This is a genomic window from Metabacillus niabensis (assembly GCF_020524345.1).
GTDB lineage: Bacteria > Bacillota > Bacilli > Bacillales > Bacillaceae > Metabacillus > Metabacillus niabensis_B.
Window position 1 is genome coordinate 1 of record NZ_JAIVLH010000018.1, and the last position, 57671, is coordinate 57671.

Annotated in this window: 47 protein-coding genes and 1 riboswitch; of the genes, 6 read left to right on the top strand and 41 right to left on the bottom strand. The window is 36.2% G+C overall.

Going from position 1 to position 57671, the window contains the following annotated elements:
• Positions 1 to 208: 208 nt before the first annotated feature.
• Together LC095_RS18625 and LC095_RS18630 are read right to left on the bottom strand one after the other, a co-directional pair.
• On the bottom strand, positions 209 to 1135 hold the full coding sequence (locus LC095_RS18625) for an aldo/keto reductase (RefSeq protein WP_226529586.1): 927 nt from the start codon (positions 1133 to 1135) through the stop codon (positions 209 to 211).
• A gap of 18 nt (positions 1136 to 1153) precedes the next feature.
• A complete protein-coding gene (locus LC095_RS18630; RefSeq protein WP_226529587.1) occupies positions 1154 to 2149 on the bottom strand; it encodes a Gfo/Idh/MocA family protein in 996 nt (331 codons plus the stop codon).
• 89 nt (positions 2150 to 2238) lie between these two features.
• Between LC095_RS18630 and LC095_RS18635 the strand changes: the two genes are divergently transcribed.
• The gene (locus LC095_RS18635; RefSeq protein ID WP_413467517.1) at positions 2239 to 3120 is read left to right on the top strand and encodes a helix-turn-helix domain-containing protein; all 882 of its coding nucleotides are present in this window, start codon (positions 2239 to 2241) and stop codon (positions 3118 to 3120) included.
• A gap of 126 nt (positions 3121 to 3246) precedes the next feature.
• Here LC095_RS18635 and LC095_RS18640 read toward each other — a convergent pair whose 3' ends face one another.
• The 4 genes from LC095_RS18640 to LC095_RS18655 form a co-directional block, all read right to left on the bottom strand.
• Positions 3247 to 4476: a Bcr/CflA family efflux MFS transporter gene (locus tag LC095_RS18640; protein ID WP_226529588.1), complete on the bottom strand. Its 1230-nt coding sequence runs from the start codon at positions 4474 to 4476 to the stop codon at positions 3247 to 3249.
• 119 nt (positions 4477 to 4595) lie between these two features.
• Positions 4596 to 5141, bottom strand: a complete 546-nt coding sequence (locus LC095_RS18645; protein ID WP_226529589.1) for an NADPH-dependent FMN reductase — start codon at positions 5139 to 5141, stop codon at positions 4596 to 4598.
• Between the two features lie 12 nt (positions 5142 to 5153).
• The gene (locus LC095_RS18650) at positions 5154 to 6137 is read right to left on the bottom strand and encodes an NAD(P)/FAD-dependent oxidoreductase (RefSeq protein ID WP_226529590.1); all 984 of its coding nucleotides are present in this window, start codon (positions 6135 to 6137) and stop codon (positions 5154 to 5156) included.
• A 75-nt stretch (positions 6138 to 6212) separates the two neighbouring features.
• The gene (locus LC095_RS18655) at positions 6213 to 6536 is read right to left on the bottom strand and encodes a hypothetical protein (protein WP_226529591.1); all 324 of its coding nucleotides are present in this window, start codon (positions 6534 to 6536) and stop codon (positions 6213 to 6215) included.
• Positions 6537 to 6877: 341 nt separating this feature from the next.
• On the opposite strand from LC095_RS18655, the gene LC095_RS18660 reads away from it, so the two are divergent.
• Positions 6878 to 7720 carry a hypothetical protein gene (locus LC095_RS18660; RefSeq protein ID WP_226529592.1) on the top strand — a complete coding sequence of 281 codons (843 nt, stop codon included), beginning with the start codon at positions 6878 to 6880 and terminating at the stop codon, positions 7718 to 7720.
• A gap of 189 nt (positions 7721 to 7909) precedes the next feature.
• Here LC095_RS18660 and LC095_RS18665 read toward each other — a convergent pair whose 3' ends face one another.
• Positions 7910 to 9037 (bottom strand): Gfo/Idh/MocA family protein, encoded by a 1128-nt coding sequence (locus LC095_RS18665; RefSeq protein WP_226529593.1) that lies wholly within the window; start codon positions 9035 to 9037, stop codon positions 7910 to 7912.
• A 15-nt stretch (positions 9038 to 9052) separates the two neighbouring features.
• Positions 9053 to 9934: a sugar phosphate isomerase/epimerase family protein gene (locus LC095_RS18670; RefSeq protein WP_226529594.1), complete on the bottom strand. Its 882-nt coding sequence runs from the start codon at positions 9932 to 9934 to the stop codon at positions 9053 to 9055.
• A 250-nt stretch (positions 9935 to 10184) separates the two neighbouring features.
• Between LC095_RS18670 and LC095_RS18675 the strand changes: the two genes are divergently transcribed.
• Positions 10185 to 11090 carry an AraC family transcriptional regulator gene (locus tag LC095_RS18675; protein ID WP_226529595.1) on the top strand — a complete coding sequence of 302 codons (906 nt, stop codon included), beginning with the start codon at positions 10185 to 10187 and terminating at the stop codon, positions 11088 to 11090.
• A gap of 86 nt (positions 11091 to 11176) precedes the next feature.
• Positions 11177 to 12502, top strand: a complete 1326-nt coding sequence (locus LC095_RS18680) for a prolyl oligopeptidase family serine peptidase (RefSeq protein WP_226529596.1) — start codon at positions 11177 to 11179, stop codon at positions 12500 to 12502.
• A gap of 50 nt (positions 12503 to 12552) precedes the next feature.
• On the opposite strand, the gene LC095_RS18685 is transcribed toward LC095_RS18680, so the two are convergent.
• The 29 genes from LC095_RS18685 to LC095_RS18830 all read right to left on the bottom strand — a co-directional run bounded on the left by LC095_RS18685 (position 12553) and on the right by LC095_RS18830 (position 50615).
• A complete protein-coding gene (locus LC095_RS18685; protein WP_226529597.1) occupies positions 12553 to 14043 on the bottom strand; it encodes a UxaA family hydrolase in 1491 nt (496 codons plus the stop codon).
• On the bottom strand, positions 14027 to 15502 hold the full coding sequence (locus tag LC095_RS18690) for a tagaturonate reductase (RefSeq protein ID WP_226529598.1): 1476 nt from the start codon (positions 15500 to 15502) through the stop codon (positions 14027 to 14029). The genes LC095_RS18685 and LC095_RS18690 overlap by 17 nt, the downstream gene beginning before the upstream one ends.
• A 71-nt stretch (positions 15503 to 15573) precedes the next feature.
• On the bottom strand, positions 15574 to 16602 hold the full coding sequence (locus LC095_RS18695) for a LacI family DNA-binding transcriptional regulator (RefSeq protein ID WP_226529599.1): 1029 nt from the start codon (positions 16600 to 16602) through the stop codon (positions 15574 to 15576).
• Between the two features lie 29 nt (positions 16603 to 16631).
• Positions 16632 to 18041, bottom strand: coding sequence for a glucuronate isomerase (uxaC, locus tag LC095_RS18700; protein ID WP_413467520.1), 1410 nt, complete (start codon positions 18039 to 18041; stop codon positions 16632 to 16634).
• 348 nt (positions 18042 to 18389) lie between these two features.
• Complete coding sequence (locus tag LC095_RS18705) at positions 18390 to 20873, bottom strand: rhamnogalacturonan lyase (RefSeq protein ID WP_226529677.1); 2484 nt, start codon at positions 20871 to 20873, stop codon at positions 18390 to 18392.
• Between the two features lie 391 nt (positions 20874 to 21264).
• Positions 21265 to 24489, bottom strand: coding sequence for a hypothetical protein (locus LC095_RS18710; protein WP_319005821.1), 3225 nt, complete (start codon positions 24487 to 24489; stop codon positions 21265 to 21267).
• A gap of 271 nt (positions 24490 to 24760) precedes the next feature.
• Complete coding sequence (locus LC095_RS18715) at positions 24761 to 26803, bottom strand: beta-galactosidase (protein WP_226529601.1); 2043 nt, start codon at positions 26801 to 26803, stop codon at positions 24761 to 24763.
• A 47-nt stretch (positions 26804 to 26850) separates the two neighbouring features.
• Complete coding sequence (locus LC095_RS18720) at positions 26851 to 27543, bottom strand: rhamnogalacturonan acetylesterase (RefSeq protein ID WP_226529602.1); 693 nt, start codon at positions 27541 to 27543, stop codon at positions 26851 to 26853.
• 27 nt (positions 27544 to 27570) lie between these two features.
• Positions 27571 to 28605: a glycoside hydrolase family 88 protein gene (locus tag LC095_RS18725; RefSeq protein WP_226529603.1), complete on the bottom strand. Its 1035-nt coding sequence runs from the start codon at positions 28603 to 28605 to the stop codon at positions 27571 to 27573.
• Between the two features lie 17 nt (positions 28606 to 28622).
• Complete coding sequence (locus LC095_RS18730) at positions 28623 to 29915, bottom strand: ABC transporter substrate-binding protein (RefSeq protein ID WP_226529604.1); 1293 nt, start codon at positions 29913 to 29915, stop codon at positions 28623 to 28625.
• A 164-nt stretch (positions 29916 to 30079) separates the two neighbouring features.
• Positions 30080 to 30718: a YesL family protein gene (locus LC095_RS18735; protein ID WP_226529605.1), complete on the bottom strand. Its 639-nt coding sequence runs from the start codon at positions 30716 to 30718 to the stop codon at positions 30080 to 30082.
• A gap of 66 nt (positions 30719 to 30784) precedes the next feature.
• Entirely contained in the window at positions 30785 to 31627 is an 843-nt protein-coding gene (locus LC095_RS18740) for a carbohydrate ABC transporter permease (RefSeq protein ID WP_078435357.1), read from the bottom strand.
• A gap of 47 nt (positions 31628 to 31674) precedes the next feature.
• Positions 31675 to 32574: a carbohydrate ABC transporter permease gene (locus LC095_RS18745; RefSeq protein WP_078434845.1), complete on the bottom strand. Its 900-nt coding sequence runs from the start codon at positions 32572 to 32574 to the stop codon at positions 31675 to 31677.
• Positions 32575 to 32661: 87 nt separating this feature from the next.
• Positions 32662 to 33969, bottom strand: coding sequence for an ABC transporter substrate-binding protein (locus LC095_RS18750; protein ID WP_226529606.1), 1308 nt, complete (start codon positions 33967 to 33969; stop codon positions 32662 to 32664).
• A 213-nt stretch (positions 33970 to 34182) separates the two neighbouring features.
• Positions 34183 to 35721 carry a response regulator transcription factor gene (locus LC095_RS27160; RefSeq protein ID WP_319005822.1) on the bottom strand — a complete coding sequence of 513 codons (1539 nt, stop codon included), beginning with the start codon at positions 35719 to 35721 and terminating at the stop codon, positions 34183 to 34185.
• Positions 35714 to 37480, bottom strand: a complete 1767-nt coding sequence (locus tag LC095_RS18765; protein ID WP_226529607.1) for a sensor histidine kinase — start codon at positions 37478 to 37480, stop codon at positions 35714 to 35716. Before LC095_RS18765 ends, LC095_RS27160 begins: the two co-directional genes overlap by 8 nt.
• 106 nt (positions 37481 to 37586) lie before the next feature.
• Complete coding sequence (locus tag LC095_RS18770) at positions 37587 to 37961, bottom strand: sensory rhodopsin transducer (RefSeq protein ID WP_226529608.1); 375 nt, start codon at positions 37959 to 37961, stop codon at positions 37587 to 37589.
• Positions 37962 to 38165: 204 nt separating this feature from the next.
• Positions 38166 to 38993 carry a glycosyl hydrolase gene (locus LC095_RS18775; protein WP_226529609.1) on the bottom strand — a complete coding sequence of 276 codons (828 nt, stop codon included), beginning with the start codon at positions 38991 to 38993 and terminating at the stop codon, positions 38166 to 38168.
• Between the two features lie 210 nt (positions 38994 to 39203).
• Positions 39204 to 40034, bottom strand: a complete 831-nt coding sequence (gene kduI / locus LC095_RS18780) for a 5-dehydro-4-deoxy-D-glucuronate isomerase (RefSeq protein ID WP_226529610.1) — start codon at positions 40032 to 40034, stop codon at positions 39204 to 39206.
• Positions 40035 to 40081: 47 nt separating this feature from the next.
• Entirely contained in the window at positions 40082 to 40837 is a 756-nt protein-coding gene (kduD, locus tag LC095_RS18785) for a 2-dehydro-3-deoxy-D-gluconate 5-dehydrogenase KduD (protein WP_226529611.1), read from the bottom strand.
• Between the two features lie 182 nt (positions 40838 to 41019).
• Entirely contained in the window at positions 41020 to 42315 is a 1296-nt protein-coding gene (locus LC095_RS18790) for an NCS2 family permease (RefSeq protein WP_078434852.1), read from the bottom strand.
• Positions 42316 to 42487: 172 nt separating this feature from the next.
• Positions 42488 to 42589: riboswitch (purine riboswitch) on the bottom strand.
• 245 nt (positions 42590 to 42834) lie between these two features.
• Positions 42835 to 43482 carry an RNA polymerase sporulation sigma factor SigH gene (sigH, locus tag LC095_RS18795; RefSeq protein ID WP_226529612.1) on the bottom strand — a complete coding sequence of 216 codons (648 nt, stop codon included), beginning with the start codon at positions 43480 to 43482 and terminating at the stop codon, positions 42835 to 42837.
• Between the two features lie 333 nt (positions 43483 to 43815).
• On the bottom strand, positions 43816 to 44001 hold the full coding sequence (locus tag LC095_RS18800; RefSeq protein ID WP_226529613.1) for a CLC_0170 family protein: 186 nt from the start codon (positions 43999 to 44001) through the stop codon (positions 43816 to 43818).
• Between the two features lie 47 nt (positions 44002 to 44048).
• A complete protein-coding gene (locus tag LC095_RS18805; RefSeq protein WP_226529614.1) occupies positions 44049 to 45278 on the bottom strand; it encodes a Ger(x)C family spore germination protein in 1230 nt (409 codons plus the stop codon).
• Entirely contained in the window at positions 45256 to 46374 is a 1119-nt protein-coding gene (locus LC095_RS18810; RefSeq protein ID WP_226529615.1) for a GerAB/ArcD/ProY family transporter, read from the bottom strand. The genes LC095_RS18805 and LC095_RS18810 overlap by 23 nt, the downstream gene beginning before the upstream one ends.
• The gene (locus LC095_RS18815; RefSeq protein WP_226529616.1) at positions 46361 to 48004 is read right to left on the bottom strand and encodes a spore germination protein; all 1644 of its coding nucleotides are present in this window, start codon (positions 48002 to 48004) and stop codon (positions 46361 to 46363) included. The genes LC095_RS18810 and LC095_RS18815 overlap by 14 nt, the downstream gene beginning before the upstream one ends.
• A gap of 237 nt (positions 48005 to 48241) precedes the next feature.
• Positions 48242 to 49075, bottom strand: a complete 834-nt coding sequence (locus LC095_RS18820; protein WP_226529617.1) for an FxLYD domain-containing protein — start codon at positions 49073 to 49075, stop codon at positions 48242 to 48244.
• Between the two features lie 369 nt (positions 49076 to 49444).
• On the bottom strand, positions 49445 to 49984 hold the full coding sequence (locus LC095_RS18825) for a chromate transporter (RefSeq protein WP_226529618.1): 540 nt from the start codon (positions 49982 to 49984) through the stop codon (positions 49445 to 49447).
• 1 nt (position 49985) lies between these two features.
• A complete protein-coding gene (locus LC095_RS18830; protein WP_216772664.1) occupies positions 49986 to 50615 on the bottom strand; it encodes a chromate transporter in 630 nt (209 codons plus the stop codon).
• A 241-nt stretch (positions 50616 to 50856) separates the two neighbouring features.
• On the opposite strand from LC095_RS18830, the gene LC095_RS18835 reads away from it, so the two are divergent.
• Positions 50857 to 51747 carry a LysR family transcriptional regulator gene (locus tag LC095_RS18835; protein ID WP_226529619.1) on the top strand — a complete coding sequence of 297 codons (891 nt, stop codon included), beginning with the start codon at positions 50857 to 50859 and terminating at the stop codon, positions 51745 to 51747.
• Between the two features lie 99 nt (positions 51748 to 51846).
• On the opposite strand, the gene LC095_RS18840 is transcribed toward LC095_RS18835, so the two are convergent.
• From LC095_RS18840 to LC095_RS18850, 3 genes are all read right to left on the bottom strand, one after another.
• Positions 51847 to 52383 carry a chromate transporter gene (locus LC095_RS18840; protein ID WP_226529620.1) on the bottom strand — a complete coding sequence of 179 codons (537 nt, stop codon included), beginning with the start codon at positions 52381 to 52383 and terminating at the stop codon, positions 51847 to 51849.
• A gap of 11 nt (positions 52384 to 52394) precedes the next feature.
• Positions 52395 to 53027 carry a chromate transporter gene (locus tag LC095_RS18845; protein ID WP_226529621.1) on the bottom strand — a complete coding sequence of 211 codons (633 nt, stop codon included), beginning with the start codon at positions 53025 to 53027 and terminating at the stop codon, positions 52395 to 52397.
• Positions 53028 to 53322: 295 nt separating this feature from the next.
• A complete protein-coding gene (locus LC095_RS18850; protein ID WP_226529622.1) occupies positions 53323 to 55623 on the bottom strand; it encodes a glycoside hydrolase family 3 C-terminal domain-containing protein in 2301 nt (766 codons plus the stop codon).
• Between the two features lie 173 nt (positions 55624 to 55796).
• On the opposite strand from LC095_RS18850, the gene LC095_RS18855 reads away from it, so the two are divergent.
• Positions 55797 to 57032: a helix-turn-helix domain-containing protein gene (locus tag LC095_RS18855; protein WP_226529623.1), complete on the top strand. Its 1236-nt coding sequence runs from the start codon at positions 55797 to 55799 to the stop codon at positions 57030 to 57032.
• Between the two features lie 239 nt (positions 57033 to 57271).
• Here the strand turns inward: LC095_RS18855 and LC095_RS18860 are convergent, their stop codons facing one another.
• Positions 57272 to 57409 (bottom strand): hypothetical protein, encoded by a 138-nt coding sequence (locus LC095_RS18860; RefSeq protein WP_226529624.1) that lies wholly within the window; start codon positions 57407 to 57409, stop codon positions 57272 to 57274.
• Between the last annotated feature and the right edge of the window lie 262 nt (positions 57410 to 57671).

Genomic DNA, 57671 nt, shown 5'->3' on the forward strand with positions numbered 1-57671 from the left:
CACAGGGCTTCAACCTTAGGATTTCTCCACCAGTTGCCTGTCAGCTACCGAGCGTCTTGGCACTTACTCGGATTGGACTTTCACCAATTAGCAATTAACGGCTTGCTGGGCACGCCAAATACAAAAAGGCTTAAACCCTTTATATAAGGGATTTAAGCCATCATAATAGAAAAATTTTATATATCTAGCCTAGCAATATACTACTTTATTATACATTCTCCAACCAATTAAGTTCTTCTTCTGTAAGTTCAATTAATGACCCTTCATAACAAGATTGTAACTCTTGTTCATTTTGTGCTCCAATTAGCGCACAAGCAGGAAACGGTTGATTAAGCACATATGCAAGTGCGATTTGAATTGTCGTAAAGCCTTTATCATTAGCTAATTGTTCTGCACGACGCAAGCGTTCCCAATTGGCATCACTATAAAAAACGCGCACAATGTCATTATCACTTTTGTCTTCTGGTGAGAAACGTCCAGTAAAGAAGCCTCTTGCTTGAGATGACCATGACATAAGTGGAAATTGGTGCTCTTTATGCCATGCAAGGTCAGACGAATCAGCTGACACACACCCTGCCCAGAATGGCTCATTAGCTTTTGCCAAACTTAGGTTTGGACTGCTAAAGGTAAAACCAACAAGTCCATGATTAGCAGCATATTCATTAGCTTCCTGTAATCTTTGTACAGTCCAGTTTGAACCTCCAATAGCCTTAATTCGGCCGGCTTTAATGTGTTCATTTAATATTTCTATTATTTCACTTACTGGCACAGTTGGATCATCACGGTGTAGAGCATACAAATCAACATAATCTGTTTGTAATCGATCCAAGCTTTCATATAAATCTTTAGAGATTGCTTCAGCATTAACACGAGGACCTGTTTGATCGTGATGAGCGCCTTTTGTAAGAATCACCATATCCTCTCGATTGTTTCGTTCTTTCAACCACATACCAATCGCTACTTCACTCTCTCCGCCACAGTAGATATAAGCTGTATCAATCGTATTTCCACCGATCGCTACATAACGGTCAAGAACATTACACACTTTCTCATAAACACTAGGTTTAAAATAATCAGAACCTTGAATTAAGTTAGTAACTTGCTTTTCTAAGCCTGGAATCGTTATTTTTTTCACCGTAAACCCTCCTAGATTTTATAATTCAACTCGACGACGCTCTTTTGCTGATGTTAAACAAGCATCAAGAACTTTCATATTTAAAATAGCATCTGTTGCCGGATATGGTAACTGCTCACCATTTCGAATGCTTCTTCCTAAAGCATCTGCCTGTAAAGCGTATTGGTTAAGGTATGGAACCTCTACCTCTCTTTTTCCATCATTCGTATGAACAACAAAGTGATCCTGCTCATTTTGATGTGCAACAAATGCAGACGGAACTTCAATACGGCCCTCTGTTCCAACAATTTCGAGTTCATTTCGAAAGGCTGCCCACATGCCGCAATCAAATGTTAATGCAACACCATTTTCAAATTCAAGAAGTCCGGAAGCCATCATATCAACGTCATCATGCTGCTTTGAAAACAAACCGTGTACCGTTGCAGCTTGTGGCTCTTGATTTAAAATCATTCTTGCTGCACTAATTGGGTAAACACCGACATCGTATAAGGATCCTCCTCCCCATTCTTTTTTGTAACGAACATTTTCAGAATCCTTCGCATTATTAAATGTAAATGTAGCGTGGATACCTCGTACTTCACCGATTTCACCTGATTGGATGATATCACGAATCAGCTCATAGCGAGGATGATAACGATACATAAAGGCTTCAGCAAATATAACACCAGCTTTTTGGCATGCTTCTGCCATTTCTTCTGCTTCATTTGCATTGATGGCCGCTGGTTTTTCACATAATACATGTTTTCCAGCCTCAGCTGCGCGAATAGTCCATTCTTTATGTAAGTGATTAGGAAGCGGAATGTAAACGGCTTCAATTTCAGGATCGGCGAGCAACTCCTCATAGCTTCCATATGCTTTAGGAATATGTAGTTGTTTTGCTGTTTCCTCTGCTTTTTCTATGCCCCTGCTTGCTATAGCCACAACTTCCCCAGTTTGTGATGCTTTAATCCCAGGGATGACAGAGCCCTTCGCAATTTTAGCACTACCAATAACTCCCCAACGTATTTTTTCCACGTTATTCACTCCTTTACGAAAACTTAATACTATATTGTCATTATATGAAACTACGCATAAAATAAAAATAGAATCTTTTTGCACTTTCAATGAAACAATATTGCGATGAAAGAGTGATCCTTTTGCTAAGACAATATTTACTTCCAACCCTACAAAATCACGAGTTTATGATTTTACCTGAATCAATAGGCTGGTACTGGGAAGAACCTGATCATGAGGTTGACCGGAAAGTAGGAACCTTAAATAATTTTAGTATTCATTTTGTGTTATCTGGAACTGGATTTGTAGAGATTGATGGTAAACAATTTACCCTAAAACGAGGAGATGCATTTTTGTATTTTCCTATGCAGGAGCAAAGGTACTATAGTAGCAAACATGATCCGTGGAATATCAAGTGGGTACATTTTTATGGCAGTATTTTAAATTCTTTTTTATCTGAGCAAAGCTTTGATCAGCATTCATTATGGACAATCAAACAATTATCACCTCTTGAAAAAGCACATGAACAGCTTTTACAAGAAGCCGAACAGAACAGTTTTTTACACTTATTGCAGCTTTCTACTCTTACATACACCTTTTTAATGGAGTTCATTACAAATGCATCACCAAAAACATCAGACCGTCGGCAGGAATTAGATGATCGAATTCAAACTCTACTACCTGCCATGCAAAGACGAGCTTGCGAACCTTTCGAGCTCGATTATTGGGCTGAACAAACAGGCGTTAGCACCTATTATTTTTGCCGATTATTTAAACGTGCTACTCAAATGACTCCTATGCAATTTATCACACTCTGCCGCCTGCAAATGAGCAAGCAATGGCTGCTGGACAAAAAAGAAATGACCATAAAAGAAATTGCCCTCAAAGCGGGCTATCCAAGCATTAGCTATTTTAATAAGCGTTTTTTAGAACAGGAAGGAATGACACCTACCGAATATCGGATGCTGTATGATAGTAAGCTGGAACGGTAGTACGTTTCGGAATTATGCAACCTAATGGGCTATTCTTGCAAATTATCTTGTAATCTCGCAATTTCTCTTTCAAAGATTTTTGTAGCTTCCTTATGAAATCTTGCATTCGACAAAAAATCGAAGACATTACGTCCCCGATTCTGCTTTTAGGTTTAAAACATTTTCTCGTTGTTTTGTTAAAGTAAAGAATGAAACCAATCCAATTAGTGATGTAAGAAATAAAGTCGCCCCCATCGGCACGGCCGTTGTTTCGTTTATTCCTACTAGAGGTGAAACAAATGAGCCAAGTAAGAGTGGAAGCAAGCCTAGCAGAGCACTAGCACTTCCTGCTCGGTGTCCCTGCTTTTCCATCGCGAGTGTAAATGAACTCGTCAAAATCATGCCCATTGACGTCATATAAATGAAAATCGGGATAACAAGTGTTGCAAGCGGCCCTTTGAGAATCGTCATAATTAAAAGGACAGTTGTTGCACTTACAGCTGTAATAACAGCGACACGAAGCAGGCTTCTTTCATGATAAATACCACCTAATCGTCCAATGATAAAGCTTCCTGAAATAATGGCTAAACCATTGATTCCAAATAAAATGCTGAATGTTTGTGGAGAAACACCATAAATTCCTTGATAGACAAAAGGTGTCCCAGAGACGTAGGCAAAACTTCCACCATGGATGAACCCAACCGTTAGGGCATATCCAATAAATGAGCGGTCTTTGATTAAACTTCCCATAGTACGGACAGAATGACCAATTGAGCTCGGCAATCGCTTCTCAGTAGGTAATGTTTCCGGCAGCTTTAAAGCAATAATTGTCACAATGATTATTCCTAATAAACTTAAAAAATAGAAAATCGTATGCCAGCTTGCGAATGGCAGCAATAAAATAGCCCCACCAGCGATTGGAGCCAGCATAGGGGCTGTCGCATTAATTACCATTAATAAGGCAAAAAACTTCGTTAGCTCTTTTCCACTAAATACATCCCGAACTACTGCACGTGAAAGTACAACACCTGCTGAAGCAGTAAGACCTTGCAAGAAGCGAGCAATAACCAATACGATAATATTCGGTGCAAGCGCACAGAAAAGGGAGGATAAAGCAAATAACGAAAGCGAAATAATTAAGGGGTTCCGTCTCCCTTTTGCATCACTTATTGGACCGACAATCACTTGACCGGCGGCAAGACCAATTAAACAAGTTGTTAAACTAAGCTGAACAAGCGAAGCACGAGCTCCTAAGTCACTAGCAATATCAGGAAATCCCGGTAAATACATATCAATATTAAGCGGCCCTAATATTCCAAGAGAACTCAATAGAAAAGCTAATGCTAATCGCTCTTTTCCTGTTGGATTATGTAGCATAAATATAGTACACCTCTCATCATTCCATTTCTTCTATCCATCCTACACCTTTTGTAAAAAGATTGGAAGCAAAAGAAAAACTTCAATTTTCAAATTAAAAATTGAAGTTTCACTTCATATTATTCCTGATCTTTATTTAATGCTTTCTGCAGAAGGAGCATTTCTTTTGCCAATTTTTGAATCCGGCTGCTGACTTCAGTATTTTTGATTTCATTCTCTTCATTGAAATCATCATTTTGAACAAAGACATTCCCAACAGGGACGACACCTTTTAAGTAGCTAAGAATTGGTTTCAGATGGTATTCAGTGACAAGGAAGTGTTTATCAGTCCCACCTGTCGTCACCATGGCTGTTACTTTTGACTTAAAAGCATCAATTGGCATGTGGTCAAACAAATTTTTTAAAACCCCAGTAATTGAAGCTTGGTAAATTGGTGTGCCAAAAACAAGAAAGTCAGCACTTTGGATAGTGTTTACAACATTAATTGTATCCTCATTGTAGTAACTAAGAGGTGTTCCCTTTACAAATTCAACTTCATAATCTTTTAGATCAATTAACTCGATATTAATCGTTGGATCCGCAGTTTTTATGGCCATAAGAACTTCATAGACAACCTTTGATGTTTTTGATCCAATTAGTGAACCTGATATCCCTACAAGTTTCATTTTGAATCCCTCCTATTTAAACACACTAGTGCTGTGAAGAGGCTGTACTCTTGATGAAGGATCAATAAACTTTTTAGCATTATTTATGGCAATTGGAGCTTCACCTAAGCCTACCGCAATTAGTTTAACCTTTCCTTCATACGTCGCAAGATCTCCTGCAGCATATATGCCTTCAATATTTGTTTCCATTTTCGAATTAACACTGATTGAATTTTTGTCCATTTCTAATCCCCAGCTTTTTATTGGACCAAGAGATGAGATATTTCCATAATTGACAATGACGTGGTCGACTTCAATTATTTCTTTGTTACCATCCTTGTTTACAATTACAACCTGTTTAATTCTTTCATCATTACCAACAAGCTCTTTTACAACATAGGGGATTTTCACAGACACATTTGAGGCATGTAATTTATCAACACTGCTTTCGTGTGCTTTAAATTCTGCTCTTCTATGACATAGAGTTACTTCCTTAGCAAGACCATCTAACATTAATGACCAATCCAGAGCAGAGTCTCCACCACCACATACAAGGACTTTCGCTCCTTGAAATTCACGTAAATCTTTCACGGAATAGTGAAGGTTTTTCCCTTCATAGGCAGCTGCATTTGCTACATTTAATTTTCTTGGCTCGAATGCACCAATTCCTCCGGTAATTAAGATTGACTTTGTATAGTGTTCACCTTTCGTCGTCGTTAATGTTAACACATCATCTTTTTTTGATATATTTAATACTGTTTCATTTAAGCATACGTCAGGTGAAGCATAGTTTGCTTGTTCAATTAAATTTTCAATAAAATCCTTTCCGAGAACTTTTGGAAAGCCTCCAATATCATAAATATATTTATCAGGGTATAATTCAGCAACCTGACCACCTAATTGACCCAAGCTATCTATTATTTTTACCGACAACTTTCTCATTCCTGCATAGAAACTTGCAAACAATCCTGTAGGTCCTCCACCAATGATCGTAATATCTGTTATTCGTTGTTCCATTCTTGTTTCTCCTTTTCAATTAATTAAGTAAAAGTGAAGCTCGATTTAAAGGAAGTATAGTTGTTGTAGCAACCATTAACGAAACGGTTCTTTAATAAGTTGTAGAATACACTCAGGTTTTGTATAAACATTAAAGAATTTCACCTTGTATTTATTCAGCAAATGACTCATATCTAAAAACTCCTTAGAATGACTATACAGAATAATTGGGACATGCTCAGAAAATTGTTTTAGGCAATCTTCCAAAGCCTCTAGTTCTGTATCTACTAGGAAAACTGCATTTTTGTCCAAAACGATATTTTGAGCTTTAACTATGTTAAGATCAGGATCTGTTTTTACCAATAAGCTCAAACTTTTTTGAATATGTGGATTACCGGATATAATGGCGACATTAATCATGATAGGATCCCTCCTTGTTTTTAACTATACATGATGAAAGAAAATTCCCATTCATGTAAAAGGATGATTTTCTCCATCATTTTCTCAGACTAAAGTCGTAAAAATGAATAATTCACTTTGAAAACCAAGTTTGTCACGATAATAGGGTAAGTATGAATGTTTAATCCCTCCATTACATTTATGAGAAAGGACTTTCGAAACCGATTCCCTCTTCATATTCCTCCCTACTTTTTTCATGTAAGTAGTGCAAAAATCTTCAATTTAAGATATCTTTATAGTAACGACCATTTCTACCATTTTCCTTCAACATAGTAGAGAGCATGAAAAGAGAGGTGTATGTTTTGGATATAAAAGAAGCTTATAAACTATTGGAAATTCCAGAAGACTCGACAATGGATGAGGTTGAGAAGCAATATATGACCTGGATTAAAAGGGACCGTTCATATCAGAGTGTACCGAATGCTGAAAAACCTTTCGATATGACCCAAATAACTGATGCCTATAATACTATTAAACACGTTAATGTATACGGTTCCAATCCTAAAGAAGAAAACAAGTCATTTAAGAATAAGCTGCAGCACTTTCTTTATTATCATAAATTACACATTGCTGGAGCTATCATATTACTGATTTTAGTTGGATCAATTATCCAAACGCTTGTCAGCAATCATCAAGAGAAAAAAGAGTTAGCCAATCTTCCGCCTGAGGACCTGGGCATTATGCTTTACGGAGATTATTTTTTACTCGGAAGTGATGTGAACCCAGTCTCAGAAAATGTTCTCTCTCTTTTTCCTTCATGGGAAAGAGTCATAACAAACTCTAATTATGCACCAACAGAAATAAACGACACGATGGACGCAGGGAACCAACAAAAGAGCGTGATCACCCTCATGTCAGACCAATCAGATGTGTATATTGTTGGCGAGGAAAACTTCGAACAGCTTATGCAGTTGGAAATATTCCAGCCACTTGAGCCTTCTATTAAAGATCAGGTATTAGAAGAGCAACTTGTGTATGGAAAATCTCCAGCAGATGAAACAGAACAAATTTATGGGGTCGTCATTAATGATAAATCTCTATTTGATGGGTTAGAGGTAAATGAGAGTAAAAGGATTGCTGCTATTCGAGTAGATTCTAAAAATATGGATAACGCTTTGAAGTTTATCACAAAGTTGCAAGAATAATATAAACATATAACTGGAGAGCCTTTTCATTCTGGGCTTTCCCTTTTTAAATTAGGGCAAAATTTTGATTGAGGATCACTTACACTTAGACATGAGATTTCAAACAATAGTTCAAAAGATATTACACTTTAAAAATATAAAAAAAGAGACCTATAAAAGATCTCAAATTCCCTTGGGTATTTTTATATATTATAATGTAACTTGTACTGTATCTTGATTAAATTCCACTGTTTTCCCAGTTCTTGCAGATGTATAGATGGCTTCAAGAATTTGCGTAACAACTAAAGCCTGTTCTGGTTTCACTAACGGCTCTGTATCATTAATAATACACTCTAACCACTGTCTTGCTTCTATTACACCAGGGTCTTCAGCACTTGAATCAAAATACGCAATGCCTCCACCTGTTGCAGGTTTTGTTTCAACTAACTTCCCATACTTGGTACTATTAAATACAAGCTCTCCTTCACCTGTTGCAGGGTTACCTTTCATTTCAGCGCCGCCCTCTGTACCGCATAATGAAGTCATCGCTTCTCTTACATCTGTTGTATTTAAAGCCCAGGAACATTCTAAAATAATCGTTGATCCATCTTGCATTTTAATAAAACCAAATGCTGAATCCTCCACTCCAAATGTATCAGGATTCCATGGACCAAATGCATTGCCTTCATGTTTATCAGCTAATTTATGAAAGACCGATCCTGTAACAGAATGTGGTTGATAGTTGTCCATACACCAAAGTGTTAAATCTAAAGCATGTGTCCCAATATCGATTAATGGTCCCCCGCCTTGTTGTTCAACATCTAAAAAGACTCCCCAAGTTGGAACAGCTCTCCTGCGAATGGCATGTGCTTTTGCAAAGTAAATATCGCCGAACTCACCTGCGAGTGAAGCTTTATGAAGAACTTGTGAATCATCACGGAAACGGTTTTGGTATCCAATCGTCAGCTTTTTCCCTGTTCGTTTAGCTGCTTCAACCATCTCTAGAGCTTCCTTGGAGTTTATCGCCATTGGCTTTTCACACATGACATGTTTGCCAGCTTCAAGAGCAGCCACGGTGATAAAGGAGTGCTGCAGATTTGGTGTTAGTACATGAATGACATCAATCGATTCATCTTTTAACAGCTCTTTATAATCATTGTAAACTTTCGCATCAGCTGTTCCAAATTCTTTTGCCGCTTTCATCGCTCTTTCCTCGACTACATCGCAGAAAGCTGTCATTTCACCTAGATGTCCCAGTTTAGCTAACGCTGGCATATGCTTTTGATTTGCGATTCCACCACAACCAATAATACCGATTTTTAATGTATCGTTTGACATGTAAATCACTCCTTATTAATCAGCTTTTGTAAACTCTGGAACATACTTCTCCATCACCTTTAAATCACTTGCTATACTTTCAAATTTATTACCAACCGTACCTTCATTTTCGACAATCGCATATCGAATCGTTCCCAATTCTTGAATCTTTTGATATGTACTTTCAAAATCGACGATCCCTTTTCCAAGATTAACGAAATCAGTTGGTTGTACAACTTCACGATAAATCTTCATTGTTTCATTTTGTTCATCCGGATTAACCGCAGAAAATACATTCACAGCGTTAACATGCGTTCCTAAATCCTTTTGATGAATCATGTCACAGCGATTCCCTAATCTCTCAAGAACACTCATTGGGTCTTGTCCGCCTCTTGTTACCCAAACAAGATCCAACTCAAATTTAACAGCATTAGGGTCTGTGTTTTCTACTAAAATATCAAATAAAGTTTTTTCTCCAATTTGTCTAAACTCATGAGCATGGTTATGATAGTAAAATTCTAATCCTGCTGTTTTACATTTTTCAGCAATGATATTTAATTCTTCCGCTGTTTTTAGTGTTTCATCACGAGTACTAATAAAAGTCATCGGCATAACAATTGACTCACAGCCAAGCTCGGCATTTTCTTCAATTATCTTATCCCAGTTTCCCTCTATTAAAGCCATTCCTGGTGCCACACCTTCATGTGCAGCAAATGCACGTAATCCAAGCTCATCAAATTTCTTTTTTATTGCCTGTAAAGTAAATGTATCTGCAAATCTTTCACCTGTTGAAAAATTAGCCGAAATAAGTTCTATATTTTTATACCCCATTCCTGCAACCTTTTCCAACGTTCCAAAATAATCTTCATTTAATTCTCTAAATACCGAATATAAGTTAAGTCCAACCGTTGTCGTCATCTTAATCCTTCCCCTTTCAATCTTTTGTATATATACTTCCTTACATTTTTGATTATAAAGCGTTTTCAAATTTGTTACTACTGCAAAACTGACTGTTTTCTAGCCTTATTCTGACTTCTTCCCATCACTTTCATGACTTATATCCAATATAAAATATTTTTTATAAACTTTTAGCGTTTATCTTTTCTTTCGATAAGGATTAAGATATGATCATAGCTAAAAACGTAGAGTATTAGGAGGGATTTCTAAAATGGATTACAAATATGAGTTGGTAAAAGCCGATGATGATTTGCCTATTAAAGTCATCCTTCATACATCTGATGAAGAAATTTATATTCCAAGACATTGGCATGAGGATATCGAAATTTCCTATGTCCTTGCAGGGAAAATAGATCAAATTTATACAGATGGCAAAGAATATGAATCAAGTGAAGGAGATATTGTGGTCATAAACTCAAACTCGATTCATTCTTTTTCAGTGACTACAGGTAAAAATCGAAAGGCCGTCACAATCTTTATTAGATATGAATTCTTGAAAGGAATCTATGAAAATTATGATCAAATTGTGTTTACTTGTAATTCTACTCATGAAAAAGATTTTAGTAGAATAAAAAAATTTGAAAAGCTTCGAACCCTATTAAATGAAATTCTTGTACATTACTTTAACAAAGAACATGATCCCCTTGTCCGCATTAACTTAACCGGACTAGCATACCAATTAATCTATCAATTACTAAATGACTTCAAAGAAGAGAAAAAAAATAGTCCTACCATTAAAACAAACAAGTATTTAGAACGTTTAACATCGATTACGAATTACATAAAGAAACATTATAATCAAAATCTAGCTATTGATCACCTTGCCTCACAGTTTAATTTATCTTCAGAGTACTTTTCCCGATTCTTTTTCAAACATATCGGTATGACAGTACTCAATTATATTCATACAATACGCCTTGAGAAATCCTATCCGGATTTAATGAATACTGATTTACCAGTCATTCATATTGCCCTGAAGCATGGTTTTCCAAGTGAAAAGTCCTATACAAGAGTGTTTAAGTCTCTCTACCACATGACACCAAGTCAGTATCGAAAAATGAATAAAGGGAAAACAACTGAAACACGAAACAACGAATCAAGAATCGACCTTATTTAAGTTAGAAAAAGACAGGTCTTCATGAAAAAAGTATATTAAACTATTAATGTAAGCGTTTTAACACTTCATCAAAGGAGGTTTTTCAGTTGTTCAAAGCTATGAAAAAGCATGCAAAAACCGCGATGTTAAGTACATTAGTAGCTAGTTCCACACTATTTTTTATGTCGGAAGGAGAGGCAAAAGAATTGAAAACTCAACCAACATCCTACAAAACCATAACAGAAGTGGAAGATTGGGGTGCTGCTATTACGAAGGTTCTGATTGATGTTGGAAAGCCAATCCCTAAGGATTCAGTAACAACAGACACTTTCGATGTCCATGTATCTAGAAGTGACAGCCGTTTAGTAACACCCTTTTTAGAAGAGGGATATCGTCATGTTACAAAAGCTTATGTAGCCGATAAAAACGGAAACCCGGTCGTTAAAACTGGAAAATATGTTGTATTAGAAATGCAAATTGGTCCGGAGATTTCTTTAGGTTCTGCGATTAACTACGATTGGGCTGGCTCAGGTTACAATGATTGGAATGAGAACACCTACACAATTACTCAAAAAGAGGCCATTGAAACACCTGCAGGAATCATTTCAGATTTAGTTGTGGATACATTTAATGGTGGTGTTAGAGAATTAGTCGATGATTTTTCAACCGGCAAGGCTACATATGATGATATTACACTAACTTATGCGGACTTTTCACCAGCAAAAGATAAAGAGAAAAATCCGTTAATCATATGGTTACATGGAGCAGGTGAAGGTGGGACAGACCCGACTATTGCCATTTCAGGAAATAAAGCCGTTAACTTTGCCTCAGATGAAATTCAATCCTATTTTGATGGAGCCTATGTTTTAGCTCCTCAAACACCAACTTTCTGGATGGATGGATTCACAGGATTTGGCGATGGTACGTCAAAATATCAAGAAGCTTTAATGTCGTTAATCAAAGAGTATGTAGCGAAAAACAAAGACATAGATCATGACAGAATCTACATCGGCGGAGATTCAAACGGTGGATATATGACCATGCTGATGATACGAGACTATACTGATTATTTTGCCGCTGCTTTTCCAACCTGTGAGGCACTAAATGACTCACTCATTACAGACGAGGATATTGATACGATGAAAAACCTACCTATCTGGTTTATTCATGCAAAAACAGATGATGTAGTCCCTGCAAATCAATTTGTTGTCCCGACTTATAACAGGTTAATCGAGGCGGGAGCAGAAGATGTTCATCTCTCCTTATTTGATAACGTCATTGATACTTCTGGATTATACAAACAAGAGGATGGCACACCATACGAGTATCATGGACACTGGTCATGGATTTATGTGTATAACAATGATGTGGAAAAAACGATTGATGGTAAGAATATCACACTCATGGAGTGGTTATCTTCAAAAACTAAATAAAAATAAACATAAAAGCTTCAATCCTCTTGTTCGGATTGAAGCTTTTATGTTTACAACGTTACACCTGTTTTAAAAATACCAATTTCTCTAAAATGATTTTTCTCATTATTTACTTTTTCTCCACTCGCAACTTTGATGACATATGAGATAAAGTCTTCAAGCAGCTCTTCCTGTGATTGACCATCAATAAGTGTTCCTGCATTAAAATCAATCCAGTGTGGCTTTGTTTCATAAATTTGTGTGTTTGTTGAGATCTTAATCGTTGGGACAAATGTACCTAAAGGTGTTCCTCTTCCGGTGGTGAACAGAACCAATTGACAACCGGCTGCAGCCAGGGTTGATGAAGCTACCAAGTCATTTCCTGGAGCACTTAGCAGGTTTAGTCCCTTCGTTTTTAGTGTTTCTCCATATTTTAATACATCCACAACTTGAGACGTTCCTGCTTTTTGTGTGCAACCTAGTGATTTATCTTCAAGTGTTGTAATACCACCCGCTTTGTTTCCTGGTGATGGATTTTCATAAACCGGCTGATCATGACGTTCAAAATATCGTTTAAAATCATTAATCAGGTCAACAATTTGTTGAAAGACTTCCTCATCTTTCGCTCTCTCCATTAATATTTCTTCTGCCCCAAACATTTCCGGTACTTCAGTTAAGACTGTTGTTCCACCTTGAGCAACTAAATAATCTGAAAACTGCCCTAATAACGGGTTGGCTGTAATACCTGAAAAACCATCTGAGCCGCCACATTTTAGTCCAATTTTTAATTCTGATAATGGAAGGTCTTCCCGTTGATCATCTCTTGCATTTCCAAAAATTTCTAGTAATAGCTTTACTCCTTCTTCTACCTCGTCCATGACATCCTGTGAACTTAGAAACTTTACCCGATTAGAATCAAAATCTCCTAGAGATTCTTTAAATTCATTAATCTCGTTGTTTTCACACCCTAATCCTAAAACTAGCACGCCCCCTGCATTTGGGTGGTTAACAGCATTACCTAAAATGGTTCTTGTATTTACATGATCATCTCCAAGCTGAGAACAACCGTAATTATGTTTTAGAACTTGAATATGTTCAAATGGGGCTATATCCCCGACTTTCTCTTGAAATACACGAATCATTTGATCGGCGATTCCATTCACACATCCTACAGTCGGAACAATCCAAAGCTCATTACGAATCCCAACCCTCCCATCCTTTCTTTTAAACCCTTTAAATGTTGTTGTGTTTTTTAGTGTGTGTTCTGATTGAAACTTTGGCTTGTATTCATATTCCTCGACACCTGACAAGTTTGTTTTTGTATTATGGGTATGAACCCATTCTCCTGGTTCAATCTGTTGTGTAGCATGCCCAATTGGAAAACCGTATTTCACGATATTTTCACCTTGAGGGATTTCCTTTAGTGCAAATTTATGGCCTTTATTAACTGTTTCTTTTAATTTGATCGTCGTACCATCAATCTCAAGTAGTTGATCTTGATCAATCTTCCGAATCGCGACTGCCACATTATCTGATTCTTTGATCTTAATAAACGCTTTCATTTTTCTCACCTGTCTTTTGCAAGAATTGTGTTAATGCCTCATTCATTCCATTTTGATTTATCTTCTTTAACTGATTGACAACTGATTCAGTTAACTGGGGAATTTTTGATAAATCAGTACCCCATAATTTTTCATTTGACAGAATGGTAGATACAAGTTCTTCCATATTGTCAGCATATAAAGACCAACAATCATTAAATATGTGTAGTGTAGATTCATCATCAACAAGTGTGATTGACTCATCTCCCCGTTTTCCTTTATAAAAATAAAGCAGTGCACTTAACGAGAAAACAGTCGCTTCAGGCAACTTGCTAAACCTTTCAACATATTCAGAAAGTGTTGGTAAAATTCTTGCTTTAAACTTTGAAACTGAATTTAACGAAATACTAGATAAATAGTGGTGAATAAATGGATTTTTAAATCGATTTAATACATCCTCCGCAAACTGAGAAAGATCTTCTTCCGGGAAAGGTAAGGTAGGAATAATCTCTTCATATATCACTTTTTCAACAAATTGCTTTGTTAAATCGTTTGTCACTGCTTCACTTACCGTATTTACTCCACATAAATAAGCAACTGGTGTCATCGCAGTATGGGCACCGTTTAAGATACGGACTTTCTTAAGCCTGTAAGAGCTTAAATCATCTACAACATGTACATTCAAACCTGCCTGAGCTGCTGGAAATTCTTTCTTAATGAAAGACGGTCCCTCAATAACAAAAAGATGAAATTGTTCTCCAACTACTATTAATTTATCAATATAGCCCAGTTCATCCGTTTTATCTTGTATGGAATCCTTTGGGTAACCAGGGACGATGCGGTCAACTAATGTATTACAGAACGTATTTGCCACTTCAACCCAATCAGAGAACCCGGATTCCAGCTTCCAAGCATCTGCATATGCTAACACAATTTTTTTAAGTTCTTTTCCGTTATCTTCGATTAGCTCACATGGAAAGATAATAAATCCTTTATCTTTTTCACCATGAAAAACCTGATACCGCTCATATAGTAGAGCTGTTAATTTGCCTGGAAAGCTGCTTTGGGGTCGATCTGTCAAAAGATCTTCCTCATGAAACTGAATACCAGCCTCTGTCGTATTTGAAATAATAAATCGTAAATCCGGATTTCTTGCTATCTTCAAATACTCATCATATTCGTTGGTAATATTTATGCCTCTACTTATGCTGTGAATAATTTCATGTTCACTAACAGGATGATTTTCTTTGATACCTTGTAAATATAACGTATATAGACCTTCTTGTTCGTTTATTGTATCAACTGCACCTTTTGGGGTTGACTGGACAACAACAACCTGGCCATTAAACATCCCTTTCTTATTCATGACATCTATTTGCCAATCAGTAAATGCACGTAAAAAGTTTCCAGTTCCGAACTGTAATACCTTTTCAGGATATGTTGTATACTCACTATCTATTTTTTTCGATAACTGTTCCATTTCCATACCTCCCAATTTATGCACACGTTAACATTACTTTTCGAAAAAATAGCTGAGCTACTTTCGTGAGCTCAACTATTACACTTTACATCAGCAACCGAATGTCTTCTTACCACATTAGTTGTAAGAAAGATTGGTCCATTCTCCTGGTTACCTTCATCCATTACTTGTAACAGTTTTTCAGCCCCAGCTATACTAATTTCTTCAATCGGCCTTTTAACAGTTGTAAGCGGCGGTGATGTATACTCCGAGAATCCAATATCATCAAACCCTATAATGGATATATCTTCTGGAATCATTAGACCGTATTCATAAATGGCTTTCATGGCACCAATGGCCATATCATCATTTGAACAAAAAACAGCAGTAGGGCAATTGTCGAGGGATAATAACTTTTTCATTCCCTCATAACCGCTTTCCATATTATAATTTCCCTTAATCATGTATTCAGATAGAATTGGTAACTGATATTCCATTAAAGCCTTTAAATAGCCTTCTTTTCGTTCTTGTGCAGACTTGAAATGTGGAGTTCCTTCAATAATCGCAATATCACGATGTCCATGCTTGATGAATAACTGAATTGCCTCATACACACCTTCTTGGTCATTTGATAGCACATTCACAACAGAGCGCTCTTCGATTTGTCTGTTTAACACAACCAGCGGTATTTCCTTTTCTATCACATGATAAATAAACGCATTGTCAATATCACTTTGACTCATTAATATAATGCCGTCAAAACGTTTACGGGTGATCATTGAATAATCCTTAATATCTTGGATTCCCTTTATAAATAAATTATAGTTTTCATCAATGACCGTATTCACACCTTTAATTGTTTCAGACAGAAAACTGGATGATGTCCCATTCGATATGCTCGTAAAAAACAGTCCAATGGTATATGATTTTTGTAAAACCAAGCTTCTTGCATGGACATCAGGCGAATAATTTAATTGATTAGCAATTTGAATGATTTTCTGCTTTGTTTTTTCCTTAATTAGCGGACTATTATTAAGTGCTCTTGACACGGTTGTGTGTGAGACATTTGCCATTTTTGCAATATCCTTGATTGTAACTCCCACGTTTATTCCTACTTTCAAGTTCCTTTTCAATTAGGGTAACACAGACTTTACCCTCGTACCATCAGTTCCTCAAACTGAAAGTATTCTTTTGCATTATGATAGGAAATTCCTTGAACAATTTGACGAAGTAACTCCTGATCATGTGGTACTTCTCCACTTTCTACCCATTCTCCGATTAACATACAAACAAGTCGCCTAAAATATTCATGTCTTGTATAAGATAAAAAGCTTCTTGAATCTGTTAACATACCAATAAACTGACTGAAAAGCCCTACATTGGCAAGCGCCTTCATTTGATCAAGCATTCCTTCCTTATGATCATTAAACCACCATGCTGTACCAAATTGGATTTTCCCTTTAATTCCTCCGCCTTGGAAGCTTCCGATAATACTAGCAAGCACTTGATTATCTCTAGGGTTCAAAGAATATAGAATGGTTTTAGGCAGTGCATCTTCCTTATCTAGTGCATCAAGCAGCTGAACTAACGGCTTAGCAATAAGATCGTCATTCATACAGTCAAAGCCTGTATCAGGACCTAATTTCTCTAGCATTCGGGTGTTATTATTTCGGAGGGCATTTATATGTAATTGCATAGCCCAACCTAAGCTTGCATATTTTTTCCCAATGAAAACAAGTGTATATGATTTATATTTCATTTCTTCCTCTATTGTTACTTTTTCTCCTGATAGAGCCTTTGTAAAAATAGCCTCAACTTCTTCTTTATCAGCATTCATAAACATTGCTGTATCAATCGCGTGGTCTGAAACTCTGCCGCCAAGTGAATGGAAGAACTCTATTCTCTCTTCCAAGGCCGTTAAAAATTCATTATAATTCGTAATCTCTTTACCTGTTACTTCTGACAGCTTACTTACCCAGTCACAATAGCTATCACGATTTATTTCCAATCCTTTGTCAGGACGGAAGCTTGGTAAAACCTGAACATTGAAGTTCTCATCGTCTCTTAGCTTTTGATGATATTCCAGGGTATCAGTCGGATCATCTGTTGTACAAATGACTTCAACATCTGATTTTTTTATTAATTCTCTAACGGAAAAATCTTTCTTATTTAATTGTTCATTTACTTTTTCCCATATCATTGGAGCTGTTTTTTCATTTAATATTTCATAAATACCAAAGAAACGTTGAAGTTCTAAATGTGTCCAATTATATAGCGGGTTTCCAATTGTCATAGGTACTGTTTTTGCCCAAGCCAGAAATTTATCATAGTCACTTGCTTGACCAGTAACATATTCCTCTTCAATTCCATTTGCTCTCATTGCTCTCCATTTATAGTGGTCACCATATAGCCATGCTTCTGTTATGTTCGCAAACTTTTTATCTTCATAAATTTCCTGTGGACTAAGATGACAGTGATAGTCAATAATTGGCAAGTCTTTTGCATATTGATGGTATAGTTCAATTGCTACATCATTTGATAATAAAAAATTTTCTCCCATAAACGTACTCAATTGCTTCAGCCCCTTTGGATCATTTTTGAAAACGTAAACATTATCTTCTATACTAAATAATGAACCTATTAAAACGTATAGTATTCACAAAAATGCACACGTTAACATTTTACTTCATTATAAATCATGCAGGAAAATACTTCAATATTTTCCTGCATGACTATTTGCCTCTTTTTTTATTTATCCATTGTCGCCTTCATCCACTTGACCACAGCTCTTGGGAATGTATCAACTTTTGGTCGTAATCTATCAACTTTCGTGTAAAATCTATCATTTGACAAATTTCAATCCTATCAAAAAGGTCAAAGTACTAAATTTAATACTTTGACCCACATTTTATTTTAGATTTTCGATTAATGTTTCTGCCTGATTGATTAAAATATACTTAGCTTTATCAGAGACATTCTTCTTTGAGTTTTTGGCATTTAACTCTTTGATAAACTTTTCTAAGAATGAAATGCCTTTCTTATTTGAACCTTTGTCAATATGATGCTGAGCCTGCACTAACGAACTTTCCAGCTTGCGTACAAGTGAACCACTGACCTCACCTTTTTCAACATACATATCCAGTGTATTTTTTAGTGCAATTACTTCACCAGGCATATATAATTCAGGAGTTGGCACTTTACTCCAATCTGTATCTGAAGCAAAATAGTAACTTGTATATGATGGCTGATTATAGCCTACATTTTGCCATGCAATCCCTGTTCGATATTGTGCATCATGCATTAATGTGTAAAGTTTCCGATCTGTAACCTCAGAGCTTAAATAAATACGGATAGCTTCACTGTCCTCTGTTCGGACAAGCAATTCTTCTCTCCAATCACCGAAGATATCGGCAACTAAAGACGGATTCCCTTTTGTATGGTTATTTGTTCTAGTATTCTCAGCTGTTAGTACAGTTCCTTTTTTCCAATCTTCTATTGTAGGTGTTGCATCAATTGCTCCGTTGACAATTTGAGTGGTCATATCAGTCGACCATTTAATATTCATATTTGTTCCTGGACCGGATGTATTGATTTTTGTTCCATTTGCTGTCCAAAGACCAACAGCCCAAGTTTCCAGTCCCTTGTGGTCAGGGTCAACATCACCTACCATGCCTCGACCAGTATCTTTTCCTGTATACCCGCCATAAATTACTTCACCTGTCGCAGCATCACGAAGTGCATACCCATAAGGAGCATATGCGCCTCCTTCATGAACCATAAAGATTTCCAGCCCTTCCCTATCCGGATCAATGTCAGCAACATGTAAGGCATCACCATGTCCTAAACCTGCTATTACACCTGGAGTTGCACTTTCCGGTGGCATTACATCACTAGAGCTGTATAATAACGAACCATCATGGTCAATTGTAGCAGATCCGTATATAATTTCCTGCTTGCCATCACCATCCACATCTGCTGTACTTAATGAATGTGCACCCTGAGTTGTAAGAGTTCCATACTCCTCACTCGTACCTAATCTTCCATGTGGTCCGTCATTGAACGGATTTGTCATTGGGGTCCAACCACTGTCAACATCCCACTGTTCTCTTAAATGCTTTCCATCCCAGGTATAAGCAACCATTGTAGCTCTTGTATAATAGCCTCTTGAAAAAATAGCCGAAGGTTTTTGACCATCCAAATATGCGACACCAGCTAAAAAGCGGTCCACTCGATTGCCAGGTTCGATTCTGGACATTGCGTAATCTCCCCACATCAATCCATCATCATGGCGCTCATACTTATAACGTATTGTTTCAAGTTCTTTTCCTGTTTCACCTTCAAAAACAGTTAAATATTCAGGACCTTTTACAATAAATCCTTCAAAATCTCTTAGGTCGTTACGTGAACTTCTGCTCGGAGCATATTCATCAATGAAATAATCAGCCAATGCTTCTGCATCCTCTGTTGATAGCGGATAATCATACTGTTTCTCTATTCCAAAGGATTCTTCAAGTGTTGCCGGCCAATTTCCTTTTACAACTTCTTCATGATTATGCCAGTTTTTAAACATATCAACTACATGGTTATAATAATCTTCGCTGCTCATCCGGTAGTCATCTTGATTACTATAACCTGCTTTTTTGTCCTCTTTTAGCATGGTAATATATTTTTCGGACGTTACTTGTCCATTTTTATCATAGTTCATAACCTTTGTTCCTGGAGCTGTCTTAAACATTAATTCACTTTTTCCGTCACCATCAAAGTCATATACTAAAAATTGTGTATAATGAGCACCGGAGCGTATATTTACTCCAAGATCAATTCTGTAAAGCAGTGTGCCATCAAAAGTGTAACAGTCGATATACGTATTTCCTGTGTATCCTTTTTGTGAGACATCTTTTGAGTTGGAAGGGTCCCATTTGACAAAAAATTCGTATTGTCCGTCACCATCTACATCACCGACACTCATATCATTGGCTCTATAAGAATATGCTTCACCACTAGGAGTGACCCCGTCAGCCGGCTTTTTTAGTTTCAAATCATAATATGTATCTTTCCAAGGTGATGCTTCACTGCTTTGGTCCACTTCTTTTCCTTCTTTAATAGCGGAAACATAGTACTTTGATGTTTCTGTCCCATTTTGATCTAAGAAGTTTGTGCTATCTTTAACTGTCCCAATCTTTTTACCGTCACGGTAAACATGGAAATTCACACCGGTTAATCCTGAATCAGAATATCCCGATACTTCGTTTGCGAGTAGCCTCCAGCTTAAAAAGACTCCTTCCGATGTACTTGCTGCTACTAGACCTCTGTCAAGATATTCTAGTTGAACTGCATTTCCGTGATCCGCTTTTGGCGGAGATGCTATGGCACTACTCTGGTAACCTGACATTAATAGTGGAGCTGCGATTGATAAGGATAATAGTTTTTTTGTTAATGAATGTTTTTTCAAGCTTCTTTCATCACCTTTCGCATTTTTATTCGGCAAAGAAAAAGTGTACTGCGAGTATGATAGTCGGTCATCAATTGCTTTAGGTAACTTTTTCTCCTTATTACTCTATAAAAAAGACTAATTAGAAAGCTCAGTACCTCCTTTTTCAGATTAGTATCACACTCGTTTGTAAGCCTTTTCAAAAAAATAGAAACTAATGCCCATTATAAGGAGTGAGTTGGTTAATGAACATATAAAAAACCGTTAATTTCCTCAGAAAATCAGTGTTATTATAATTTATAAAAAGTAAGAGAGATAATGTTTATCATTATCCCTCTCCAATTCTCTTATTTTACTTAACTGTCAATTTATCACTGCCAGTAAATGTTAGACCTGATTCAAGATAACCTGTTATGGATACTTCTATCTCACCTTTTATGTTATCCAGAGCCGCTATGATTTCTTGACGATCCACCTTGATCGTTGCCTTTTTACCATTTCCATTTACTTGGCCGAATATTGTTTTCCCATTTACATGTAGTTTGACTGCTTTAATGTTTTCTTTATTCTTTGAAGGAAGGTCGACTTTTATTGTAACGGAGTTTTTCCCCCCTTTGCTTTTTACATTAAGAACATCAGGGTTACTTTGAACATCTACCTGTTCTACTTTCCCGGTATGAATAGACGGGAATGGTGCTGTGTCCATATCATGTCCTAAAAAGTAACTAGGATGTGGAGGTTGATTGTATCCAACGTTCTGCCACGCGATCGCAACCCTGTATTGTGAATCGTGCATGAGAGTAGGTATTCTATGATTTGTTACAGCTGTTGTAGTATAAACACGTAATGCACTGCTGTCGTTTAATCTCCAAATTGCTTCCTCTCTCCAATCTCCTAAAAGATCTGTTTGAAGAGCAGGAGTTCCTTTTGTCCAGTTATTAGACGTGACTTCATTATCTGTTATAAGATTGTCCAGGCTATTTGTTTCCGGATTCCATTTATCAATTTTGGCAGCACCCAGACCATATATTGGACTGCCCTCTGTTTCATCAAAATCATGGTCTAATAATTCACGAAGTAAGTCTCCATCCCACCATATTGCAAAGTTTGATGTCGGGATGTTTGTACTAATTATTTCGCCTTTTGCTGTATACATCCCACCTGTTCGATCATTCCAGGCTCCGCCGATCGCCCAAGCTTCTGCACCAGGATAGCGAGGGTCCACGTCAGCTGATACACCCCTACCTGTATCTTTTCCTGTTTTTACACCCCAGATGATTTCACCTGTCTCTCCATCACGGAATGATAACCCATAAGGTGAACTTGAATTTTCATGTACTCCGAAAATCTCAAGTCCGGGTCTTGTTGGATCTAAGTCACTGACATGCTGTGCATCACCATGTCCCCAGCCTGTTGTATGAAGACCGGTTCCGTCGTGATCGATTGCAGCAGCACCGTAGATAATTTCATCCTTACCATCAAAGTCAACGTCAGCAATACTCATACTATGATTACCTTGTCCTCTGTAATCTTCATTTCCGGAAGTATTGCTATCAAAATTCCATAGTTTTGTCAGCTCACCGTTTTTAAAGTTATAGGCAGTTAACACAGCTCTTGTGTAATAACCACGTGCCATAATTATGCTAGGTGTTTTTCCATCTAAATACGCAACTCCGGCAAGAAAACGATCAACTCGGTTCCCGTACCCATCTCCCCAATCATTCACATTTCCTCTTGGTGGGTCATAGTCAGTTGTTGTCAATGCCTTTCCAGTTTCTCCATCAAAAACGGTTAAAAATTCAGGACCACTTAAGACATAACCACCCGAATTTCGATAATCTGCATTAGGATCTCCAATGACAGTACCTTTCCCATCTTTTGTTCCATCAGCAGTTTTCATAACAACCTCAGATTTGCCATTTCCGTCAAAATCATATACCAGGAACTGAGTATAATGAGCACCGGCACGAATGTTTTTGCCTAAGTCTAATCTCCATAAACGGGTACCATCCAATTTATACGCATCAATAAAAACGTTTCCTGTAAATCCGGCTTTTGAATTATCTTTTGAATTTGAAGGATCCCATTTTAAGACGATTTCATATTCCCCATCACCATCAAGATCACCAATGCTTGCATCATTGGCACTATATGTGTATTTAACACCATCAGGGGTTGTACCGCCTTCTGGCTTTTGAAGAGGAATGTCAAAGTATTGATTGCTTAAAACCTTAGCTTTGTCCGCTGTTGTATGTTCTTTATCATTTACAACTTCACGGACTTCATATGTTGATTTAACTGTTCCTTTTGAATCCACAAAATTTGTACTTGTTGTAATTGGCTTATGATTCACTTTCTTTCCATCACGATAAAGGTTAAAGGCCGTGTCCTCAGAATCAGTGCCTAGCAGGCGCCAGCTAACAAACACCCCTTCATCTACCTTTACAGCAACTAGATCACGACCCAACTGTTCTATTTGCCGAACCATGGTATTTGCTATTGGTGTTTTAAGTGGTTTGGATCGTTCAGAAAATCCTACTGCATTTACTGCACTAATTTTATAATAATAGTTTGTTGTCGTAGTAACAGAATCACTATATATCGGTTTCGTTGAAGTCCCTACCATGGAATATGTACCATCCTCTGATTTTGAACGATAGATATAGTACATTACTGCATCATTTATTGGTTTCCAACTCATTTCAATTGAATCTTTACTTGCCTTTGAGAGAGCAAGCTGAGAAGGTGCACTCGGAGCATCGGTCTTTTCATCATATACTCCAACTGTGATACCTTCGCTTGAGGTTGATTCAATATCAGCTTCATTCATTTGTGTAACGGTATATGTGTATGTATATCCCAGCTGTGCAGTCGAATCGATAAATTCTTCTTTTTCTGTCGTTCCAATTTTTGTTGTAGATTGTTCTCCTTCCAGCTTGCGGTATACATTATAGCTTTTTGCTCCATCAACTGTAGCCCATTTCAACGTAACACTTGATTCAGCTCCCAGCTCCTTATTCGTCACCTCCAATCCCTCAGGTGTGACCATTGAGATAATCTCTAAGGAATTAATTCGTCCGTTATCACCGATAGCAATATTCAGTTGACCGTCATCTACAGAAGTATTTGCACGAAGTTCTTCATAACTGGCTGCGCTAGATGAAATAGAGCCGTATGATTTTCCCTCAATTGAGAAACTAGTCCGATTAGAAGCAATCTGATCCCCTGATTTAATTCTAACTGCATAGTCCCCATTCGGAACATCTACTTTAAATTCATGACCAGCTGCAAGCACGAAATCCCTTAATAAAGCATCAGGATCACCTCGATCACGAAACCCAACTTCCGCGCTGAACCCATACCCTTTTTCTGAACTATAAACAAGTGTATTAGCTACTTGGTTATATCCTTCGGCAACTGGACTTGTTGCTGATCCAAAATCAAATTTCAAGTTTTTTGTTACTTTATCTTCAGCAGTAGCCGTTGGTGTCGCTAATGGTGCCAGTCCACTGAACAATGATGTTATCAACACTGTAGTAGTTAAGACTGAAAACTTTTTAGTAAAACCTTTCTTCACTAACATTACCTCCCATATAGTAATCCCCTAATGCCGTTTCCTGTTTATTTCAACTTTATCCTTTCAAACTCACCTCCGGGCCCTTAAATGTAACCCCTTACATTTAAGGCAATTAAAATAGAAATCTTTTTCATTTTAAAATAGGAAAGCGTAGATTAACATATAGATAACAGGTTTTAACGTATAAATAACAGTGACATTCACATAAAAAATCCCGAAACGAAGTGTCTACTCAACCTTCGTTTCGGGATTTTATCGTTTTTATAATTAGTTATTGTTGAACACTGTCAACTAATTGATTTTTTCCTAATTCCTTCTCATCTTTGTTCAATGGAAACACGATCACTTTGTACTGAAACGGCCCAACTTCATACTGTCCTTTAGCTAGTTCTTCTCCTGTTAAACGATCTGTTCCACCATCCGGTATGGAAACAGTTCCTCCATTTCCATCCATATTCACAATTACCCAAATGATTTCACCCTCACGGATACGTGGAGCCACAATTGTTCCTCTAGATACATCTGTTTTTAGTTGTACATCCGCTTCTTTTGCGTAATGATCAATACATTTCTTTAGTAAAAGATCACCTGACTCTCCTGATGGAAGTGAACCAAGCATGACAATTTTCCCCTTGCCGACTTTATGTTCAGTCATAAATGCAGCTCCATCTGAGTTGCCCCCCGTAATCGTGCCCACTGCTTTTCCGGCAGTTGGTTGAAAAACAGAGCTCCATAAGCTTAATGATGCTTTAACTCCCATAAACTCACCAAATGAATCTGTTCCCTCCATTGGATACGTATAAAGAGTTTCAACTCCAGCAAGTTGCTCTAATTTTCCTAAGGCTGCATCTGTATGAATTGTATGGTTTTCTGTTCTTCCTCCTGTAAGCGGACCAACAATCCAAACTCCTCCTTCTTCAACAAATTTAGTTGCTTGTTGAAGATAATCATGAGATAGGTAATGGACGAAAGGTGTAAATAATAATTTGTATCCTTCTAATTTCGCACCCTCAGGTATCAAATCACGGTGATATCCAGTTGACAGAACTCTTTCGTAAAATGGGATGAGTAGAGAACGATAATCTAAATCTCTATGTGGTTCTGTTTTTAGAAATGCTCTGGCTCGATCTGAATACGTTATCGCTATCTCAGCTTGTGCGGGCCTCGTCGTTGTTATAACTTGTTCAAGCTCTTTCCTGGCAGCTTCAACTTCTTTAACATTTTCAAAACCGACAGTTGGTTTTCCCCATGCACTAATGAGAGATCCATGAGGCTGTTCACATCCTGTACGTTGCTGTCTCCACAACCAATAACAAAATGCTTCTCCACCTAACGCATATGACGCGACAGCCTCTGCTTTTAAATAGCCGTTTGAATGAGGGGCTGCATAACTCTCAAGTGATGCACTATGAGATGGACTTGTTTCCATAACCCAATAATCCTTGCCTGATTTAAAATTTCTCCATAAATCACAATTAAATAAATAAGAAGCAAAATTACTTCGTTCAGCATACGTATCAAATGAAGCAAAATCAAGATGTTTGTATAACCTTTCGTTATCAACATGAAAAAAAGTTGTGCTATTATGCGTTATTGGAGCTTGGGAATATTGACGGACTATCGCTGCCTGTTCATCTGAAAATTCGGCGATTTTTTCATATGAGAAAAGCTGATACATTGTTTTCAACGCTGAATTATGAAGAAATGGCGTTGCGATTGGTTGTGGAATCTGGTCAAAAGAATGATAATATTGACTCCAAATATGAGTACCCCACGCTTCATTTAATGCATCAATTGTTTCATACCTCTCTTCCAGCCATTTATGCCACAATGATTTACATGTTTCACACATACATTCACTTACATGGCATTTAAACTCATTATCAAGTTGCCAGCCAATAACACCTGGTAAATGACCAACTGCTTTCGCTATTTCCTCGGTAATGATTGCAGCTCTTTTTCTAAAATACGTATTATTTGTACATATATGCTGCCTTGATCCATGACTCATTACCTGCCCATTTTCATTAACATGCAATCTTTCAGGATGTTTATGTGTTAACCAAATCGGTGGAGTAGGTGTTGGTGTACACATGACCGTTTCAATTCCATGATCGAGTAGTTTTTCAATCATATTCACAAAAAAACTTGGATCAATTACCCCTTCTTCTTTTTCCATAGTAGACCAGGCAAATTCCCCCATTCGCACAACATTTATACCTGCTTCTACCATTAATTTTATATCTTCTTCAATTGTTTCCTCATTCCATAATTCAGGGTAATACGCGGCTCCATGATATAGCTTCTTCGTCATAAGAAATCTCCTTTACTCTTAATATAAAAAACCACGAAATAACGTGGTTAACTTTTCAAAAACTTCTTTTCACATATATACTTTTCGATCGGTAATCGAAGATCTCTTATCCCTTCAATAACTAATCTCCCTACCTCTTTTGCTCCATGTTCACTAAAATGAGTATTATCAATAATGCCATCCGGATAATTCGGCTGTTCATTTGGAGCAAAGATTGTAAAGAGCTTTTTAGATCCTTCCACACCAAGTTCTTCATATAACTTCCTTGTCTTGGACCATAAGTCTATGAGTGGAACATCAAGCTTTTCAGCAAGTTCCATCATTGCCTCCGGGTATTCACCTAATGTATTTTCCAGGATACCATCTTCATTAAATTTCCTTCGATGAACAGGAGTAATTAATATTGGATATGCCCCTTTCGCACGAGCACCTGTAATATATTCCGTTAAATTTGATTGAAAAGTTGTATAAGGTTCAGTTCCATATGATTTCTGATCATTATGACCAAACTGAATAAATAGGAAATCATCCGGTTGAATTTCGTTCATAATGGCTTCAAGTCTACCTTCTTCGATAAAGCTGTTTGAGCTTCTTCCTCCCATTGCTTTATTAATAATCAATATATTTTCTTGGAAAAATTCATGAAAGGTTTGGCCCCATCCTGCCATCGGTGCCTCATGGCTCGGGCAATTTGCTACTGTTGAATCTCCTGCCAAATAGATCGTATACGATTTCTCCATATTCACACCTCCAATCAATCTTGGAAACTAATTAAATACATGTCTGTTACTTTTTAATAATTCAGCTAAGAACACAAGAGTTAAACCTTGTCCCCATCCCTGGATACGCTTATAAGGAACCTCTTTATAACCATCAGCATCGTTCATGACAGCTGTTCCCGCTGAAACCTTAGATACTTTTCCATCTTCTTCGATTTCATTGACAATACCTTGAATTGATTTTTGGATGTATTTATTATATAAAGATCCTCTTTTAAGGAGCGCAGCTGCAATAGCAGATGAGCCGGAAATCTCATCATATGAGGTTGGATCATCAACAATCGTATGCCAAAGTCCATTTTCTCCTTGAAGTCGTACTAAAGCACTTAGCTGATCACGCAAAGAACAATCAATGATCATGTAAGAAGGGTCCTGTACTTCAATTAATTCAAGAGCTTTCGCCATTGTTAACGCAGCCCAACCATTTCCTCGCGCCCAATAAATGGAAGACATATGATTTTTGGCGATATTATCCCAGCCGTGATAATATAGATTTGTCACAGGATCCTGCAAAAAATTCTCATGACCATGATATTGCTTTAACCCATCTCTGAAATAGTCCTCACGATCTAATAGTTTTCCGACTCTTAACAAGAATAGTCCTGCCATCATCATTGTATCTACCCATGCCTGCTCAGGGAATACATCCTTCACAGAGTTAACTGTATGCTGAAAAATGCCGTCTGCAAATCGCGGGGCATCATTTTGAAGATAATCAGCCATTTCTTTAATAACAGTTAAATATTTTTCATCTTCTGTTACGTTATAAAGAGTAATCAGCGCGTGTCCAATTGATACTCCATTAATGGAGAGCTTTGGTAAACCATCCTCCAGCCATTCATCCACCCACGCTTTTAATAGATCGATATACTCCTGTTTTTCTGTTGCTTCATAAGCAGCAGCTACCCCATAAAAGGCCACTCCGCCCGGCCAATCCCAGTTAAAATCCATCTCGAAAGTTCGCTTTACTACTTTATCTATCATTTCTCCAATTTCATTTTCATCAAACTGCAATTTTGGCATGTGATCCATCCTCCAATTCATCCTTTTTGTAGAATTTCATTTGCTTGTTCTCTGAATTTTTTTGCTCCTTCTTCAGGAGTTATTTTTTTATACATAATTTCATCTGATATATTTTTTAAGACTTCAATCACCTGTGAACTTCCTGTCGGATCTGGCGGGTACATTTCATTTGTAAGACTTATGGCTTTCTCAACATATTCGACGATTTTTAATTCTTCTCCAGAAAGCATAGGCTTAACTTCTTCCGATATCTTAGATGAAACAGGGACACCTCGTTCACCCTTCATTAATTTATTTGCTTCCACATTATTTACAAAAAAATCAATGAATTTAGCCGCTTCTTCTTTATATTTAGAACTTTTCGGAATGGATAAAAGCATGCTTGGCTTTAAAAAAAGCGCCTTATTTTCGTAATGCTCCGGTGGTAAATTTAGTGTCAATGGAGCTTCTGTTAATTGATCAAAGCTTGCATATTGATTAGAATAATTCCAAGTAATTGCTGACTTTCCATTAACAATTAAATCATCTTCCATTCCTCTAACAGCTGCTGCTACTTCATTTGGGGTAGGAAATGCTCCACCCTCTACAAGCCTTAACTGCATGTGAAAATAATCTACAAATAATTGATCATCTTTATATGCAAGTCCTGTCCCTTCTTTGTTGTAAAACTGCTCACCTTTTGTTCTAAGATAGTAAGGAAAGAAGATATCTGGTGGATGCATTCCATTTGAGCCATAGACATTTGCATATTTTTTAATATCCAAAGCCATTTGCTCCATATCGTCCCAAGTCCAAGTATCATCATGTATTTTCACACCAGCTTTATCTAACAACTGTTCGTTAGATATAACAGAAAGAACATTAATTCCTACTGTAAAACCGTAAAGTTCCTTTCCAATTTTCCCACTGTTCACAACACTTTGCCGAATAGAGGAAGTATCAATGGTATTGTTTTCAATAAATGGTGTTAAATCTTCAAGTAATCCTTTTTCACCGTATTGCGATAAAAAAGCAATATCCATCTGGATAACATCAGGAAGTTGATTCCCTGCTGCCATTGGCGCCAGGTTTTTCCAATAATCATCCCAATTTGCGAAAACAGGTTCCACATTAATTGTTGGGTTTTCTTTCTCAAAAAGCTCAATGATTTTGGTCGTGTACTCATGTCTGGGGTGTCCTCCCCACCAAGCAACCTTGATCGTAATTGGTTCTTTATCATTGACACTTTCATCTTGGTCTTGATTAGACTGACATGAGGTTAGAGACAATGATACAAATATGGCAATACATAAAAGAAAAAGCTTTTTCATAGTAAATCATCCTTTGTAAATGCTTACATATATAGTTATAGTTTAGTAGGAATTGATATGATTTTTAATGAAAAATACAGACTGATATGATGAAAAAACAGTGATATCTTCAACATTTCAATTGTAAGCATTTACACCTGATCTATCTACTTAAATCTTTTTCTTTATTGATGAACAGTCACAGATTCATGTTTTTTGTTTACTTTGTTAAACACATTCATTGCCGGTTTAGACATAACTAAAGCTAAAACATTTCCACTGCAAACGATCATAAGTGGTGGAGCAAACGATAGTAAAATAACTAACCCTAAGCTACTAATCAACATTATAAGTGTTTTAAATGGATTCATAATCATCACAAAAAATGAGTTTTTTAGTATATCCAGTGTTTTCATGTTGAAGTGAACATACATTGGAAACACATAAAGCAACGTACAAATAAAAATGAGGGAAATGATTAAAAAAGGAACGTTCAACAAGTTTTGAACCATTGTAGAAGCTTGTTTTAAAAATAGGAAATCAATAAATAAAATGATCCCAATTAGCGATATAACAGCTCCGAACATATTACTTTTCACAAACTCGCTTTTATATGAGCTCCAAAACACAGAAAACACCGATGCCTCAAAATCTCCCATTGCCCATCTTCTCACGACAGCATACATGGCAACTGTTGCAGGATAAAACCCCAGGACAATGAAACCAAGTAAGGAAAAACCGATCCACAGTATATTTAATAATGCTAACCGTGAAATCCATTCCAGTATGTTGTTTACACCACTCATAAATCCATGTGTTTCCATAGCTCTGCCCCATTCCTTTTTTAATAATTTCTTTAAAAAGCAAGATGAAGGGTTAGCTATTAAAGCTTAACCCTTTAATCCACTTGTACTAATTCCTTCTACAACATGTCGTTGGAATAAGAAGAAGATAACAAATACAGGGATTAGTGTAACAATTGACATCGCAAACATTGCTCCCCAGTTAGAAACAGTTTCATTACTTAAGAACATATTTAACGCCATTGATACTGTATATTTATCAGGACTATTTAAATAAAGAACTGGTCCCAGCAAGTTATCCCATGTCCAATAGAACGAGAAGATAGACACTGTTGCTAAAGCAGGTCTAATTAATGGCAAAATAATTTTATAAAAAATCTTAAATGTTCCACATCCATCAATTGTTGCTGCTTCGTCTAATTCTCTTGGTATTGTTCGAATAAATTGAACAAGAAGGAAGATGAAAAACGGGTGACCAAAGTAAGCTGGGACTGCAATTGGTTTTATCGAGTCTAGCCAACCTAATTTTGAAAAGATAATGTACTGAGGTATCATAACAACCTCATACGGCAACATAAGTGTTACCATCATAAGAGCAAACCAAAAGCTTTTTCCAAAGAAGCTTAATCTTGCAAATCCAAACGCTATCACAGCTGAGGAAATGACTTGACCTATCATCGTAATGATAACAAGAACTACCGTGTTTTTAATAAACACTCCAAACGAATTCCCGCCAATCCCTTCCCAGCCTTGAGCGAAATTCGAAAGAATAAACGGATCAGGAATAAGTGATTGCGCAGTCACAAAGATCGTATCACTTGGCTTAAAGGAACTCATTAGCAACCATATTACAGGGTACAGCATAAGGATAGCAAAGCCGCCAACAAGAATGTGATAAATCCACCACTTCGGCTTCTTTGCTTTAGGCATTTCAAAGCGTTTTGAAGCCGTATTGATTTCTGTATTTGTTTGCATCCTTATTTCGCTCCTTCCGATTCATAGTGAACCCAAAACTTCGATGTAGCAAAGATAATCGCTGTTAGAATCCCGACAATAATAAGCATGATCCATGCCATCGCTGACGCATAGCCCATATTAAAGAATTCAAATCCTTGAATGAATAGATATAGTGAGTAAAGAAGTGTTCCATCTAAAGGACCACCAGTACCCTTCGAAATAATGAAGGCTGGAACAAATGTCATAAATGCTGCAATGGTTTGCATAATTGTATTAAATAAAATAACTGGGCTTAACATAGGAAGTGTGATTTTCGTGAACTTTTGCCAAAAATTCGCTCCGTCAACACTTGCCGCTTCATAATAAGTCATTGGAATACCTTTTAATCCGGCTAAGAAAATTAGCATCGATGAACCAAATTGCCATACAGATAAACAGATTAGCATCCAAAGTGCTGCTGTTGGGTCACCAAACCAGCGAACATCCGGAATACTAAAGAATGCCAGCAACAGGTTGATAATTCCCTCATCACCGAAAATATTACGCCACATGATGGCAACAGCAACACTTCCTCCTATTAAAGAAGGCAAATAAAATAGAGTACGGTATAACCCTACAGCTCTTGAAGCTGTGTTAAGTACCATGGCGATTAATAAAGCAAATCCTAAACGTAATGGGACTCCGGCAAAAACATAGATAAGGGTAACTTTAAGAGATTGCCAGTACCTTGGATCTTCAGTAAACATTTTTTTATAGTTTTCAAGACCAATCCATGTTGGAGAAGCGAATAGGTTATATTGTGTGAATGAAAAGTATAATGAGGCGACAATTGGGATAAACGTAAACGCTAGAAACCCGATGATAAAGGGACTAATAAATGCGTAGCCTGTCATATTTTGTTTAAGGGCGCGTGCACTCATACGATCAATTCCTTTCTCCCAAATAGTGATGATATTTTAAAGTCTAGTAGCTGATCCATTAATGACCAGCTACTAGTGTTTTAATCACTATTTATTTTGAGATAATATGCTTTCTGCTTGTTGTCTAAATTGTTTTGCAGCATCTTCGACCTTCATTTGGCCATAATTCATTTGTTCAGATAAGCTATCTAAAAGCTCAATAACTTGACCTGCACCGATCGGATCCGGACCATCAAATTCAGAACTGTTTTGTTCAGCCCATTCAACACTATCAAATACTTGAACTTGTTCCGGTGTTAACACAGGCTTCAGTTCTTCCTTAATGACAGAAGAGCCTGGGATTCCGCGATCTCCTAAATTTAATTTATTTGCTTCTACATTATTCACGAAGAAATCAATAAACTTCGCTGCTTCCTCTTTTTGTTTTGAATTTTCGGCAACAGACCAGAACATACTAGGCTTTAAATATAATCCATCACTTGTGTTTGGCCCAGGCATGTTGTGAATTTTCAACGGACGATTAGCTACCTGCTGAATACCAACAAATTGGTTAGACCATTGCCAAATTCCAATTGCTTCTTCCTTCACAACAGGATCATCTTCCAGACCCTTTAATTGAGCAAGGTAATCAGGTGTTGGAACAGCACCATCTTTTACTAATTGAGATGTCATATTAAAGAAATCAATAAACATTTGATCATCTTCGTATCCTAAAGCAGTACCATCCTTACTATATAAAGACTTTCCTTGTGTTCTTAAGTAGTAGTTAAAGAAAACATCTGCTTTCATCCCTGTGTCCATAAAGAGACCGGCATCTTTTGCTTTTGCAGCAATTTCCTTATAATCATCCCATGTCCAATCTTCAGCTAACGAATCAACACCGATTTTCTTTAAAAGTGCTTCATCATAATGAAGACCAACAACGTTTACTCCTAAGTTAAAGCCGTATAACTTATCACCAATTTTTCCACCGTTAATATAATTTTCAGTGTAATTTGTTGTATCAATTTGATTTCCAACATATGGAGTTAAATCAGCTAATTGACCATTTTCTGCATACTGTGAAAAATAGGAAAGGTCCATTTGAATAATATCAGGAAGCTGTTGTGCAGAAGCCTGTGGTGCTAACTTCTTCCAGTAATCATCCCAGCTAGCATATTCAGCTTGAATCTTTACACCTGGATTTTCTTTTTCATACATTTCAATTATTTTTAATGTGTAATCATGACGTGGCTCAGATCCCCACCATGCAATACGAAGTTTAATTTCTTCATCTCCGCTTCCCCCACCTGAATCTGAAGTAGATTCTCCTGAAGAAGTATTACTTCCTCCACTACAGGCTGCCAAAGAAAATACCATAACAACTGCTAATAACCAAAACAACCATTTCTTCATTTCTCTTCCCCCTCTTTTTTACTGTTACCGCTTACACCCCCTATTTTATTAGGTTTATAGGTCTTTTGAAATGCAAAAATCAGATAACTCTGTTCAAAAAACAGTGAATTCTGACAACTATTTTTAAACAACCTGGACTTACTATCTATTACAGGTACTATCTCCTACAAATAAAGCCCACAACCTAGTTCAATAGATTGTGAGCTTTTATCATCAATTGACTTTCTTATATTCAGAAGGAGAATAACCTGTAAATTTCTTAAATACCTGACTAAAATATTGCGGGTTATCTCCAAACCCTATACTTTCAGCTATAGCAAATACTTTAATATCATCCATTAATTCAATCTGTTCCATGGCTTTATTTATCCGTTGCTGTGTAACAAAGCTGGAAAACTTTTCACCTGTTTCCTGTTTAAAAAGTTTACCTAAATAGTCAGCATTCATATACACCTTATTAGCAACCCATTTTAGAGATAAATCTGTATTCGCCAGGTTTTTCTCCACGAGATCCATCATCTTCTGAATAACTTCGGAATGATTGGATTTATGTTTCTCATAATAATGTTGAGTAATGTCAATTGCTGTCATAAGAAAGGATTCTTTCATTTGTTGTATTGTGTCCATTTCCAGCAATGAAGACATTTTTCCTGTATACGATTGGATCCTTTTAGAATCAGTATGTTGGATCATGACTAAAAATAACTGCATAACATATGATCTTGCTAACCCGATAGATAGTCTTTTATTTGCCAACTCTTGAAAAAATTGTATGATTTCATTTTCAACCTTTTCGATATTCCCTGATTTTATAAATAGACACAAGCTTTGTCCATCATATTCATAGTCTGTTAATTTCGTATCCTGCTGGATATCATTTTTCGTAATAATGCTTCCTTCACCTAAATAAAACCGGTGATTTAAACATTCTAGTGCCTCTAAATATAGTTTTCTAACATTAGTAATGCAATCCATCTCACTTATCGCTACAGTCATATCCATTTCGTATATGTTAAAGAAATGATTGCGTAATCGTTCAATTTGATCTTGAAGAACTGAAAAATCCTGTTCATCGACAAGAAATAATGCATATTCTCCGATATTAGTTGATAAGACAGATTCAGAAAATAGATCTTCTCCAAGATTTTCAATGACAAACATATGCTCGTAATGGTATTCCCCTTCAATACGGAAAATAATAAGCCTTATAAACTCATCATGAAAATTAACTCTTAAAAGCTTTTCATAAAATTGAATACCTTGATTATTATCAAGCTTGGTTGTAATGAATTCCTTGAGTAACTGCTTTTTCATATATGGTTGGATCTGATCCAGACGGCTCTTCATATCAAAGAGAGACTGCTCTTTCTTTGCATCTGTTGATAGATCATTTATGATACTTGTCAGTGCTTCAACAATACTCTTTTCATTACAAGGCTTTAGTAAATAATGCTTTACCCCATGCTCCATTGCTCGTTTCGCATACTCAAACTCGTTAAAACCGGACAAAATGATAAATTTCACTTCAGGAAATTCTTTGGACACTCTTGCTACTAATTCCAACCCGGTCATACCCGGCATTTTAATGTCACAAATAACAATATCCGGCTTTTCTCTCACGATAAAATCGTAGGCCTCAAGTCCATTTCGCGCAGTACCAATTAATTCAGTACCAATTTCTTCCCAATCTATGATACTTGAAATACCTTCTAAAATAATTCTTTCGTCATCAACTAGTAAAACTTTATACATAACTCCACCTCGTTTGATATGGAATGATAATGAGCACCTTTGTTCCAATGTTTAACTCGCTATCAATTTGTAATCCATATTTTGACCCGAAGACAAATTTTATTCTAGAGTCTATGTTACTAAGACCAATCCCATTTCCTCTTGTCTTAAATTCTCCCCTTCGCACTTGTTCAAGTTGTGCCGTGTCCATACCCTGTCCATTATCCTCAACAGCAAGATATAGATCTTTCCCTTCTTTATATGCCGAAACTTTAATTTTGCATGGCTCCATCATCATTTCAAGTGCATAATTAATTGCATTTTCTACTAGCGGTTGGATAATCAGTTTTGGTATAAGACAGCCTTTAACATTTTCATCGATGTTAAGTGAAAAATCCAGACGCTCTTCAAATCTGAATTTTTGAATGGTAATATAATGCTGAACCATTTCTATTTCTTCTTGAACGGTTATCACATCATCCTTTAAGCTAATTGCATTTCTTAGCAGAAAGCCCAGTGATTCAACCATTTTTGATATTTGGGTTTGTTTATTGATCTTGGCTAACCAATTAATTGATTCGAGTGTATTATAGAGAAAATGTGGATTTATTTGGGATTGCAATGCTTTAAATTCCGTATCCTTTATAAGGAGTTGTTTTTCATAGTTCTCATTAATTAAGTCATTGATTCTTTCAATCATGACGAAGAAATTTCTGTGAAGAATACCTATTTCATCTTTTTCTTCGGTAAGCCTAAATGTATCAACAGCTTTGAAATCACCGTTTTGAACGACTTTCATAGCTGAAACCAAGTTTTCAATTGGGTCTGTAATCCGTTTCGAAAAACGAATGAAAAAGTAGATGGAAGATAGTAAAATAACGAAAAATAAAAAAATGACCAAAAACTTAATTGTCGTAACTTTTGCAAACATTGTTTCGAAAGGCAGCACATTCCAATACGTCCAATTTGCATACGTAGAATTTGAGTATGTGACAAAGTAATTTCTTCCCGCTAGTTTTTGAATTTGATACCCCTGTCTATCACTTACAGATAAATTTAATTTATCAATCTGTATGGAAGTTTCTTCAGCAAAAAAGATGTCTTTTCCATTTGAAATCGCTATACGTCCTTCTTGTCCTCCCCACTCCCTTGGAAGCTCCTTAACGATGTCATTTAAGGACACCTCAATAATCAATGTTCCCAGATTATCAAGACTTAGGTTTTGATAAGATCTTAACTGTCTTGCTGAAAAGATAGTATTTTGCGAATCTTTTAGAGAAACCCACACATTTCTTCCGTCCCCTTCTCTTGCTCTTTGTTCAAGATGATCAGCATTTTCGTAAAGAATAGATGCCGTGATTTTACCAGCCTGATATTCGTTTCCATTAGTGTCAAACAGATGAATGGATTGAATATACTCCTCAGATCCTATATAGCTTGTTAGGGTATCCCTAATTTCCTTTTCAATTTGATATTGATCGTAATTAGTAAGCTCTTTCGTTGCTTCAATTAATGCCTGTTGAATTTTATTATCAGCCAGTACTCTATAGGAAACTTCTTCAATGTTTTTTAGTTCATCTTCAATCCTGTTTGAAGACATGATAAGAACTTGTGAGGACTTACGATAAATTTGTTCATCATAGCTATTAAAAGCATATTGAAAGCCTAAGATAATAAACGATAAACAAACAACCATTATGGTCGAAATAATGATTATTAGCTTATACTTAATTTTTAAGTTCTTGTATCTGTTTAAAATACAAAGCTTTAAGTTTTTCATTATCTAAAGACTCCAATGTGATTATTTTTCAAAGTTTATAAGTAACCGCTTTCAACTACTATTAGTAAGAAGGAACCTTTCTGCAGTAGCACGGTTCCCTATCATTTTATGCTCTTAGCGGGTATCCCATTGTTGACATTAAGGCAAGACCAGGCTGTGTCGAATCTAAGCGACTATATTGAACAATAATAGGAAGATCACTCTCTACTTCAATAGAATATGGAACACCTGCCGGGATTTTCTCACCATTTAATTCTAAACTTGAAGTTCGAAGATGATTACTTCTTTTTCCTTGAACAACAATTGGAATCCTTTCCAATGGATCACGATCTTCAAAATAGATCGTAATAAAGACTTGAGCGTCCTTATTATGACAGTTTAGAATACAGATGGATTCGTGACTAAGTAATTCCCCTGTACTAAGTGGTGGAATATACCCATCAGGTATAATCCAATGTGTTTCTCCTTTACCTGTATACATGTAAATGCCTCCTTATTAATGAATCATTTATCCCATGATATTTATCTATTATAATATCATTAACCTATATTGAATACCCTTACATTTTTTTCGAATTAGAGATAGAGTACACCAGTTATTTTCTCTTCATTATATAAAATACAATCTGATATACATATATAATTATCAGACAATATGGTTTAGAAAACAGTGAACTTTAACAGATTAATAAAGAACAAATTCAAAAGCCTCATTGCGGTCACACTTTAACGTACCATTTTCCACCTGTAACTTAGCAACTTGGATAGATGAACGTTTTGCTTCATACTGATCAGCCCGAACATCCTCTTTTCTTCCCGGATGGGTGAAATAGAATACAAATGCCTGCTCTCCTTGAACGTGTACATCTGCATGATAGCCAAATGAACAATCATCGGGTCTTTCACCAGGTTGATCTAAGATCATTGTATTGTACTTCCACTCCTCACAATCATTTGACTTATAAATCGCTTGACCAGACCACTTATCAACAATCATCCAATAATACCCTTGAAAATAAAATACATTCGGTCCTTCATGTGGGTATTCTGCAATAACAGGTCCAACAACCTCCCACTGATACAAGTCTTCACTGTCTGCTGCATAGGTATACGAATTATCCGCCTCATCTTTATACCATATTCTGAAACGACCATTCGGCAAAACATGTACACATGCATCAATGACAAAATCAGAGCTTAATTCTAATATAGACTCCCATTTCCAATCCCATAAATTTTGACTGGTATAGTGAATAATTTGTCGTTTATGCCCCGCCCACTGATTCGGTACTCCCTGAATATAGCTAACATACATATGATACATTCCATTATGATAGATAATTTCAGGTGCCCAAAACGTATTTCTGCCTCTTTCAAAATCAAGTCCTTCTAGAACCCCTCTGTAATTCCATGATTTTCCTCGATCTGATGAGGTTGCAATACCTAAATCAGTTCCGTGAACCCATGATACACCCTCACACTGAACAATTGCCCTTCTATTTGTATAGATCATCCACCACTCTTTTTGTTCATGATTCTATATAATGGTCGGATCAGCAGCTCCATCGAAGATTGGATCACGAAACAATGGTGCTTTTGGTGATGCAAACTTTTTCAAACCCATTCACTCCCTCCCTATGGTTTACTAATAAATAGATACGTTCTAATGTACAAAAAAGAGTGCACTATCCAGTTGAGGATAACGCACTATTCTTATCGAAAATTATTTTAATTCTTCCATCGATACAGCATCCATATCTGTAAACGTATAGTTCTCACCAGCCATTGCCCAGATAAACGTGTAGTTGCTAGTTCCTACACCTGAGTGAATTGACCATGGCGGTGATAAAACAGCCTGTTCATTCTTTACAACTAAATGTCTTGTTTCTTTAGGCTCACCCATGAAATGGAATACTCTTGAGTTCTCATCCATATCGAAATACAAATATACTTCCATTCGGCGGTCATGAAGATGTGCTGGCATTGTGTTCCACATATTGTTCGGCTCTAATAAAGTCATCCCCATCATTAACTGACAGCTTTGTATACCATCTGCATGAATATACTTATAAATCGTACGCTTATTTGATTCACTATCAGATCCCAAATGGTTTGGTTCCGCATCTTCAATTGGAGCTTTTTTCGTTGGATACTGTTTATGTGCAGGAGTTGACACAATATAAAACTTCGCTGGATCTGAAGAGTTTGTGCTTTCAAATAAAACCTCTTTGTTTCCTAGACCAACATATAAACAGTCTCTTTTATTTAACGTATACGCTTGCCCATCAACTAGCACAGTACCTTCAGCACCGATGTTAATAATCCCTACTTCACGTCTTTCCAAGAAATATTCTGTTTTGAGAGTTTCTTGATCTTCTAGTTTAAGAGCTTGTGTTGTAGGAATTGCTCCTCCTGTTACAACTCGATCATAATGAGAGTACGTCATATTGATTTCACCTTGAACAAAAAGTGAATCCATTAGAAAATCACTTCTCAATCTTTCTGTCGTATATCCTTTAAAATCTGTTGGATTTGTAGCATGTCTAATTTCCATTTTTCTTTCCCCTTTCGGTTATTGATTTTCTTTTAAAACATTTGGCCTTATGAGCTCATCCATCCACCATCAACACATAAAATATGACCATTTACATAGCTTGAGGCATCAGAAGCTAAATAGATAACAGCTCCTTTTAGATCTTCAGGAGTTCCCCAACGGCCTTGTGGAATTCTGGAAGTAATGTACTCATTCCGCTCTTTATTTGCTCTAAGTTGAGATGTGTTATCTGTCTCCATATAACCAGGAGCGATAGCGTTTACATTAACACCTCTGCTCGACCATTCATTTGCAAGTGATTTTGTTAATCCTGCAACAGCATGTTTGCTGGCCGTATAAGCAGGCACTCTTAATCCACCTTGGAATGAAAGCATTGACGCCACATTAATGATTCTGCCTGAGCCATGTTCAAGCATATGCCCTCCAACCTCTCTGCATAGTTGAAACACAGAATGCTGGTTGACTTTAATCACTTCATACCAATCATCATCAGAAAAGTTCTCTGCATTTTCTCTTCTAATAATTCCGGCGTTATTAACTAAAATATCAATTCTATCTGCTATAGCTAACGCCTCAGATACTAGCTTCCCGGCAGCTAGATCTTCAGACAAGTCAATTTTCAAATCATGAAAGGTACCGCCAATAGATTCAATTTTGTTCCGTGTTTCCGACATATCACTCATTCCGGCACCTATAACAGTTGCACCTGCCTCTGCAAGACCAACTGCCATGCCTTGCCCTAATCCACGGCTTGCTCCTGTTAATAAAGCAACTTTTCCTTTTAGAGAAAAAAGTGATTCCATTTATATCCCTCCTCTGTTTATTATCGTACTTAAATGTTCGATATTGTTCAGTATAGTTTGATTATAGCACAAATAAAAAAGATGACAACGATTAATTCTTCGTTTGTCATCTTTTTGAGTTAATAATTTTGGCTCTTTTGCATAACTAGACCGTTTGTTAATGTTCGTTTGACTATATACAGTTATAAAACAAACGCAAAATAGGCGATGAAAATTAGCGCTAATACATAGACAATCGGGTTAATTTCTTTATGCTTTTTTAATGCAAGCATCGTAATTGGATACATAATAAATCCAAGACCGATTCCTGTTGCTACGCTGTATGTTAGAGGCATCATAATGATTGTCACAAATGCTGGTATTGCAATCTCTAGCCTTTCCCATCTTATGTGACGAACCTCACTTGCCATTAAAGCTCCAACAATAATTAAAGCTGGTGCCGTTACCTCTGAAGTAACAACCGAAAGCAGTGGTGAGAAAAATAAAGCAATTGCAAAGAACCCTGAAATAACAATTGATGAAAACCCTGTTCTTCCTCCAGCAGCAATACCTGCTGATGATTCAATAAAAGAAGCTGTAGTAGATGTTCCTAATACAGAACCTGCAACAGAAGCTGAAGCATCGGCCAAAAGTGCACGACCGGCATTTGGTATTTTATTTTCTTTTACTATGCCTGCTTGATTTGCAACGGCAATCAATGTACCCGCGGTATCAAAAAATGCAACGAAAAGAAAGGTAAACACCACAGCTAATAGTTCCATTGAAAAAATTTGATCTAATTGTAATAACGCAACTCCAAATGTAGGTTCTAAGCTTGGAATAGCCCCAACGATCGCGCTTGGTTTTTCAATAATTCCGAACAACATCCCAATAATTGACGTAATGACCATTCCATAAAAAATACCGCCACGGATGTTTTTTACCATGAAAATAACGGTCACAATAAAACCAAATATGGCCAATAATGTTGGACCAGATTGAATATTACCGAGTGACACAAATGTTGCTTCATTTGCTTGAATAATGCCTGAATTTTTCATGCCAATAAATGCAATATAGAAGCCGATCCCACTGCCGATCGCATATTTTAAATCTTGTGGAATAACTTCAATAATTTTTTCGCGAATTTTAAAAATACTAAGTAGGACGAATAATACACCGGAAATAAATACTCCTGTTAATGCTGTTTGCCAGGGGATTCCCATCCCAATTACAACTGAATAGGTGAAAAATGAATTAAGACCCATGCTTGGTGCAATCCCGATTGGATAATTTGCTAATAGGCCAATTAATAAGGTCCCGATTATAGCTGAGACAGCAGTCGCCGTAAATACAGCCCCTTTGTCTATACCTGCTTCTGATAACACAATAGGATTCACAACTAAAATATATGCCATCGATAAGAAAGTTGTCATACCAGCCAATATCTCTTGTCGATACGTTGTTCCTCTATCTGAGAAATGAAAGAACTGTTTCATCTTTACCTCCTGGATTTAACAAAATTAGAAAAACTCAGCATACCGCCGTTTCATAATGGCGAAAGCCTTAGTTTTCTTATACTATCAATAAAATGATCGTATAAAAAAAGCTTTAGAGTCTTCTACCCTAAAGCTTTTACATACAAAGATTACACACAAAGGCCATACCGCCTGTGATTTATGTAATCCTTGTAGTCATGCTATTTATGGTAGCTAGGTAGAAACGTTTAGGCCATATTCCTAAACTTATACAAGGAAAATATATTATATTAATATAAAAAAGTATTTTAAAGAAGATTAGTTCTTTCGTCAATGTTAATAATTCTCAATTTTGATTTTTATATAAAAATAACATTGGAAAAACTTGGTTTATCGCCAAGTCCTAATGGCGAAAGCCTTAGTTTTTCTTATACTATCATCCATAAAATTTATATACTTTCTGATAGTAAAATAAAAAAGCTTCAGTCCCTCCTTTCTGATAGGACTGAAGCTTTTTTGGTATGAATTGTTTAGTATCTATTAAACAACTTTTCTAAAATCAATATGTCGATCAAGTTTTCTTTTGATTCGTTGTAAAGCATTATCAATCGATTTTACATGTGTGTTTAGCTCTTCAGAAATTTCTGCATATGAATGGCCTTCCATATAGAGCAAGAGGACACTTCTTTCCAAATCACTCAATAACTCATTAATCTTTGTTTGAATCTCATTTAACTTTTCTTTATTCATAAGAAATACTTCCGGATTTGTGACATTCTCTCCGGAAAGGACATCCATAAGAGTATAAGAAGATTCTTCATTCATAAGTGGCTTGTCCAAAGAAATAGATGAATTTAACGGGCTATGTTTCTGACGAGAAGCTGTTTTAATAGCTGTAATGATCTGTCTTGTGATACATAATTCAGCAAAAGCATAGAAAGAAGCCATTTTTTCTTGTCTAAAATCACGGATTGCTTTATATAAACCGATCATTCCTTCTTGAAAAAGATCTTCCTTATCAGCACCTATTAAAAAATATGATTTCACTTTTGAACGTACCAAATGTTGATATTTGCTTATTAAAAATGAAAGCGACTCACTATCTCCTCCATGAGACATTTCGATTAAGATGGTGTCTTCTAATGAAGAATAACTCTCAACAGGCTCTACTACGGTGTTCTCACTCACTCATATCCCTCCTTAATACTTCACGAGTTTTTGATGATCAATTGACTAGTAGATTTCACTACATCTTTTTTCATTTTGTAGTGTCCTACATTTTTTCATGAATTCTTCTCCTTAATTCCTTTTCAGTAAGTATAAGTTTACAGGCTAAAAACTAAAAACGTTGTCGAAATATATAAGGAATTACAAATTATTTTATTTTTCGATGAGAAGTTATAATGATACCTGTATACACTCTTTTTTTCATTAAATGAAAAGCCAAAAATTTATATACCTAATAGTACAAAAATAAAAAGTTCTTTATTTCTTCTATGAAATAAAGAACTTTCCTAATGATTATTTAAACCATGTATGATAGACCCAATTACCTGCAAAGAGTAATAAACCAAGAACTATATTCCCTCGTCCAATAAGTTTCGTTACTTTTTCTTCTTTTTTCATTTTTTTGTTTTTATAAAATGGGTAGTCATATCGCATAATTAAGTAGCCTGTAATAATAAAAATTGCAATAAGGTAATTCATGTATCCGATGTACAATTTTACCTCTCTCCTCATCTTAGTAGAAGATATTATTTTGCTTTCATCCCGATGCGTCGGATTTTTGTTGTGCAGTTTACCGTTACATTTAAATCCCTATAAAATGAATGCCATTTTTCAGGTGTTTTCACTTTTGTATCCCAAAACCGGGGATGTTTTGCTCTTATATGTTCACCAAACCCAAAAATGTCTGATTCCTTCTCTTGTGTGTTTTTTATGAATGTTTGAATTGATTCAACAGTATTTTTTGATGTGTTTTCTTCAATTTCTTTCATAATTTTCGAATTGTCTATTTCTACATACTCAGGTGCATCTTTTTCGTCAATCTCTGCTTCATAATTTATATTGACTGTAATTTCAGGTTGACCGTCTTTTATTTTGGTATCTATTTTAACAACTCTACTGGAAATTCTCACCATCACATAGTCTTCTGAGTCAGGGATCTGGACAAAAACTCCATACCCACCTTTTCCATTTCCTAATACTGCCATAAAAAAACCAATTTCAAGCGGATCACTGATTCCTACCATTTTTTCACCGCTAAAATATGCAAGTCCTTTGATTTGAACATTTTCTTCTTTTTTTATACTAATATAAGGCAAAAATGAATCCTGTCCTTTACTTGAAAGGATCGTCCAAAACTCACCAATAAAATCAGATGGAAATTTACCTAGATCTACTGCATTTTCAAACATTGAAGATAAATATAAACCAGGGACCCTTTCAAAGGTTGGGGTTATCTTCATAAATTGACTAGCTTCATCTTTTGATATAGCAAGCCATGCCGTTCTTCTGATTTCTGAATTCCGCCGAAAAAAATCATTAATTCGTTCTACTCCATCTCGTGCCAATTCCTCACTAATGATGATAATTCTTAAATGTCCAAGAAAAATGTCATCGGATATTTCCTGTTCCAAATTTGCTAATGCATCATCCATCGTATGCCCGACAACTTCGAGGATCCAAACAGGATCTGAATCTCCTCCTCCACTTTCAGGTCCAAGAGGGATTTTACCAGGAACAGCAATTTGTGCGGTTATTTTTATCATTTCATTATCTGGCCGAGGAAATGAATTTGAAAGATGTGAGACATTTTCTTCTTCTTTGCCGTGCTCCTCTGATGTCTTATCGATAGCAATCCCTAGTACTACAGCGCGTTTCTCAATATCCAAACTATCCCAACAGCCAGAAAGAAACACACATATTATAAATAGACAAATTCCTTTGATCACTATAAGTCTAAACTTTAGAAATGTGTTCATTGTTTGCTCTCCGTTTTCTTTTTACAGAATCTATGAGTAACAATAAAAACGGAGTTCCAATTGTTAAAATCAATCCAATTTGTCCTACCACTCTGATAATTTCATACATCTGCAAAACATTCTGAGGAATCATTGCAAGTAGGAAGAAAAACGGTAAGATAAAGAAAGACATCATCTTATGATCACTTAATCCTAATAATTGACTCAGCATATGAATTGTTAATTTATAGCTCGTTAATAACGTAGTAAAAACGGAGACAACCCAAATTGCTAAAAATATAATATCAAGTCTTTGCAGAATATTTCCCGGCAATGACGTCGTTCTTGCAAGTTCTAGTGTGGGCCATATTAACTTCCTCGTCTCCTCAGTACCAAATACACTCACTGTTGCAATCACAATCAAGGTATATAAACCACCTGAAATGATGATTGCCGAAATACTTGCCTTCATTGCTTTCCTGGCTTTTTTCATTGAGGGAATGATTATTGTCATAACAAATGAGCCTTGAAATAATGCTGAAATAATAAAAGCCCCGGAAATAATCAAGCTAATGTCCGGCTCATTTCCCCAAACTGGCTGTAAATATAGGATATTTCCATTCTTTAGCGATAAAACTACAATTAACAGTGCAGGTGCAAGGATAAAGGGTAAGTAAAATAATTGAATATAGGCAAAAGTGGTCATATCATGTCTAGTTGTAAAAGCAGCCAATACTAACATGACAAACACTGTAACTTCTAAAGGGGTTTCTTTTAAAACTGCTGAAATAACAACAGATCCGAATTCACGAGACGCCAGACCTGTTAATATCGAAAAAAACAAGACAAATAAAATTCCTAAAAACAGACCAAGCCACTTTCCAATGATTTTTTGACTGTATCCAATAATGGAATGGTTCGGGTATCTCATACCGAGAATTGTAATAACACTTAATCCAATAAAGGCCAAAATAATGGCAATAACCGTAACTAAAGGGGCACCTGTATTGTTAGCTTGTACTGCAAATAATGGAAGCGGCAATACTCCTACCCCGATTATCGTACTTATCAATACACCTGAAGCTGTAGCAGTTGTAATTTCCCTAGGATGTTTCATCTTCATCCCCCTTTCGGCGATGATTGCCAGCCTTTTCAGAATCAGTAGTACGATCTTGCTTAGAATGTTTCCTTACTCGTATATCATTTTTAGTGTGTAAAAATCCCGGACGCTTTGGCATCCACCATAAGGGTCCTCGAATCACAACATCTTTCATCCCTTCTATATTAAAAGGTGAAACAGGGCTCATATACGGAACACCAAATGATTTAAGTGAAAGCATATGATTAAAAATGAGGATAACTCCAACTACAACTCCATATAAGCCAAATACCCCAGCCAATATAACGATTGGAAAGCGGAGCATTCTTAATGCAAAGGCCGCACTATATGCCGGTGTAGCAAATGACCCAATTGTTGTCATAGCAATCACCACAACCGTAATCGGGCTGGCAATCCCGGCCTCAACCGCTGCCTGTCCAATAACCAGTACTCCTACAATTGATAAAGCTCCCCCAACCTGTTTTGGTAGTCTGACGGTTGCTTCACGTAAAACTTCCATCGCCACTTCTATTAACAGCACTTCTATTACAGCCGGAAAAGGTACACCAGCACGTCCTCCTGCAACTGCTACTGCGAATTCTGTTGGAAGTAATTCAGGATTGAATGAAATGAAAGAAACATATATAGACGGAAAGATCAGTGAAAACACTAATGCCAGAATTCTGGCGATACGAACAAAACTTCCCATTAAATAACGGGATGAGTAATCTTCAGCTGTTTGATAAAACTGGTTAAATACAACTGGTACAAGCAAGGCAAACGGGGATCCATCTACCATGATTGCCACACGACCTTCTAAAATCGCTCCAACTGCTTTATCGGGTCTTTCTGTCGATTGAACCTGTGGAAATGGTGACATATGATTATCCTCGATAAACTGTTCAATATAACCAACATCCAAAATCCCATCAATGTCAATTTTCGACAATCGATATTCTACTTCCTTTATCAATTCTTCTCCCGCAAGACCTCTTACGAAGCATATTGCGACCTTTGACTTTGTCATCTCACCTACATTAAGTGTTTTTACAATGAAATCCGGTGTTTGTAGTCGATACCTGAGTAAAGAGATATTGGTGCTCAGTGTCTCAATAAATCCTTCTCGCGGTCCCAATATAACTTGTTCAGTTTCAGGTTGATTAATTGCACGTTTTTCTACTTTTCTTGTCCCAATTTTAAAAGCTTTTTGTACCCCATCAATTACGATGATTGTTTCGCCTCGAAGAATACTTTGTACAAGTTCCACTTTTTTATTATTTATAACAACTTTGCTATGATATAACACTTCGTTCATCAATGTTTCTTGGAGTGTATCTCTATCAATATTTTTCCCTAATAGATGTGTTGGTACAGACATTAATGGCTTTAAGATATCTTGATTCAGTGATTGCTGATCTGCAAAATCCGATAGATAAAATAATGCAGCAGGATATGACCCAAAGATCATAAACTTTCGGGTGACAAAGTCATCATTGTCTCCAAGAATTTGTATAAACCAATTACTATTCACATGTAAGCTTCTATCAATCACTTCATCTTTCTGGGCTTCAAGCTGGTCATGGGGCAATTGTTGAGTGTATTTCATGTTTTCCCATTTTTTCCTTGATAATTGAAACCGTGACTTCATCTGGTTCGCCCCTATATCCAAAGATTCATGATGATAATTTCTCCATATTATGTGAAAATATTCCTTGTATGAATGAAGACGAGAGTAATTCAATTAAAAAAGCACAAGCACCTTGTTCATCCCTGAGGGACTAGGCGCTTGTGCTTCGACACCAAAACTATGTACAAAAAAGAGCATCCGCCTCGTAATAGACGAATACTTTTTTAAATTTGCTATAGATACAATTATTTCATATTCTTACTCCGCCACCTCAGCATACACACCAACAACCTCAAAGGTATCAGCATACTCGCTAATCGAATAACTATCTAAATTCCAAGATTTACCCGGTTTTAAATCGTAGATCGATTGAATTTGACTATCTACAATCGAGCCCTTTTTATCATAAAACTGTATATCTACGCTAATATATCGATATTCCTTATCTGATAAATTGTTAATAATACCACGTACTGTTGTTTCATACTCATCCTTGTTAATCTCCATCTCAGTGAATTCCAATTGATAGGATTCCACTGCTTCCTCTATAGACAAAGCATCTGTCAGTACTTCATCATACACCTCTACAACATGAAATTGTGGACCTACTAAATAACCTGTAAGCACGGCAATCCCAATAAATAAGAGCAAACGCAGAAGCCCAACCTTCTTTTTTTGAGGAGCCCCTTTTTTCTTTATTTTGTCATAAAAATCCACCTGAAATGTTAAATCTTGTTTAAAGGAGTCTGCATCATCTGGCGGTAAATCAGAAATTTCAATTTTCGTTCCAGCAAAAAACAATTCCATCGAAACATAATAATTTCCTTGTTTCATATGAATATATTCTAATTTCTCATAAGGTACTTCTAACACTTTTGGTTGATTCATTTCATTATGATAAATAAATAATGCACGATCATCCGTTAACAAAAATAAACCTTTGTACCGTTCAATCCCACCTGTTGTAATATTTAGTATCGTCTCGTCTTCATATAAAACATTTTGTAATTCATCTACTTCACGATATGAAAGAAATTCATTTGCTTTGGAAAATTCTCTAATTTCTTCTCTTATGTAGTCAATATTTTTCAAGTAAGTGATCCTCCCTTTCACTAACTAGCACTCTAGAATTATTTTAGCTAAAGGTTTACCTGACGTGCATAAGTCAAATATCATGAATTATGTTGTTAAAACTCATTCAGCGCATTTTCATTTAACAAAATATGTGTATTCAGACCTATGCAAAAGAATGATTCTTGATGTTTTACTTTAAAAGAAAGTACAGTTTTTTTATATCTTGTTATTTTTTTATATAAGAAAACATGAGAATTAATTCGTTCCATTGCTCTCCATTTCACAATGATAGCTTAAAACAGATTCACTGCTAACATATTTCCAAATATAACCTTTAGTAAAATAGCCAAATAAAAAAGAAGTCTAATTCTAAGATTAAACTTCCTTTTATGAATATATTGCAGCTCCTACAACTCCTGACATAATAATGACTAAAGCAGGGTGAATACGAAGCTTTATTAATGAGAAGAGTGATAATCCAAAAATAAGTAATAAACTCATTGAGTGCCATGAGAGTGATCCAACTAAGTTATTGCTTATAGCGAATTTAATGGCTGCATAGCCAATTAGTCCTGTAATAATTGGACGTAAGCCATAAAAAGCGGATTCAACATGCTTATTTTTACTAATTTTATAGAAGAATGTTGCAATGATAATTACAAGTAGTAGTGACGGAATAACCATGCCTAACCCTGCTGCGATAGCACCTGTGATTCCTTGAACCTGATACCCTACAAAAATAGCACTGTTTGTTGCGATTGGTCCAGGTGACATCCCTGCAATTGCAATAACATCCGTAAACTGTTGAGTCGTCATCCAGCCCTTATTCATAACTTCCAACTCGATGACAGGGATCATGGCATAGCCTCCACCAAATGAAACAAATCCAATTAATAAAAATGTCCAGAATAGTTCTAACAATATCATCTTAAATTCCATCCCCCATAAACCATTCTAGTTGCTGTGTTTTCGGTGAGCTTTTTTCTTTTTTCCCATCAACTGAATAACCTAATTTCCGTTTTATGTTAACAAGAACGATACCGAGAATAATACCTGAGAAAATAATTAAAACCGGATGTAAATGAAGGAAAAACAGAACAGCCATTGAACCAAACGATATAACAAAAGTAGTTTTATCTATAATTGCTGTTTTACCGATCATATAACCTGCATATACAATTAAAGCAACAATGGAAGCACGAATCGCCTGAAATGCCGCTTCAATTTTTGGGTTATTCTGAACTTGTAAAAATACAATGCTCAGCATGACGACGATTAGAAAGGTTGGTAAAAAAACGCCAAGTAATGCGGCAATCGCTCCTTTTATCCCTCCTATTCGATACCCGATAAATGTTGAGGAATTTATTGCGATTGCACCCGGAATCGATTCCGCAATGGCAAATACATCTGCAACATCTTCATGACTGACCCATTTCTTCTTATCTACAACTTCCCTTTCGATAAGTGGGATCATGGCATAGCCACCACCAAAGGTGACTGGACCAATTTTTAAGAACGTCCAAAAGAGCTGAAATAATTTTTTTGTTTCATCCTTCATACTTTTCTCCTTTCAAGTTTCTATTACTATTTTAAAAAATAATTTTCAATTGTAATATTAATCAATATCTTTATATGTTTTGTTCTTATCTATACGATATCATGCTTTTACGATCAGGCATATTGCAACAAATGCATAGCATATAACGGATTGTTATAGTTAAGTCAATTTTCTTAATTCACCACCTGAGGTATTATAGAATTAACAAATATTTTCTAATTGGGACTAGGAGGGAGTTTTCTTGAACATAGAAAACCTTAAGATGTTTTGTTTAGTTGTTGATGAAGGTAGTATTAGTCAAGCAGCCCGACTAAGCTATGTTTCACAGCCTGCTGTTACAAGACAAATTCGCCAATTGGAGAACTTCTATGGCACCTTACTATTTGATCGGACTGAAGGCAAATTAACTGTTACCACAACTGGAAAAATGCTTTATCCATTTGCCAAAGCGATAGTAGACGATTTTAATCGATCGAAAGAAGTGATTCTACAGGCAACAGGAGAATACAATTCTAGCCTTAGAGTTGGAGCATCATTAACAATTGGTGAGTATTTATTGCCAAGCTTGCTTGGTCGTTTTAAAAAACAAACACCTGATATAAAAGTATCGTTAACAATAAGAAATACGCCAAGTGTATTAGAAGATTTATCGAATGATGTTATTGATATTGCATTAGTAGAAGGAATTGTAGAGGATAAAAGCTTTATAGTAGAGAAATTTGCTGATGATGAATTAATTCTCGTTTTCCCATCAGACCATCCGTGGAAGGAAAGATCAGAAATTAGTATAGAGGAATTAGCTCACGAACGAATGATTTGGCGTGAGTCACTTTCAGGCACTCGACTCATTGTTGAAAACGCACTAAACGAACACGGGATTTTAAATAAGATAGAAAGTTACATGGAAATCGGAAGTACGCAGGCAATTAAGAGTGCAGTTGAGGCAGGTTTAGGAATAAGTATTTTACCAAGATTAACCGTCACAAGGGAATTGGAGCAAGGTGTTTTACAAGAAATGAAGATTGAAGGTGTACATATTAATCGCAGATTATGGCTAGTTAAAAAGCCGCAGAGATTCAATAGAGATGGCGTTACAAAGTTTGTTCAGTTTATTCAGGACAAGCACCACTAGAAAGACCATGTTTCATTTTAACGAAACAATTAAGCTTAATTCCTCTAAAAAAATGAATTGAGCTTTCTTTATTTAAAAATCTAATTACCCCTTCTAAACTTAATGAATAATCGTACCAATAACACCAGCACACAAAATCACGATCACCGGGTGAACTCGGAAATATAATAGAGAAATTAAAGAAATACCGAAAATGAGTAAGAGACTTACCATATCCCATGAAATTGAGGTTGAGATCACACCATTTGAAAGAGCTAACTTAATCGCCGCATACATGATAAGACTCGTCACTATTGGGCGCAAACCATAAAAAGCAGATTTCACAAGTTTATTCGAATGTAATTTATAGAAAAATAAAGCAATGACTAAAATGAGAATTAAAGAAGGCAAACTCATTGCAATAGAGGAGATAATGGCACCTGGTATTCCAGCAACCTTATATCCTACGATCGTTGCACTATTAGAAGCAATTGATCCTGGGGTCATACCTGCCAAGGCAACTGCATCTGTAAAATCAGTTGTCGTGATCCATCCCTTACCCGTTACCTCTCTTTCTATCACGGGAAGCATTGCATATCCGCCACCAAATGATACAGTCCCAATCATAAAAAACAGAATAAATAATTGTAACAGCATACTACTACCTCCTACATTCCTACCTGTTGCTTTAACGATTCTTCGTTATTCTCAATCTCTTCATCTTCATTTTTTTCAAACTTTACTAGTATACCTAATTTTTCTTTAATCTTGACAATGAAAATCCCTAAAAAAGCACCTAAAAAGATAACGAAAATTGGATGCCAGTGAAACATTAACATTGCCACTATCATAGTAGCAGCCAAAGTAAATGTGGCCTTATCCCAAAGTGATGTCCTCGCTATTTTTATCCCGGCATATACAATTAAAGCGACAGTTGCAGCTCGAATACCAAAAAACGCCGATTCCACATATGGATTATTCTGAAAGGATGAAAGTACTCCACAAAGCACAAGCACGATCATAAAGGTTGGAAGTAGAGTTCCTAATGTTGCAGCAACTGCACCCTTTATGCCGGCAATTCGGTGTCCGATAAAGGTAGCAGCGTTTACTGCTATTGCTCCCGGTATGGTCCCTGCAATAGCAAAAACATCTGTTAAGTCCTCACTTTTGACCCAATGTTTTTTATGAACAACTTCTTTTTCTATTAAAGGAATCATTGCATAACCGCCGCCAAATGTTACAGGACCTATTTTGAAAAAAGACCAAAAAAGTTGAAAAACTTTTCCCCATTCTCCCTTCATAAATACCCTCCTTCGTTATTATTTTACAAAGTGAATTATTTACTTTCTTAATTTCAGTTGATCTACTATTACGATATCACGAAGGATGACGATGGTAAATTGCAACAAATGCATAGGTTATAACAGAAGGTTATACGTAATTAAACACACCCGAGAAGTTGGATATTGACAACAAAAAAGCTCCACCTTTTTTAAAAAAGATGAAGCTTTTGCATTGGTAATAAGCCAGATTGTTCAACCTTTTCCGAAAATAAATGTGGATTGACTCACATGACTTGAGCCAATCCACCTTAAATTAGTTCACAACTGTATTTTTTTGAACATCATTTAATTGTTGAATCATTTCTTGCAGTTTTTCTTCCGTTAAGTTTCCATCGCTAAAATTAGATAAAGCTCGTAATGGCATATATTTCATCATTGCTTCCATCATATCTGAGAATTCACCTTCGTCCTCAGTTGCAGCAGCGAATGGGCTTCCTTCCTGTGCTTTTCCTAATAGTTCTTTAGCTAATGCTGCTACTTTAGGATTTGCAAGTAAATCACCAACTGTTGTATTACGATGAACCAGCAACGGAATGTCAGTCGTCGATTCAACTGTCACTTTTTCTGTTAGAACAACTTCTTTTGAGCTTTTCCCTACTAATAATTCGAATTCTCCACTTTCAACATGCCAATCTTTTATTTCTGTATGATAGTAAGCAAATGAACGTTTATCTAAAGTAAAGGTAATTTCTTTCACTTCACCCGGTTGAAGTTCAACTTTTTCAAAACCTTTTAATTCCTTCTGAGGTCTGCTTACACTGCTTTCCACGTCTTTAACATAAAGCTGAACAACTTCTTTCCCTGTAACAGCTCCTGTATTTTTCACATCAACAGTCACACTAAGTGTTTCTGTATCATTAATTTTATTGGCACTTACACGCAGATTGCTATATTCAAACGTTGTATAGCTCAATCCATAACCAAATGGGAATAATGGTTCAACATTTTTTGTATCATAATAGCGATATCCAACGAAAATTCCTTCACGATATTCTACTTTGTCTCCTTCTCCTGGGAAGAACAGGTAAGAAGGGTTGTCGCTTAATTGTTTAGGGAATGTTTCTGCTAGCTTACCACTTGGATTCGTATCACCAAATAGAATGTCTGCAATCGCACCTCCAAGTGCTTGACCTCCAAGATATCCCTCAAGTAATCCTTTGACATTGCCTAGCCAAGGCATTTCGATTGGTGCACCATTGCTTAGTACAACAACAATATTTGAGTTTACTTCAGCAATCGCTTCAATAAGACGCTTTTGATTTTCAGGGATGTGCAGGTGTACACGATCATACCCTTCAGATTCATAGCGATCTGGTAGACCAGCAAACAAGATAACCGTATCGGCTTGTGAAGCCACTTCTTTCGCTTCTTCAATTAATGCTTCATCGATTGTATCTTTGTCACGATAGTATCCTTGAGCGTACGTAACATTTGCTTCTGATCCAGCAGACTTTTCAATTTCCTCTACAATATTTTCAAGCTTTGTTGGTTTAATATGAGAGCTTCCGCCACCTTGGTACCTTGGCGCCTTAGCAAACTCACCGATTACTGCAAAATCACCTTCTTTTTTAAGTGGAAGGATGTTACCTTCATTTTTTAATAACACCATACTTTCTCTTGCTGTTTCCCTTGCAAGTTGGTGATGTGCTTCTTGGTCATACGTTGCATTTTCTTTCTTTTCTTCCACAGCTTTAAAAATAATGCGTAAAATACGCTCAACAGCCGCATCAAGTTTTTCTTCTGATAAGTTACCATTTTGTACCGCTTCAATAACTTTATTCTCACCAATTCCTTTTGAAGCCGGCATTTCAAGTTCAAGACCATTTGCAAGAGCTACGTCACGTTCATTAACTGCTCCCCAGTCAGAAACAACAAAGCCTTCAAATCCCCATTCTTCTTTTAAAATGTCGTTTAACAGATAGTTGTTTTCAGAAGCAAATTCTCCATTTACTTTATTGTAAGAACACATTACAGTCCATGGTTGTGATTGTTTTACTGCTCCTTCAAAACTAGCCAGATAGATTTCTCGAAACGTTCTTTCATCAACAATGGCATCTGTTGACATTCTGCGGTGCTCCTGGTTATTCGCTGCAAAGTGTTTTAAGGACGTTCCAACACCTTGGCTTTGCACACCTTTAATATGATTCGCTGCCATTTCTGATGATAAATATGGATCTTCTGAGAAATACTCAAAGTTACGCCCACATAATGGGGAACGTTTAATATTAGCACCTGGTCCAAGAAGAACAGCAACATCCTCTGCTTGGCATTCTTCTCCTAGCGCTACTCCAACTTTTTGAATTAAATGGCGATCCCATGAACTTGCCATTCCTGCAGCAGATGGAAAACAAGTAGCCGGTACGCTATCAAATAATCCTAAGTGGTCAGCACCCATTTTTTGTTTACGTAAACCGTGTGGACCGTCTGTGACCATGATAGATGGTATGCCTAGTCTTTCAATCCCTTTTAAATTCCAAAAGTCTTTTCCAGAACATAGACCAGCTTTTTCTTCTAATGTCATTTGTGAAATAAGTGCTTTAATATCTTTTGTCAATATAATCCCTCCATAAGTATCAAGGTAGAAAGCGCTTTCTAATAAACCATATGACTATTATATACAATCACTCATATCAATTTTGGTAATATATTAGTTTTTTTAGCTTTTTTTTAACATTTATTCATCTTTATGATATGATTTTAGATATTAATTAAATGAGGGGTCAGTTTATGAAGCTTCAGGATGTAAATTACATTTGCAAATTGATATATGAATCTTTTCATATTCCGGTTATTTTTCTAAATGAACATAATCATTTAGAGTTTGAGTTTGCTTCTCAAACTATTAAAAATCCTTTTCACACATCAACACAAGATCTTCTGAAACAATTCCAATTAAATCACGAGCACTATCCATTCCCACTATTGGTCAAATCGGAATATTATGAACATTATTTTATCATTCAAGTGCGTAATTTTAATCAATATATAGGGATGATTATTGTCGGTCCCGCTCTTCCTTCTGAGCTTTCAAATGAAAGACTGGCAGCTTTGGTAAATGACATGCCTGTTCAAAAAGAACTTGTTGAAAAAATCGTCCATTATTATGAATTACTGCCCCGAACATCCAATTTAAAGTTTATCAAAATCAGTATGCAGATGTATTATATGCTCTATCAAAAAACACTGGATCCCGCCAATATCATGTTAAAAAATATTGAAGCGGGTGAACACATCGTACAAATTGAGGATCCTTTTACAACCATTTCACAGAAACGCGAAAATGTGTCATTTCATCATGATTTCATCTATGAAAAAAGACTATTTCAATACATTAAAGAGGGTAGAAAGGATGAATTTTTAAAAGTATTCAAACTAAGCCCTGACAAAGGAGAGTTGGGCGTATTATCGAAGAAAAGTCAGTTACGCAGCAGTAAAAACTTAGCAATTTCCGCTATTACACTGGCAACACGAGCTGCTATGGAGGGCGGTCTTCATCATGAAATTGCCTATACACTTAGCGACTTATATATTCAAAATCTTGAGGAATTAACAAATGTGAAATCAGTGGATCTGTTTATGGAACAAGCCTTAAGTGATTTTGCTGATCGAGTAAGAAAACATAAACAACAAAGGTACTCTAAACCTATTAATATGTGCTTAAATTATATCTACACACATCTTTACGAAGATTTGACCTTAACAACCTTGGCTAACCTTATAGAGATGCATCCTAATTATTTATCAGCTCTTTTTAAAAAAGAAGTAGGTATTTCTATCGCTGAATATATCCACCGAACAAAAGTTGATGAGGCCAAATCATTGATAACATTTACTGACTATTCGTTATTGAAAATTTCGACTATATTAAACTTTCATGATCAAAGTTATTTTACTAAGGTGTTTAAGAAATATGTTGGTGTGACACCGAAGAAGTATAAACAGAATAATACTGAGTCTGTTTGATTGTCTACAAAAAAGTGGGAACCCCAAAATTAAACTTGGGAGAGAATGCTTTCCGAACGCCCGGTAAATGCCGATGTTTAAAGCATAAATGAACAGGAGTATATAAGTATATACTATTGGGTCAAAACAAAGGTTTTATAACAAACAATAGGCGACCTTATTCATCCAAAACGAATAACAAGGTCGCCTTACTATTTTCTTAATCATAACTATTTATCCCTTCAATTTACTTTATTGATTTAGTGTTTTACCTTTTTATCTTTAGTCTGATCCGCATTATTTTTAACTTGATGGAATAAATATGAAAGATAAGAGTTTAATTCAAACCGATCTTTAATAACAAAGTCCGAGAATGTTAATTTGTTTTCTCTACACATTATGTATCCCTCCTTATTTAACTCTATTATTCTTTTATAGATAAAGATAATCTAAATTTCAAAAAATATACGGAACATAGAAAAATTTATAACCTTCTCGAAAACCGTTCCTAGTACCAGCCCCACCTACGCTAGATACTTTGACAGCCACGCATGCCGTCCAACCTATTATCATTATAATTGTAAGCGTTTACAAATTCAAGTGTTATTAGAAAATAAATTTCGACATAAACCAATTTGGACTTATTAAAAATCTCCTATT

Coding starts and splice junctions, on each gene's coding strand:
- LC095_RS18745 (WP_078434845.1), bottom strand. CDS start 32,574: ATGAGTGCACGCGCCCTTAAACAAAATATGACAGGCTACGCATTTATT.
- LC095_RS18645 (WP_226529589.1), bottom strand. CDS start 5,141: ATGAAACTTGTAGGGATATCAGGTTCACTAATTGGATCAAAAACATCA.
- LC095_RS18845 (WP_226529621.1), bottom strand. CDS start 53,027: ATGAAGGGAGAATGGGGAAAAGTTTTTCAACTTTTTTGGTCTTTTTTC.
- LC095_RS18770 (WP_226529608.1), bottom strand. CDS start 37,961: ATGTATACAGGTAAAGGAGAAACACATTGGATTATACCTGATGGGTAT.
- LC095_RS18685 (WP_226529597.1), bottom strand. CDS start 14,043: ATGAAAGCGTTTATTAAGATCAAAGAATCAGATAATGTGGCAGTCGCG.
- LC095_RS18705 (WP_226529677.1), bottom strand. CDS start 20,873: ATGTCAGGTTACCAGAGTAGTGCCATAGCATCTCCGCCAAAAGCGGAT.
- LC095_RS18675 (WP_226529595.1), top strand. CDS start 10,185: ATGGATTACAAATATGAGTTGGTAAAAGCCGATGATGATTTGCCTATT.
- LC095_RS18855 (WP_226529623.1), top strand. CDS start 55,797: ATGAAGCTTCAGGATGTAAATTACATTTGCAAATTGATATATGAATCT.
- LC095_RS18720 (WP_226529602.1), bottom strand. CDS start 27,543: ATGGAGAAATCGTATACGATCTATTTGGCAGGAGATTCAACAGTAGCA.
- LC095_RS18730 (WP_226529604.1), bottom strand. CDS start 29,915: ATGAAAAAGCTTTTTCTTTTATGTATTGCCATATTTGTATCATTGTCT.
- LC095_RS18735 (WP_226529605.1), bottom strand. CDS start 30,718: ATGGAAACACATGGATTTATGAGTGGTGTAAACAACATACTGGAATGG.
- LC095_RS18750 (WP_226529606.1), bottom strand. CDS start 33,969: ATGAAGAAATGGTTGTTTTGGTTATTAGCAGTTGTTATGGTATTTTCT.
- LC095_RS18800 (WP_226529613.1), bottom strand. CDS start 44,001: ATGAATTACCTTATTGCAATTTTTATTATTACAGGCTACTTAATTATG.
- LC095_RS18725 (WP_226529603.1), bottom strand. CDS start 28,605: ATGCCAAAATTGCAGTTTGATGAAAATGAAATTGGAGAAATGATAGAT.
- LC095_RS18830 (WP_216772664.1), bottom strand. CDS start 50,615: ATGAAGGATGAAACAAAAAAATTATTTCAGCTCTTTTGGACGTTCTTA.
- LC095_RS18805 (WP_226529614.1), bottom strand. CDS start 45,278: ATGAACACATTTCTAAAGTTTAGACTTATAGTGATCAAAGGAATTTGT.
- LC095_RS18640 (WP_226529588.1), bottom strand. CDS start 4,476: ATGCTACATAATCCAACAGGAAAAGAGCGATTAGCATTAGCTTTTCTA.
- LC095_RS18655 (WP_226529591.1), bottom strand. CDS start 6,536: ATGATTAATGTCGCCATTATATCCGGTAATCCACATATTCAAAAAAGT.
- LC095_RS18840 (WP_226529620.1), bottom strand. CDS start 52,383: ATGCTGTTACAATTATTTATTCTGTTTTTTATGATTGGGACTGTATCA.
- LC095_RS18650 (WP_226529590.1), bottom strand. CDS start 6,137: ATGGAACAACGAATAACAGATATTACGATCATTGGTGGAGGACCTACA.
- LC095_RS18825 (WP_226529618.1), bottom strand. CDS start 49,984: ATGATATTGTTAGAACTATTCTGGACATTTTTATTAATTGGATTTGTT.
- kduI (WP_226529610.1), bottom strand. CDS start 40,034: ATGGAAATTAGACATGCTACAAATCCAACAGATTTTAAAGGATATACG.
- LC095_RS18635 (WP_413467517.1), top strand. CDS start 2,239: ATGAAACAATATTGCGATGAAAGAGTGATCCTTTTGCTAAGACAATAT.
- LC095_RS27160 (WP_319005822.1), bottom strand. CDS start 35,721: ATGTATAAAGTTTTACTAGTTGATGACGAAAGAATTATTTTAGAAGGT.
- LC095_RS18810 (WP_226529615.1), bottom strand. CDS start 46,374: ATGAAACATCCTAGGGAAATTACAACTGCTACAGCTTCAGGTGTATTG.
- LC095_RS18690 (WP_226529598.1), bottom strand. CDS start 15,502: ATGGAACAGTTATCGAAAAAAATAGATAGTGAGTATACAACATATCCT.
- LC095_RS18665 (WP_226529593.1), bottom strand. CDS start 9,037: ATGTCAAACGATACATTAAAAATCGGTATTATTGGTTGTGGTGGAATC.
- LC095_RS18815 (WP_226529616.1), bottom strand. CDS start 48,004: ATGAAGTCACGGTTTCAATTATCAAGGAAAAAATGGGAAAACATGAAA.
- LC095_RS18790 (WP_078434852.1), bottom strand. CDS start 42,315: ATGAAACAGTTCTTTCATTTCTCAGATAGAGGAACAACGTATCGACAA.
- LC095_RS18670 (WP_226529594.1), bottom strand. CDS start 9,934: ATGACGACAACGGTTGGACTTAACTTATATTCGGTATTTAGAGAATTA.
- uxaC (WP_413467520.1), bottom strand. CDS start 18,041: ATGGGAGAAAATTTTTTATTATCAAATGATGTAGCAATTGAACTATAC.
- LC095_RS18765 (WP_226529607.1), bottom strand. CDS start 37,480: ATGAAAAACTTAAAGCTTTGTATTTTAAACAGATACAAGAACTTAAAA.
- LC095_RS18740 (WP_078435357.1), bottom strand. CDS start 31,627: ATGCCTAAAGCAAAGAAGCCGAAGTGGTGGATTTATCACATTCTTGTT.
- LC095_RS18715 (WP_226529601.1), bottom strand. CDS start 26,803: ATGACGAAGAAGCTATATCATGGAGCCGCGTATTACCCTGAATTATGG.
- LC095_RS18775 (WP_226529609.1), bottom strand. CDS start 38,993: ATGATCTATACAAATAGAAGGGCAATTGTTCAGTGTGAGGGTGTATCA.
- kduD (WP_226529611.1), bottom strand. CDS start 40,837: ATGGAATCACTTTTTTCTCTAAAAGGAAAAGTTGCTTTATTAACAGGA.
- LC095_RS18860 (WP_226529624.1), bottom strand. CDS start 57,409: ATGTGTAGAGAAAACAAATTAACATTCTCGGACTTTGTTATTAAAGAT.